This is a genomic window from Noviherbaspirillum sp. (assembly GCF_036563305.1).
GTDB lineage: Bacteria > Pseudomonadota > Gammaproteobacteria > Burkholderiales > Burkholderiaceae_D > Noviherbaspirillum.
In genome coordinates this window covers 57,672-113,979 of the sequence record NZ_DATCMQ010000003.1, presented here as the reverse complement: position 1 = coordinate 113,979, position 56,308 = coordinate 57,672, and the positions used below count along the sequence as shown (strand labels likewise).

The 56,308-nt window shown below is 66.5% G+C and carries 51 protein-coding genes and 1 tRNA gene (2 of these 52 only partly in view); 29 read left to right on the top strand and 23 right to left on the bottom strand.

What is annotated here, in order from left to right; all coding sequences use genetic code 11:
• From VIM12_RS00890 to VIM12_RS00860, 7 genes are all read left to right on the top strand, one after another.
• A protein-coding gene (locus tag VIM12_RS00890; protein ID WP_331939718.1) for a response regulator crosses the window boundary here: on the top strand, positions 1–1,873 show its 3' portion. Its footprint begins 1,238 nt before the window's first position; 1,873 of the gene's 3,111 nt are visible here — the last part of the coding sequence; its start codon lies beyond the left edge, outside the window; it ends in the stop codon at positions 1,871–1,873.
• Positions 1,874–1,906: 33 nt separating this feature from the next.
• Entirely contained in the window at positions 1,907–2,722 is an 816-nt protein-coding gene (locus VIM12_RS00885; protein ID WP_331939717.1) for a protein-glutamate O-methyltransferase CheR, read from the top strand.
• A 2-nt stretch (positions 2,723–2,724) separates the two neighbouring features.
• Positions 2,725–3,327 (top strand): chemotaxis protein CheB, encoded by a 603-nt coding sequence (locus VIM12_RS00880; RefSeq protein WP_331939716.1) that lies wholly within the window; start codon positions 2,725–2,727, stop codon positions 3,325–3,327.
• 6 nt (positions 3,328–3,333) lie between these two features.
• Positions 3,334–4,437, top strand: coding sequence for a hybrid sensor histidine kinase/response regulator (locus tag VIM12_RS00875; protein ID WP_331939715.1), 1,104 nt, complete (start codon positions 3,334–3,336; stop codon positions 4,435–4,437).
• A gap of 156 nt (positions 4,438–4,593) precedes the next feature.
• Positions 4,594–6,672 carry a TonB-dependent receptor gene (locus tag VIM12_RS00870; protein ID WP_331939714.1) on the top strand — a complete coding sequence of 693 codons (2,079 nt, stop codon included), beginning with the start codon at positions 4,594–4,596 and terminating at the stop codon, positions 6,670–6,672.
• 153 nt (positions 6,673–6,825) lie between these two features.
• A complete protein-coding gene (locus tag VIM12_RS00865) occupies positions 6,826–7,005 on the top strand; it encodes a hypothetical protein (RefSeq protein WP_331939713.1) in 180 nt (59 codons plus the stop codon).
• A gap of 109 nt (positions 7,006–7,114) precedes the next feature.
• A complete protein-coding gene (locus VIM12_RS00860) occupies positions 7,115–7,843 on the top strand; it encodes a phosphatase PAP2 family protein (protein ID WP_331939712.1) in 729 nt (242 codons plus the stop codon).
• Positions 7,844–7,878: 35 nt separating this feature from the next.
• Here VIM12_RS00860 and VIM12_RS00855 read toward each other — a convergent pair whose 3' ends face one another.
• Positions 7,879–8,961 carry an AI-2E family transporter gene (locus VIM12_RS00855; protein WP_331939711.1) on the bottom strand — a complete coding sequence of 361 codons (1,083 nt, stop codon included), beginning with the start codon at positions 8,959–8,961 and terminating at the stop codon, positions 7,879–7,881.
• A 175-nt stretch (positions 8,962–9,136) separates the two neighbouring features.
• Here VIM12_RS00855 and VIM12_RS00850 point away from each other — a divergent pair, with 175 nt between their 5' ends.
• Positions 9,137–9,313, top strand: a complete 177-nt coding sequence (locus VIM12_RS00850; protein ID WP_331939710.1) for a hypothetical protein — start codon at positions 9,137–9,139, stop codon at positions 9,311–9,313.
• A 61-nt stretch (positions 9,314–9,374) separates the two neighbouring features.
• Here VIM12_RS00850 and VIM12_RS00845 read toward each other — a convergent pair whose 3' ends face one another.
• Positions 9,375–10,592, bottom strand: coding sequence for an ABC transporter substrate-binding protein (locus tag VIM12_RS00845; protein WP_331939709.1), 1,218 nt, complete (start codon positions 10,590–10,592; stop codon positions 9,375–9,377).
• A 48-nt stretch (positions 10,593–10,640) separates the two neighbouring features.
• Complete coding sequence (locus VIM12_RS00840; protein ID WP_331939708.1) at positions 10,641–11,690, bottom strand: cyclase family protein; 1,050 nt, start codon at positions 11,688–11,690, stop codon at positions 10,641–10,643.
• Between the two features lie 298 nt (positions 11,691–11,988).
• Between VIM12_RS00840 and VIM12_RS00835 the strand changes: the two genes are divergently transcribed.
• Positions 11,989–13,236, top strand: coding sequence for a DUF3089 domain-containing protein (locus tag VIM12_RS00835; RefSeq protein ID WP_331939707.1), 1,248 nt, complete (start codon positions 11,989–11,991; stop codon positions 13,234–13,236).
• Positions 13,237–13,239: 3 nt separating this feature from the next.
• Here VIM12_RS00835 and VIM12_RS00830 read toward each other — a convergent pair whose 3' ends face one another.
• A complete protein-coding gene (locus VIM12_RS00830) occupies positions 13,240–13,470 on the bottom strand; it encodes a hypothetical protein (protein WP_331939706.1) in 231 nt (76 codons plus the stop codon).
• Positions 13,471–13,565: 95 nt separating this feature from the next.
• Positions 13,566–16,262 carry a bifunctional diguanylate cyclase/phosphodiesterase gene (locus tag VIM12_RS00825; RefSeq protein ID WP_331939705.1) on the bottom strand — a complete coding sequence of 899 codons (2,697 nt, stop codon included), beginning with the start codon at positions 16,260–16,262 and terminating at the stop codon, positions 13,566–13,568.
• A gap of 150 nt (positions 16,263–16,412) precedes the next feature.
• Here VIM12_RS00825 and VIM12_RS00820 point away from each other — a divergent pair, with 150 nt between their 5' ends.
• From VIM12_RS00820 to VIM12_RS00810, 3 genes are all read left to right on the top strand, one after another.
• Complete coding sequence (locus tag VIM12_RS00820; RefSeq protein WP_331939704.1) at positions 16,413–17,483, top strand: flavodoxin family protein; 1,071 nt, start codon at positions 16,413–16,415, stop codon at positions 17,481–17,483.
• 10 nt (positions 17,484–17,493) lie between these two features.
• Positions 17,494–18,621 (top strand): AI-2E family transporter, encoded by a 1,128-nt coding sequence (locus tag VIM12_RS00815; protein WP_331939703.1) that lies wholly within the window; start codon positions 17,494–17,496, stop codon positions 18,619–18,621.
• Between the two features lie 94 nt (positions 18,622–18,715).
• On the top strand, positions 18,716–18,904 hold the full coding sequence (locus VIM12_RS00810; RefSeq protein WP_331939702.1) for a DUF2795 domain-containing protein: 189 nt from the start codon (positions 18,716–18,718) through the stop codon (positions 18,902–18,904).
• A 42-nt stretch (positions 18,905–18,946) separates the two neighbouring features.
• Here VIM12_RS00810 and VIM12_RS00805 read toward each other — a convergent pair whose 3' ends face one another.
• Complete coding sequence (locus VIM12_RS00805) at positions 18,947–19,588, bottom strand: YbhB/YbcL family Raf kinase inhibitor-like protein (RefSeq protein WP_331939701.1); 642 nt, start codon at positions 19,586–19,588, stop codon at positions 18,947–18,949.
• A gap of 278 nt (positions 19,589–19,866) precedes the next feature.
• On the opposite strand from VIM12_RS00805, the gene VIM12_RS00800 reads away from it, so the two are divergent.
• From VIM12_RS00800 to VIM12_RS00790, 3 genes are all read left to right on the top strand, one after another.
• A complete protein-coding gene (locus VIM12_RS00800) occupies positions 19,867–20,844 on the top strand; it encodes a ribokinase (protein ID WP_331939700.1) in 978 nt (325 codons plus the stop codon).
• Positions 20,834–23,266 (top strand): glycoside hydrolase family 65 protein, encoded by a 2,433-nt coding sequence (locus tag VIM12_RS00795; protein ID WP_331939699.1) that lies wholly within the window; start codon positions 20,834–20,836, stop codon positions 23,264–23,266. Before VIM12_RS00800 ends, VIM12_RS00795 begins: the two co-directional genes overlap by 11 nt.
• Before the next feature lie 169 nt (positions 23,267–23,435).
• Positions 23,436–24,083, top strand: coding sequence for an ABC transporter substrate-binding protein (locus tag VIM12_RS00790; RefSeq protein ID WP_331939698.1), 648 nt, complete (start codon positions 23,436–23,438; stop codon positions 24,081–24,083).
• A 355-nt stretch (positions 24,084–24,438) separates the two neighbouring features.
• Here VIM12_RS00790 and VIM12_RS00785 read toward each other — a convergent pair.
• A tRNA-Arg gene (locus tag VIM12_RS00785) sits at positions 24,439–24,515 on the bottom strand.
• 141 nt (positions 24,516–24,656) lie between these two features.
• On the opposite strand from VIM12_RS00785, the gene VIM12_RS00780 reads away from it, so the two are divergent.
• Together VIM12_RS00780 and VIM12_RS00775 are read left to right on the top strand one after the other, a co-directional pair.
• The gene (locus VIM12_RS00780; RefSeq protein WP_331939697.1) at positions 24,657–25,301 is read left to right on the top strand and encodes a zinc ribbon domain-containing protein; all 645 of its coding nucleotides are present in this window, start codon (positions 24,657–24,659) and stop codon (positions 25,299–25,301) included.
• A gap of 45 nt (positions 25,302–25,346) precedes the next feature.
• The gene (locus VIM12_RS00775) at positions 25,347–26,564 is read left to right on the top strand and encodes a GAF domain-containing protein (protein WP_331939696.1); all 1,218 of its coding nucleotides are present in this window, start codon (positions 25,347–25,349) and stop codon (positions 26,562–26,564) included.
• A 37-nt stretch (positions 26,565–26,601) separates the two neighbouring features.
• Here VIM12_RS00775 and VIM12_RS00770 read toward each other — a convergent pair whose 3' ends face one another.
• From VIM12_RS00770 to hppD, 5 genes are all read right to left on the bottom strand, one after another.
• Positions 26,602–27,462, bottom strand: a complete 861-nt coding sequence (locus VIM12_RS00770) for an alpha/beta fold hydrolase (RefSeq protein ID WP_331939695.1) — start codon at positions 27,460–27,462, stop codon at positions 26,602–26,604.
• Entirely contained in the window at positions 27,459–28,625 is a 1,167-nt protein-coding gene (locus VIM12_RS00765) for a glycosyltransferase family 2 protein (RefSeq protein ID WP_331939694.1), read from the bottom strand. Before VIM12_RS00765 ends, VIM12_RS00770 begins: the two co-directional genes overlap by 4 nt.
• 78 nt (positions 28,626–28,703) lie before the next feature.
• Positions 28,704–30,194: an alpha/beta hydrolase gene (locus VIM12_RS00760; protein ID WP_331939728.1), complete on the bottom strand. Its 1,491-nt coding sequence runs from the start codon at positions 30,192–30,194 to the stop codon at positions 28,704–28,706.
• 343 nt (positions 30,195–30,537) lie between these two features.
• Positions 30,538–31,080: a VOC family protein gene (locus tag VIM12_RS00755; RefSeq protein ID WP_331939693.1), complete on the bottom strand. Its 543-nt coding sequence runs from the start codon at positions 31,078–31,080 to the stop codon at positions 30,538–30,540.
• A 12-nt stretch (positions 31,081–31,092) separates the two neighbouring features.
• A complete protein-coding gene (gene hppD, locus VIM12_RS00750; RefSeq protein WP_331939692.1) occupies positions 31,093–32,166 on the bottom strand; it encodes a 4-hydroxyphenylpyruvate dioxygenase in 1,074 nt (357 codons plus the stop codon).
• Between the two features lie 166 nt (positions 32,167–32,332).
• Between hppD and VIM12_RS00745 the strand changes: the two genes are divergently transcribed.
• Both VIM12_RS00745 and VIM12_RS00740 read left to right on the top strand, forming a co-directional pair.
• Entirely contained in the window at positions 32,333–32,854 is a 522-nt protein-coding gene (locus tag VIM12_RS00745) for an Lrp/AsnC family transcriptional regulator (RefSeq protein WP_331939691.1), read from the top strand.
• 141 nt (positions 32,855–32,995) lie between these two features.
• A complete protein-coding gene (locus VIM12_RS00740) occupies positions 32,996–33,898 on the top strand; it encodes a hypothetical protein (RefSeq protein ID WP_331939690.1) in 903 nt (300 codons plus the stop codon).
• Positions 33,899–34,053: 155 nt separating this feature from the next.
• Here VIM12_RS00740 and VIM12_RS00735 read toward each other — a convergent pair whose 3' ends face one another.
• Positions 34,054–36,276: a malate synthase G gene (locus VIM12_RS00735; RefSeq protein WP_331939689.1), complete on the bottom strand. Its 2,223-nt coding sequence runs from the start codon at positions 36,274–36,276 to the stop codon at positions 34,054–34,056.
• 283 nt (positions 36,277–36,559) lie between these two features.
• Between VIM12_RS00735 and VIM12_RS00730 the strand changes: the two genes are divergently transcribed.
• Complete coding sequence (locus VIM12_RS00730) at positions 36,560–36,991, top strand: ProQ/FinO family protein (RefSeq protein WP_331939688.1); 432 nt, start codon at positions 36,560–36,562, stop codon at positions 36,989–36,991.
• 302 nt (positions 36,992–37,293) lie between these two features.
• Here the strand turns inward: VIM12_RS00730 and VIM12_RS00725 are convergent, their stop codons facing one another.
• The 6 genes from VIM12_RS00725 to VIM12_RS00700 all read right to left on the bottom strand — a co-directional run bounded on the left by VIM12_RS00725 (position 37,294) and on the right by VIM12_RS00700 (position 42,422).
• A complete protein-coding gene (locus VIM12_RS00725) occupies positions 37,294–37,881 on the bottom strand; it encodes a hypothetical protein (protein WP_331939687.1) in 588 nt (195 codons plus the stop codon).
• Between the two features lie 50 nt (positions 37,882–37,931).
• A complete protein-coding gene (locus VIM12_RS00720) occupies positions 37,932–38,174 on the bottom strand; it encodes a hypothetical protein (protein ID WP_331939686.1) in 243 nt (80 codons plus the stop codon).
• A 461-nt stretch (positions 38,175–38,635) separates the two neighbouring features.
• On the bottom strand, positions 38,636–39,226 hold the full coding sequence (locus VIM12_RS00715) for a hypothetical protein (RefSeq protein ID WP_331939685.1): 591 nt from the start codon (positions 39,224–39,226) through the stop codon (positions 38,636–38,638).
• 142 nt (positions 39,227–39,368) lie between these two features.
• Complete coding sequence (locus tag VIM12_RS00710; protein ID WP_331939684.1) at positions 39,369–39,776, bottom strand: PaaI family thioesterase; 408 nt, start codon at positions 39,774–39,776, stop codon at positions 39,369–39,371.
• A gap of 728 nt (positions 39,777–40,504) precedes the next feature.
• Entirely contained in the window at positions 40,505–42,034 is a 1,530-nt protein-coding gene (locus VIM12_RS00705) for an AMP nucleosidase (protein WP_331939683.1), read from the bottom strand.
• 40 nt (positions 42,035–42,074) lie between these two features.
• Positions 42,075–42,422, bottom strand: a complete 348-nt coding sequence (locus VIM12_RS00700; RefSeq protein ID WP_331939682.1) for a GFA family protein — start codon at positions 42,420–42,422, stop codon at positions 42,075–42,077.
• Between the two features lie 223 nt (positions 42,423–42,645).
• Here VIM12_RS00700 and VIM12_RS00695 point away from each other — a divergent pair, with 223 nt between their 5' ends.
• The 3 genes from VIM12_RS00695 (at position 42,646) to VIM12_RS00685 (ending at position 43,710) form a co-directional block, all read left to right on the top strand.
• Complete coding sequence (locus tag VIM12_RS00695; RefSeq protein ID WP_331939681.1) at positions 42,646–42,930, top strand: hypothetical protein; 285 nt, start codon at positions 42,646–42,648, stop codon at positions 42,928–42,930.
• A gap of 84 nt (positions 42,931–43,014) precedes the next feature.
• Positions 43,015–43,362: a VOC family protein gene (locus VIM12_RS00690; RefSeq protein WP_331939680.1), complete on the top strand. Its 348-nt coding sequence runs from the start codon at positions 43,015–43,017 to the stop codon at positions 43,360–43,362.
• A gap of 48 nt (positions 43,363–43,410) precedes the next feature.
• Entirely contained in the window at positions 43,411–43,710 is a 300-nt protein-coding gene (locus VIM12_RS00685) for a DUF1330 domain-containing protein (RefSeq protein ID WP_331939679.1), read from the top strand.
• A 146-nt stretch (positions 43,711–43,856) separates the two neighbouring features.
• Here the strand turns inward: VIM12_RS00685 and VIM12_RS00680 are convergent, their stop codons facing one another.
• Positions 43,857–44,288, bottom strand: a complete 432-nt coding sequence (locus VIM12_RS00680) for a DUF3237 family protein (RefSeq protein ID WP_331939678.1) — start codon at positions 44,286–44,288, stop codon at positions 43,857–43,859.
• On the bottom strand, positions 44,285–45,529 hold the full coding sequence (locus VIM12_RS00675; RefSeq protein WP_331939677.1) for a flavin-dependent oxidoreductase: 1,245 nt from the start codon (positions 45,527–45,529) through the stop codon (positions 44,285–44,287). Before VIM12_RS00675 ends, VIM12_RS00680 begins: the two co-directional genes overlap by 4 nt.
• Before the next feature lie 398 nt (positions 45,530–45,927).
• On the opposite strand from VIM12_RS00675, the gene VIM12_RS00670 reads away from it, so the two are divergent.
• From VIM12_RS00670 to VIM12_RS00650, 5 genes are all read left to right on the top strand, one after another.
• The gene (locus tag VIM12_RS00670) at positions 45,928–46,410 is read left to right on the top strand and encodes a MarR family transcriptional regulator (protein WP_331939676.1); all 483 of its coding nucleotides are present in this window, start codon (positions 45,928–45,930) and stop codon (positions 46,408–46,410) included.
• A 155-nt stretch (positions 46,411–46,565) separates the two neighbouring features.
• Positions 46,566–47,615, top strand: coding sequence for a branched-chain amino acid ABC transporter permease (locus VIM12_RS00665; protein ID WP_331939675.1), 1,050 nt, complete (start codon positions 46,566–46,568; stop codon positions 47,613–47,615).
• A gap of 3 nt (positions 47,616–47,618) precedes the next feature.
• Positions 47,619–49,397, top strand: coding sequence for a branched-chain amino acid ABC transporter ATP-binding protein/permease (locus VIM12_RS00660; protein ID WP_331939674.1), 1,779 nt, complete (start codon positions 47,619–47,621; stop codon positions 49,395–49,397).
• 9 nt (positions 49,398–49,406) lie between these two features.
• Positions 49,407–50,153 carry an ABC transporter ATP-binding protein gene (locus tag VIM12_RS00655; RefSeq protein WP_331939673.1) on the top strand — a complete coding sequence of 249 codons (747 nt, stop codon included), beginning with the start codon at positions 49,407–49,409 and terminating at the stop codon, positions 50,151–50,153.
• A gap of 103 nt (positions 50,154–50,256) precedes the next feature.
• Positions 50,257–51,402, top strand: a complete 1,146-nt coding sequence (locus VIM12_RS00650) for an ABC transporter substrate-binding protein (RefSeq protein WP_331939672.1) — start codon at positions 50,257–50,259, stop codon at positions 51,400–51,402.
• 68 nt (positions 51,403–51,470) lie between these two features.
• Here VIM12_RS00650 and VIM12_RS00645 read toward each other — a convergent pair whose 3' ends face one another.
• Both VIM12_RS00645 and VIM12_RS00640 read right to left on the bottom strand, forming a co-directional pair.
• A complete protein-coding gene (locus VIM12_RS00645; protein WP_331939671.1) occupies positions 51,471–53,945 on the bottom strand; it encodes a sensor domain-containing protein in 2,475 nt (824 codons plus the stop codon).
• A gap of 161 nt (positions 53,946–54,106) precedes the next feature.
• A complete protein-coding gene (locus tag VIM12_RS00640; protein WP_331939670.1) occupies positions 54,107–55,573 on the bottom strand; it encodes a hydroxysqualene dehydroxylase in 1,467 nt (488 codons plus the stop codon).
• A gap of 323 nt (positions 55,574–55,896) precedes the next feature.
• Here VIM12_RS00640 and VIM12_RS00635 point away from each other — a divergent pair, with 323 nt between their 5' ends.
• A protein-coding gene (locus tag VIM12_RS00635; protein ID WP_331939669.1) for a DUF4153 domain-containing protein crosses the window boundary here: on the top strand, positions 55,897–56,308 show its start. The gene runs 1,415 nt beyond the window's last position; the window shows 412 of its 1,827 coding nt (coding positions 1–412); its start codon is at positions 55,897–55,899; the stop codon falls past the right edge of the window.

The window sequence follows — 56,308 nt, the reverse complement described above, 5'->3', positions numbered from 1 at the left end:
TGCGTCCAACAGCGACCTGCTGGCGCTCATCAACGATATCCTCGACTTGTCCAAGATCGAGGCGGGGCAGATGGAAGTGCACAGCGAGCCGGTCGCCATCGAGGCGCTGTTCGACACGCTGCGGCGCACCTTTGACCCGGTAGCACAGCAAAAGGGGCTGGCGCTGTCGTTCCAGCGCCGGCCAGGAACACCCGATGCACTGGTCACCGACAGCCAGCGCCTGCAGCAGGTGCTGCGCAATCTCCTGTCGAACGCCTGCAAGTTCACGCACGAGGGCAGGATCGACGTCGAGTGCGGCCCCGGCAGCGACGGCCGGTTGCGCTTCTCGGTGCATGACACCGGCATCGGCATTCCGGAGGAGCAGCAACAGGTGATCTTCGAAGCGTTCCGGCAGGCCGACGGCAGCACCAGCAGGGCCTATGGCGGCACGGGACTGGGCTTGTCCATCTCGCGCGAGCTGGCGCGGCTGCTGGGGGGAGAGCTGCACGTGCAGAGCCGCGCCGGCGCCGGCAGCCACTTCTACATCGAGCTGCCGCCGGCCCCGGCCGAGCCCGGAACAAAGGCGCCGGAAACCGCGGCGCCGACGCCGCCGGCCGCGCCGCCAGCTCCCGAGGCGGTCCCTGCCCCCGTCGGCCGCGCCACCATGCCCCAGCCCGTCCACGTCGCCGCGATTCCCGACGATCGCGCCCAGCGGCAACGCGACCGCATGATCCTGGTGATCGAGGACGACCCGCATTTTGCCCGCATCCTGTACCAGCTCGCGCACGAGATGAACTTCGACTGTCTCCACGCGCCTACCGGCGAGGAGGCGGTCAGGCTGGCCGAGGAGCACAAGCCGCACGGCATCCTGCTCGACATCAGCCTGCCCGACCAGTCCGGACTGAGCGTGCTGGAACGCATCAAGCGCAATCCGGCCACGCGCCACCTGCCGGTGCACGTGATCTCGGTCGACGACTACATGCAGAGCGCGTTCGAGCTGGGCGCCGTCGGTTACGCCCTGAAGCCGGTGGCGCGCGAGCAGCTCGTGCTGGCGATCAAGCGCCTGGAGACCGTCTCGCAGAGCCGGGCGCGACGCGTGCTGATCATCGAGGACAATGCGGCTCTGCGCGAAAGCATTGCCAAGATGCTTGCCGCGGAGGACATCGAGATCAGCAATGCCGGCAGCATGGCGGAAGCGCTGGAGAAGCTCTCGGCCAGCACCTTCGACTGCATGGTGATGGACCTGATGCTGCCCGACGGCTCGGGCTACGACCTGCTGGAGCAGATTTCGCAGAACGGCAAGTACGCGTTCCCGCCGGTGATCGTCTATACCGGGCGCGAATTGAGCCGGGACGAGGAACAGCGGCTGCGGCGCTTCTCGCGGTCCATCATCATCAAGGGCGCGCGTTCGCCGGAGCGGCTGCTGGACGAGGTGTCGCTGTTCTTGCACCGGGTGGAGTCGGAGCTGCCGCCCGACCAGCGCCGGATGCTGATGCAGGCGCGCCAGCGCGACGCGGTGTTCGAGGGACGCAAGATCCTGCTGGCGGAGGACGACGTGCGCAACGTGTTCGCGCTGGCCAGCGTGTTCGAGCCGCTCGGCGCCGAACTGGTGGTCGCCCGCAACGGCCGCGAAGCGCTGGCCCGCCTTGAGGAACGCGAGGATATCGACCTGGTGCTGATGGACCTGATGATGCCGGAGATGGATGGCCTGACCGCCATACGCACGCTGCGCGCCGAGCCGCGCTTCAAGCGCCTGCCGGTGATCGCGCTGACGGCCAAGGCCATGGCCGACGACCGACGCAACTGCCTGGAGGCCGGCGCCAGCGACTACATTGCCAAGCCGATCGCCGTCGACCAGCTGGTCTCGCTGTGTCGCGTGTGGATGCCGAAGTAAGGCGAAAAGCAGGGCGAAGAAAAGGGCGAGGACATGGATCCCGATTTCGACATCGAGCTGAAGCTGCTGCTGGAGGGCATCTACCTCAAGTACCAGCACGACTTCCGCCACTATGCGGTCGCGTCGCTGCGCCGCCGGCTGGCGCAGGCGATGGAGCATTTCCATTGCCGCACGCTGTCCCAGCTGCAGGACAGGGTGCTGCACGAGCCGCAGGTGTTCGCCGAGATGCTGCGATACCTCACGGTCCAGGTCAGCGAGATGTTCCGCGATCCGAGCTATTTCAAGGCGCTGCGCGAGCATGTGCTGCCGCTCCTGCGCACCTATCCGTCGCCGAAGATATGGGTGGCCGGCTGCAGCAACGGCGAGGAGGTCTGGTCGCTGGCGATCCTGCTGGAGGAGGAAGGGCTGCTGGAGCGCACGATCATCTACGCCACCGACATCAATCCCGCGGCGCTGCGCGCGGCCGAGGCGGGCATCTACGAACTGGACCGCATCGCCGGCTACAGCGCCAACTACCTGCAGGCAGGCGGGACGAAATCCCTGTCGGACTACTACAGCGCGGCGTATGGCAGTGCGATCTTCCGGCAATCACTGAAATCGCAGGTCGTCTTCGCCGACCACAGCCTTGCCACCGACAGCGTGTTTTCCGAGGTCCACCTGATCTCGTGCCGGAACGTCCTGATCTATTTCGACCGCGCCCTGCAGGACCGCGCGGTCAAACTGTTCTACGAGTCGCTGGTGCATCGTGGCTACCTGGGCATCGGCCCCAAGGAAACCCTGCGCTTCTCGCCCTACGCGCGCGCCTTCCTCGAGGTCGTTCCGGGCGAGCGCATCTACCAGCGGACATGAACATGCAACACCGGAGCCTGAAGCCGGGGCAGGAAGATCGGGCGTTCCAGGCCATCGTGCTCGGCGCGTCGGCCGGCGGGGTCGAGGCACTCGGCACGCTGCTCGGTGCGCTGCCGGCGGCATTTGCGCCGGCAGTACTGACGGTGCTGCACCTGCCGGGGGACCGGGAGACCATTCTTCCCGCGATGCTGGACCGCCGCTGCGCGCGGCCGGTGAAGGAGGCGGAGGACAAGGAGCCGGTACAGGCGGGGACGGTGTATTTCGCCCCGCCCGACTACCACCTGCTGGTCGAACCGGACGGCGTGCTGTCGCTGTCGCGGGAAGCGCCGGTGCATTTTTCGCGGCCGTCGATCGACCTGCTGTTCGAGTCGGCCGCGCTGGCCTACCGCGAGCGTCTGCTCGGCATCATCCTTACCGGTGCCAACAGCGACGGTGCACAGGGACTGCGGCAGGTGAGAGAATGCGGCGGCAGCGCCTGGGTGCAGGATCCGGGCGAGGCGACGTCGCCGACGATGCCGGCGGCGGCGCTGGCGGTCGCCGGCGCGGACGCCGTGCTCACGCTGGCCCAGATGGCGGTGCTCCTGGCAAAATTCGAACAAACATAAATTGACATGACCAGCATCAACGTACTCGTTGTCGACGACTTTCCGCAGAACCTGGTGGCGGCCGAGGCCATGCTGGCCAGGCCAGGCCTCACCGTGCTGAAGGCCGGCTCCGGTGTCGAGGCCCTGGAGCTGCTGCTGGCCCATGAAGTCGCACTGGCGCTGATCGACGTGCAGATGCCCGGCATGGACGGTTTCGCGCTGGCCGAGCTCATTCGCGGCAACAAGCGTACCGCCGGCATTCCGCTGATCTTCATGACGGCCGCCGTGGCCGAGGGGGCGCGCACCTTCCGCGGCTACCAGGCGGGAGCGGTCGATTTCCTCAACAAGCCGGTCGATCCGGTCGTGCTGCGCGGGAAGGTCGAGGTATTCGTGCAGCTGCAGGCGCAGAAGGAGCAGATCCGCCAGCAGGTCGAGGAACTGCGGCACGCCCTCAAGATGAACGAAATGTTCATTGCGGTACTCGGCCATGATTTGCGGACCCCGCTGTCGGCCGTGCTGCACGGGGCCGAGCTGCTGATGCATACCGGCGGCGACGAGCGCGCCGTGGACGCCGCCAGGCGCATCCATGCCAGTGGCGAGCGCATGGAGAAGATGGTGCGCCAGCTGCTGGATGTGGCCCAGATGCGCGCGGGTGGCATCAGCCTGAACAGGACCCGGGCGAGCTATCGGGGCGTCGTCGAGCGCATCGTCCGGGAGATCGAGCACGTCGGGTCCGCTTCCCGGGTGCGGATCGACTGCCACGGCGATCTCGAGGGCGAATTCGATGTGGACAGGATGTCCCAGGTGATTTCCAACCTGCTTGCCAATGCGCTGCATCACGGCGACGGCGACAGCCCTGTGATCCTGCTGCTCGACGGCCGGCAGGCAACGGCAGTCCGCATCCGGATCAGCAATCGGGGCTGCATCCCGGCGGCCTTGCTGCCCAACCTGTTCCGCCCGTTCTACTCGGAAAGTCCGAGACGCAATCCCGGGGCCGGCCTGGGACTCGGACTCTACATCGTCAAGCAGTTCGTCGAGGCGCATGGCGGTACGGTCGTCGTGCAGTCGGCCGAGACCGACGGCAACACCTGCTTCGACATCGCGATCCCGAGACGCGGCCTCGCGGCCTGACCGTCCTGGCCGCCCGGCGCGGCGGATGCGTTGCAGCCACGCGCCCACGCGCGCAGACATGCCGGTCTTCCCTCCACAAGTCTTGCGCCAGCGCGACCGGCTGCCACTGCGCCCATGCCACAATCACTGCCTCGGAAAATGGGCAGATCGAAGAACATGGCAATCGTGAAATGCAAGCCGGGCATCGCCACCGCGGCGGCCGTCTGCGCAATCGCGGCCGGCGGAGCGGGCGCGCAGGATGCACAACTGGAAAGCGTCGTCGTCTCGGCCAGCCGTACCGAGCAACGCAGCTTCGATGCGCCCGCGTCCGTCACCTCGGTGAGCATCGACCCGCTGCGCAGTCCCAACCCGCTGGTCAACCTGTCGGAACTGCTGGGCGCCGCGCCGGGCGTGCAGGTGCGCGAGCGGCAGAACTATGCGCAGGACCTGCAACTGTCCGTGCGCGGTTTCGGCACCCGGTCCACCTTCGGCATCCGCGGCGTGCGTATCCTGGTCGACGGCATACCGGCGACCATGCCGGACGGCCAGGGGCAGGCCGCCACCGCGAGCCTGCACGCGGCGCGCCGCATCGAGGTGCTGCGCGGCCCCGTCGCCCAGCTCTACGGCAATGCCGCGGGCGGCGTGGTGCAGGTCTTCACCGCCGCGCCGCCGCTGGCCCCGGATGCGCCGGTGGCAAACGCCTCCATCGGCGCCGGCAGCTTCGGCCAGCGCGAGTTCGGGTTTTCCGTCGGCGCCGGCACCGCCACCCTCGGCGGCTTGCTCGATGTCTCGCACTACGAGACGGACGGCTGGCGCGACCACAGCGCGGCCGAGCGCAGGCAGCTCAACGGCAAGCTCCTGTGGCGGCCGTCGGCGGCGACCAGCGTGACCGGCATCCTCAACGTGTTCGACCAGCCGTTGGCGCAGGACCCGCTCGGTCTCACGCGTGACCAGTTCGAGGAGGATCCGCGCGCGGTCGCCCCCGTCGCACTGTCCTTCGACACCCGCAAGTCTGTTGGACAGCAGCAGGCCGGCATGCTTGTCGAACACAAGGTCGACAGCGACAACACCATCAACGGGCGGGTATATGCCGGCAGGCGCCAGGTCCGGCAGTACTTGTCGTTCAGCGGCGCCGCCCCATCCTCGTCCGGCGGCGTGGTCGATCTCGACAATGACTACCGCGGGATCGGTTTGAGCTGGTCGCATGCGGCGAAGGTACGCGGACTTCCGCTCAGGCTCACTGCCGGCGTGGAAGCCGACGAACTTGACCAGCGGCGGCGCGGCTTCGTCAACAACCAGGGCAGCGCCGGCGCAACGCGCCGCGATGAAGTGGACGGCGCCAGCAATGTGGACGTGTTCGCGCAGGCGGACTGGATGTTCGCGCAACAATGGAAGCTGAGCGCCGGCCTGCGCTCGAGCCGGGTGCGCTTGTCGGTGGACGACCGCCGTGTCACGCCCGACAGCCCGGACGACAGCGGCAGCGTCACCTACCGGAACACCAGCCCGGTGCTCGGCCTGGTCTGGCATGCCAGTGAGCAGCTCAATGTCTACGGCAACCTCGGCCGCGGCTTCGAGACACCCACCCTGGTCGAGTCTGCCTACCGGCAGGGCGCGAGCGGACCCAACCTGGCGCTGTCGCCGTCACGCAGCAACCAGGGCGAGCTCGGCATCAAGTGGCGCGGCGGGCGCCACGCGCTGGACCTGGCGCTGTTTTCGGCGCGCAGCCGGGACGAAATCGTGCCCTTCGCCACCGAGAACGGGCGCTCGATCTACCAGAACGTCGACAGGGTCGAACGCCGCGGCATGGAGGTTTCCTGGTCGCACGACTCGCCCCGGTTTTCCACCCGCCTGGCCTACACCCTCCTGGATGCGCGCTTCAAGGAGGGCTACACCAGCGGCGCCGGCGCGACGGTCTCCGCGGGGAACCGCCTGCCTGGTGCGCCGGAACACAGCCTGTTCGCGCTGCTGGCCTACCGTCCGGCGCCGGGACTGGAAACCGCTACGGAAATGCGCATCGAGAGCAAGGCCTGGGTAGATGATGCCAACAGTGAGGCCGCGCCCGGATACGCGGTCTTCAACCTGCGGGCCGGAAAGGAATTCCGCGACGGACCGGTGACCTGGTACCTGTTCGCGCGCCTCGACAACCTGTCCGACCAGAACTACGCCGGCTCGGTCATCGTCAACGACGGCAATCGCCGGTTCTACGAGGCGGCCGCCGGCAGGCGCCTGTTCGTCGGACTGCGCGCGGCGCTGTAACGTGCGCGCGGGCGGTCGCAGGAGACGCGGCTGTTGCGCCGACGCAGCGCAATGGACCGCAGGCGGACATGTCCGCGAGGAGAGTTAAGAAGCGTCAAACCGGATGCCGGGCACGGCGCATAGATTAGTCCCACATTCTCCGGGGAGCCGAACATGAAACCTGTCCAACAACTGATACGCCTGCTGCCGGCGCTGGCACTGATGGCGGTATGCAGCGCAGCGATTCTTTTCCTGCCGCAGCTGAGCCGGGACAATGCCACGCCCGCCACGGCAACCACCATCGAACAGAAGCCGGCGCCGATCCAGCCGCAGCACACCGACAAGCAAGCCTGACCTTGCCGCCGCCGCGGCGGCCGGTATCATTGCAACTTCCATCCAGGGAAGCCGTACTGCCTGCTCCATGTCACCACCATCGCCCCTTCGCCAGTCCCTTTTCCAGAGAATGCCCGCCCTGCTCGCCCGCGTAGGCCGCGCCGAGAAAAGCACCTTGCTGGCGATCTGCGTCGCCGCGTTCTCGTTGTACGGTTTCGTCGAACTGGCGGACGACATGGCGGAGGGCGACACCCGTGATTTCGACCGGATGCTTTTGCTGGCCTTCCGCGAAGCAGGCGATCCTTCGGATCCGCTCGGCCCGCGCTGGTTCGAGGAAGTGATGCGGGACTTCACCGCGCTCGGCGGCACATCGGTCCTGGTGGCGATTGCGCTCGCCGTGGTCGGCTTCCTGGTGCTGACCCGCAAGCTTCACTTTGCCTGGATGGTGGCGCTGTCGGTGTCGCTCGGCATCGCCTTGAGTTCGGCGCTCAAATGGGTGTTCGCGCGCCCGAGACCCGACCTGGTGCCGCATGCGACCGAGGTCTACACCCACAGTTTCCCGAGCGGGCATGCGATGCTCTCCGCGGTGGTCTACCTGACGCTCGGCGCGTTGCTGGCACGGAGCCGGGCCGAGACGGGCGTGAAGATCTACCTGTTGTCGGTGGCGGTGCTGCTGACGCTGGTGGTCGGCGTCAGTCGTGTCTATCTCGGCGTGCACTGGCCGAGCGACGTGCTGGCGGGCTGGGCGGTCGGCGCCGCCTGGGCGCTCGCTTGCTGGCTGGTGATGCTGTGGCTGCAGGCCCGCGGCAGGGTCGCTCCGCCGTCGTCCTCCGCCGGCGATCCGCCTGCCCCGGACTGAACGGCGGCGACTGCACCTCCGCCGGGCCAGGCCGCTCAGGCGGCGAGCTTGTCGCTGTTCCCGTTCGCGGCTTCCACCTGCGCCACTTCCTGGACCGCGTCCGGCTTGCCACCGCGCAGCCACCAGAACAGCACCGCCATCATGAAGGGGCCGATGAAAAGGCCGAGCACGCCCATCGTAGAGACGCCGCCCAGCAGGCCGAACAGCACCGCGAGGAAGGGCAGGTTGACGCGATGGCCGATCAGCTTCGGCCGGACGAACTTGTCCACCAGGAAGAGCTCGAAGGCGCCCCAGCAGAACAGGCCGAGCGCCGCGCCCGGATGCCCTTGCGCCAGCAGCAGCAGCGACACCATGCTGAAGGACAGCGGGGCGCCGCCGGGGATCAGGGCGAGGTAGCCGGTGATCACGCCCAGCAGCGCCGGCGCCGGCGCCCCCGCAACCCAGTAGGCGATGCCGAGCACGATGCCTTCCAGCAGCGCGACCGAGCACAAGCCGAGGGCGGTGCCCCGCACCGACAGCGGCAGCAGCCGGCGCAGCATCGGGTAGTAGGTCGGCGTTATCCGTTCACCTGCCTGGTCCACCGTGCGAACCACCGCCGGACCTTCCACGTACACGACGAACAGGGTCAGCAGCGCCAGGAACAGGTACAGGCCATTGGCGAGCAGGGTCGGACCGAGGGTGCGCACGGTGCTGGTGACATAGGGAAGCAGATCGCCGGCGGTGGTCTGGATCAGGGTCTGCAGTCCGCCCGGAACCGCCAGGTGGCGCTCCCACCAGGCCATGATCTGGGCGGCGACCAGCGGCAGCCGGTTGAGCCATTCCGGCGCGGGTATGCCGGTCTGGTTGAGCTGCCCGAGCAGGCGCTCGACGGCGGCGACCTCGGCGCCGAGGGTATGGAACAGGAAGATGGAGGGTCCGACGAAACTGACGATCAAGCCGCCCAGCAACGCTGTCGCACTGGCAAGCCGCGACCAGCCGCGCCGCAGCAGCGCCTCGTGCAGGGGCCAGGTGACGATCGCCAGCAGGGCCGCCCAGGCAAGTGAACCGAGGAAATGGCGGAGCAGGGCCGCCATGGAAATCGCGAACAGCAGCGGAAGGAGCAGGGAGACATAAGGCATGGTGCCCAATCTTCCAGTAAAACGAACGTCAGCGTCAACTTGGAAATAGCGGAAGATTGCTCAATCGAAAAGCACGAGCGCGTCCGTGGTATGGCGCTTGCTTGAAAGTCCGCCAGGTACAACCGCAACCAGGGGTTTGATGAATATGGTTACCACGGAAGAAATTATCAGAACCATGGTGGATTCCCTGTCCGAGGAAGCGAGCGACGAGGATCGCCGTCGTTACCGGGAGATCCTGCGCCGACTGGTACAAGCCGCGCAGGAGGAGCAGCTGCGCTCGATACAGGACGACTTCGAGACCGTGTTTCGCGTGATGGCGCCGCAGCAGAGCGGACCGCCCAGCCTGCACTAGGCGGTCATGGTCCGTGTAAAAACTGCCGGGCCGCCACTGCCGCCCGGCATGCGTCGCGCTGCTATTTCTTCACCAGCGGGCAGGTGGACTGCGCCAGGGGCTGGAAGGCCTTGTCGGCGGGGATCACCGCGACCTGCTTGTAGTAGTCCCATGGATAGCGCGATTCCGAAGGCTTCTTCACCTCGTACAGGTACATGTCGTGCACCATTCGGCCATCCTCCCGGATACGGCCGTTCTGCGCGAATACGTCGTTGACAGGCGTCTGCTTCATGCGCGACATGACGGCAGCCGTCTCGTCGCTGCCGGCCGCCTTCACTGCATTCAGGTAGTGCAGCACGGAGGAATAGAGCCCGGCCTGACTCATGTTCGGCATCTTCCTTGTCTTCTCGAAGAAGCGGCGCGCCCACTTGCGGGTTTCGTCATTGCGGTCCCAGTAGAAGCCGGTGGTGAGCAGCATCCCCTTCGCGGCGTCCAGGCCGAGGGTATGGATGTCGTTGATGTACACCAGCAGACCCGCCAGTCGCTGCTTGCCGTTCGCCGTCAGCTGGAATTCATGCGCGCCCTTGATCGCATTGATCGTGTCGCCTCCGGCGTTGGCCAGCCCGACCACCTTCGCGCCGGAGCTCTGGGCGCGCAGCAGGAAGGACGAGAAATCCGAGGCGTTCAGCGGGTGCCGCACCGCGCCCAGCACCTTGCCGCCGTTGGCGCTGATCACGTCGGTCGCATCCTTTTCCAGCGTGCTGCCGAAGGTATAGTCCGCCGTCAGGAAAAACCAGCTGTCGCCGCCGTTGGCGACCACCGCCCGCGCAGTCGAGTTGGCCAGGGCAAAGGTGTCGTAGGCATAGTGGACGGTGACCGCGGTGCAGGCATCGTTGGTCAGCCGCACCGAGCCGGGTCCGCTGAAGACGGCAATGCGGTTCTTCTCCTTGGCGATCGGGGCCACGGCCAGCGCCGGCCCGGAGGCGGCGACGTCGAGGATCGCGTCCACCTTGTCGCGGTCGTACCACTCACGCGCCTTGTTGGCCGCGATGTCGGCCTTGTTCTGATGGTCGGCATAAACCAGCTGGATGTTCTTGCCCAGCACCTTGCCGCCGAAATCATCGATCGCGAGCTGGGCCGCAGCCACGCTGCCGGGGCCGGTGATGTCCGCGTACAGGCTGGACATGTCGAGCAGCAGGCCGATCCGGACCGTGTCGTCCGATAGCTGGGCGTGGGCGCCTTGGGCGAACGCGAGGGAAAGGGCGAGGGTCAGTGCGGTCCTGGCAGCCGTTTTCTTCATGCTTGTCTCCTGGTCTTTGTTGTTGGAAGGACGTCGTGCGGCGTGGCGTTACACGGTGGCGATCGGCGTCACCGGGGAACCCACGGCTCCCGGCAGGCGCAGCGGCGGCGCGGTCAGCATGAAGCGGCTGCGACCCTGCGCATGCAGCCAGTCCGCCAGCGCGTGCAGGTACCAGAGTTCGCCAAGCGGAATGCCAAGCTTGAACAGGCAGTGATGGTGCAGCGGCAAAATCGATTTGCGGCCGTTCACCGCCACTGCCGGGTAGGCCTCCACCGCATAGTTGTCTGCGCAGATCGCGGCAATGCCGGAATCGGTGATCCATTGCAGGAGCCTGTCGTCGCGGCCGTTGAGCACGCTGCAGCTATGGTGAAGCACCTCCGGGTCGGGATTGCCGCCCATCTCCACCAGTCGCTCGGCGAATCCGGTCCGCAGCACCAGGAAATCGCCGCGCTCGACCTTGATGCCGCCGGCCTCCATGACCTCCTGCAGTTCGGCGAGGCCGACCAGCTTGCGTTCGTTGCCGTAGCGGCGGGCCAGGTCGACCAGCACCCCGCGTCCCTGCATGCCATGCTGCGCCATGTTCTCGATGCCGAGGGAATGGGCATAGGACAGGTGCGGACCGTCGCATCCGCATTCATGCTCGTGGCCATCGTCGCCATAGCGGACCGGGCCGCGCACGTCCGTGTCGGCGCGGAAGCCGTTGTAGTAGACCATCTCCTCGCGGCCGTCGCCGTCCGCGTCGAAGCGGGCGCCGACGTGCGCAAGCGAGTCCCACTGGGTCGAATACTGGAGCGAGATCAGCACCTGGTCGTCCGATACCACGTCGACGCTGTCGGCGTCGACCCTGGTCATCGGGAAATTCAGCATCGGCTTGCCATCACGCCAGGTCGGCTGCAGCTTGGGCGGATTGCGGCGCGGGTTGAGGAGGTTCCCGCCCGGCAGGTTGAGCGGCAGCGACAGGCAGAAGCTGCGGCCGGCGCGGACTTCCGCCGCCCCCTTGAGCACTTGCTCCGTACCGATCAGATTGACCCGGCCGAGCTGGTCGTCGGCGCCAAAGTCACCCCAGTTTGCGCCATCGGGGCGGTTCTTCCATCGCATGTCTGTCTCCTCCAGTGCTTGTTGTGTTTGCCTGCCGAACAGGCCGTCGCGGCGCGCTGCGAAAGCTCAAACACGCTAACCGCTGGCAACTGCGCGGTCAACGAAGCAAAACCGGGTTTCACAGTGAAAAACGATTCGATTTGCGTTTTCGCAGTTCCGCGCAGGGAAGCAGGGCGTTGACGCGGGACCTGTGCAGGCAAGGTATCATACTTCTCAAAAATAAAACCGGGTTTCGCGCTGCAAAACAAGCAGCGGGCATACGAGCCGGTCCGCCCGCTTCATCACAACAAGGAAAACAATGAGACATGCTCCCATCCGCACCGCAAGCCTGCTTGCCGCCATCACGGCCGCAGCAATCCTCGCCGCCTGCGGCACCGCGCCCGTTGGCAAGGCCGGCAGCCCGGCTGACGCCGCATCCGCCGCTGGCGCCAATGCCACCCGTGCCGCCAGTGCTGCGGCTCCCGGCGGCAACGATTATGCAAACGGCGACAACTGGCTCTGCCTGCCGGGCCGGACGGACGCCTGCGCCGTCGATCTGACCGCCGCGCTGTTCAAGCCGGGCGGCGTTCCCGCCGGCCGCGAGCCAGGACGCGCCAATCCCGCCGCGCCGGTCGACTGCTTCTATGTGTACCCGACCATCTCCAACGACCCGGGGGCCAACAGCGACATGCTCGCCGGTCCCGAGGAGCGGCGCACGGTCGAGCACCAGCTCGCGCGCTTCGGATCCGAATGCCGGCTGTTCGCGCCGGTCTACCGCCAGGTCACGATACAGGGCTTGCGCAGCCGGCTGACCGGCACGCCGATGGCGATCGATCCCCAGCTTGCGTACCGCGATGTGCTGGACGCCTGGAACCACTACCTGAAGCACCATAACCAGGGACGCGGCGTGGTGCTGATCGGCCATTCGCAGGGCGCGCGCATCCTGAGCGAACTGGTGCGGCAGCAGGTGGAAGGCAGGCCGGTGCAGAAGCAACTGGTCTCGGCGCTGCTGATTGGCACCAACATCACTGTGCCGCAGGGCCGGGACAGCGGCGGTACCTTCCGCGAACTGCCCTTGTGCCGGTCCGCCTCGCAGACCGGCTGCGTGATCGCGTACGTATCGTTCCGCGACAACCTCCCGCCGCCGGCCAGGAGCCTGTTCGGCCGCAGCAGCGACGCCAACGTCGTCGCCTGCACCAACCCCGCGGCCCTTGCCGGCGGGCGCGGCGTCCTCCGCTCCTACCTGCCGGTACGCACCAACCTCACCGGCCAGCCGCACGACAAGACGCGCTGGGCGGCACTGGCGCGCAATGCGGATGCGCCGTTCGCCAGCCCGGAAGCCATCGCCAGCGCCGAATGTCTGCAGCGCGACAATGCCTCCTGGCTCAACGTGAGCGTCAATCCGGCATATACCGGCGCCGGCATCGATATCGCCGGCGACCTGATGTTCGGCGACCGGATGCTGCAGGAGTGGGGGCTGCACCTGGTCGACGTCGAACTGGCGCAGGGCAGCCTCGTGGAAATCGTCCGGCAGCAGGCGCAGGCCTACGCCCGGGCCGCCCGCTGAGCCTTACTCCGCCATGATCTCGGCGGCGGCCCGCGCCGCGCCCTGGGCGCGGCGCAGGCTGTCGAAGGGTTCGTCGTAACCTTCTACCTCGCCGTCCTCGCCGACGAAGTAGGTCCACCAGCCGTCCTCGTCCTGGACGATGGCAATGTCGTTGTTGCCGCAGTGGTCGAGGATGCGCTCGCCCTCCTCGAGGGTGAATATCCTGATGCCGTGATGCGTGGTCTGGGTTGCCATTGTTTCTCCGGTTGATGCCGCTCCTGCGCATCCCTGCTGTGACATGCCGGCGCCCGTCGGGTTCGCGCATGCCGCGCCCTGTCTCGGTGCCGGCCTCAGTGCTTGCGCCAGGCGTGGGATGGCGCCGGGAACAGGAACTGGCGCCGCACAAGCGGCGGCACGTCCTGGGGTGGCAGTGCCTCGGACACCAGGTAGCCCTGGACCTCGTCGCAGTCCAGCGACTGCAGCGTCTGCAACTGCTCCGCCGTCTCCACCCCTTCCGCAACCACCGAGATGTCCAGCGCGTCCGCCATCGACACGATGGCCTTGAACAGGACCGCGCCCTCGTCGCTCTTGCCGAGCGCATTGGTGAATGCCTTGTCGACCTTCAGCACGTCCACGTCGAGCTGCTGCAGCTGTGCAAGCGAAGAATAACCGGTCCCGAAGTCGTCCACCGAGAGCTTGACGCCGAGGGTCCGCAGCGCAGCCAGTTCACGGCCGACCGAACCCCTGTCGATCACCGAGGATTCGGTGAGTTCGACCTCGAGCAGTTCCGGCGCCACCTGGTGCCGCGCGAGCGCGGCCGCAATGCACGCGCTGACTCCGCCTTCCTTGAGCTGCAGGCCGGAAACGTTCACGGACACCGGCACCCGGCCGACGCCGCGCCGGCGCCACTCGGCCAGTTGGGCGCACACCTTGTCGATCACCAGCTCGCCGAGGCGCACGATCATCCCGGTATCCTCCGCCAGCCCGATGAAGCAGTCCGGATAGACCAGTCCACGCTCCGGATGCTGCCAGCGCACCAGTGCCTCCAGGCTGGCAAGCCGGCCGGCGCGCGCGCTGACGCGGGGCTGGTAGTGGATCACGAACTGGTCCTTGGCGATGGCGTCGCGCAGCGCGTGCTCCTTGGCCAGCTTGAGGAACAGGGAGTCCGACAGTTGCGGCTGGTAGAGCTGGAAGCGGCCCTTGCCGGCGGCTTTCGCTGCGTACATCGCGATGTCCGCATGCCGCAGCAGTGTCTCGTCGTCGTCGCCATCCTCCGGGAACATGGCGATGCCGATCGATGCGCTGACATGCTGCTTGCCCGGGGCGTCGATGAGCAGGAACGGGTCGCCGATCGTGCGCACGATCTGCCTGGCGATGCGGGCCACATCCTCGCCGCTGCTGGGGTTTTCCAGGATGACGGTGAATTCGTCGCCGCCCAGCCGCACCACATGGTCCGCCGCGCGCACCACCGATTTCAGCCGTGCCGCGGCCTCCCGCAGCAACTCGTCGCCGGCTTCGTGCCCGAGGCTGTCGTTGACGTTCTTGAAGTTGTCGAGGTCGATGAACATCACCGCAAGGCGACGGTGCTGGCGCTGCGCGCGCTCGACCGCCTCCGGCATGAAACCGCCCAGCCAGTGGCGGTTCGGCAGGCGGGTGAGGGCATCGGTATTGGCCATCTGCGACAGCGCGAGTTCATGCTCCTTGGTGCGGGAGATGTCGCGCAAGGTGACCGCGACGCCATCCCCCGAGCGGACATAGCGGCGGTTGACCCAGGTCGCGCGCAAGGGGCTGATGTGGGGCACGCGGAACTCGTCCTCGTAGAAGCCGGTTTCCATCGTCTGCACGTAGAGATCCAGGATCTCATGCCGGTAGTCCGGGTGCAGCAGGTCGGACAGGCGCTTGCCCCGGACGTTGGCGACGTCCATGCCGAACAGCGCGGCGCCGTGCTCGTTGCAATCCTCGAACAGGAAATCGACGATTCTGCCGTCGCGTCCGTATATCGGCCGCGTCGTGTAGAAGCCTTCCTGCGCGGCATCGGTCGCGATGCGGAATGCGCGACGGGCGCCTTCCTCCCGCTGGCGGCGCCAGGACAGGCGCGCCGAGACCGCCATGCCCGTCAGCGTGAAAGCCACGATGCCGAGGCCGGCGAGCCGCATGATGTTGCGGTAGCTGTCGGCGACCCGTCGGTATGGCGCCAGCGCGTTGTGCTCGGCGATCGCGGCCATCGATACCAGCGGGTATTCCCGCAGCTTCATCCAGGCCACGATGCGGGCCTCGCCGTCATGGAACTTGGTGGCCGGCTCCAGCGTGGCGCCCTCCGCAGGCGCGAATGACGGCCCCTCCCGGTAGGAACGGACGCGGCCCGTGCCCACCTCGGTGTTGGCGATCAACGTGCCGTCCGGGAGCTGGACCGAGATGAAGTCGCCGGGACTGAGATTGCGCTCGTCATGGAAGGTCGTCAGGTAGGCGGGTTCCACCGATACCAGGGCGACACCGTCGAAATCCGGTCCGGCGTCGAGCCGGCGGGAAAAGCGCACCACCGGGCGGCCAAGGCGAAGGCCCTCGGTCGGCCTGTTGATCACCATGCCCCCGCTGTTATGCCGGCGGTGATACTGGAAGAAATCCGTATTGCTGAAATTGGCCTCGCGGCTTGTCGGCACGGTGGAGCTGAGGCTTTCGCCATCGCGGCTGACGATGGTTGCGTAGAGCAGCGCGGTGCGCGGATACAGGCCTTGCTCCTGCTGCTGCTGCAGGTCCAGCCGCGCGCCGGACTGTTCCCAGTCGAGCTTCAGGTTCAGCGTCAGCTGGTCGATCTGCTGCACCGTGCGCAACAATTGCGCCGCATAGGAGCGCGAGCGGGCAGAGGCCTGCTGGGTTGCGGCCTCCAGTGCCTCTGCTTTTTCATCGCGCAACCTTGCCGCCATGAAGGCCTCGAGCGCGATCCAGAGCAATATGCCGGCAACGGGCCAGAGCAGCGCCGGCGAGAAATGGCGATAGCGGGACAGGAATTGCTTCAGTCGGGCCGGCCATCGGCGTTGGGTTTCCATCTCCCACAGACACCAAATCGCCGCCGACAATCCATGCATGGCAGTTTTCACTTTTGTGCTGGCGCAAAGCAATGCAATGGGGCAGGGCCGCGAGGGTGAACATCGGCATGACCTCCTGGTCTACCCCGAAAGTGAAGCCGAGGTAGCGAAATGACGGAAGCCAGAAAAGGGCAGTTCGTCCGGATGATGACGCGCGAAGAGTTCCGGGACCGTTTTCACGGGAGCTTCGGCCATCCCCACTTCGGGCGTGTTGCCGATGCAATGAACCAGGTGGAGGAAGTGGCCTGGGACGTCTACATCAACAGCGGGAAGACCAAGGCCACCCACCCGGCCGGCCCCGGCTACGCCGATCCCGGGTACGAACTGTCCGACGAATGGCGTGAAACCCGGAAGCGCCTGCTGGCCGCGGAGGCCCGCCAGAAGGATCCCGCGACACCGCCACGCGTGCTCCTGATCTGCGGTGCCGACCGCAACGACGGCACCTGTCCCGGCGAGATGTCCAAGACCTTCCGGCTGACCAGGATCGCCGCCGAGGTGCTGGAGGCGCAGGGCGTCGAGGCCGACGTGCTGGACCTGAGCCGGCTCGTGTCCGACTACGACTGGCACATCCATCCCTGCAAGGGCTGCGTGTCGACCGCCATGCCCCTGTGCCACTGGCCCTGCAGCTGCTATCCGAACCATGCGCTGCGGCAGACCAACGACTGGATGGGCGAGATCTACGAGAAGTGGGTGGCGGCGCACGGCATCATCATTCTCACGCCGGTCTACTGGTACCAGTCGCCCAGCGCGCTCAAACTGATGATCGACCGGCTGGTCTGTGCCGACGGCGGCAATCCCGACCCGACCACCACCTCCGGCAAGGACACTGCCAAGGCAAAGGCGCTGGAGGAGGCCGGCTGGTCGTATCCGAAGCATCTCGCCGGAAGAACCTACGGTCTGGTCGTGCACGGCGACGTCGCCGGCATCGAGGGAAACCGCCGCGCACTGTCCGACTGGCTCGACTGGATGGGCCTGGTCGACGCCGGCACACAGGCGCGGCTCGATCGCTACATCGGTTACTACGATTCATATGCGCGCAGCCACGAGACGCTGGATCGCGATCTCGCGGTACAGGAGGAGGTACGCAACGTGGCGCGCGCCGTCTCCAATGCGGTGACGGCGCTGCGCGCCGACCGCCTCGCGGTGCCGGACCGCGACCTGCAACAGCCACGCCCGAAATAGCCCGCGCCCCATGTTGAAGGAAGAACAGGGGCAGGCTCCCCGCCGAGAAGAGCGCAAGCAAGGCGACCGCGACATGCATGCCGGAGCGGACGGCGAGGGCCGCCAGGTGATGCGCCGGGCCGCCCTGTTCGATACCGTCAGCCTGCTGTTCGTGCTCGCCGCCAGCATCATCTGGCTGGCCCCCAACGTACTGCTGCTGATCTTCGCCTGCATCCTGGTGGCGATCCTGCTGTACGACATGGGACGCAAGCTGCGCGAGTGGACCGGCGTTCCGCACTGGGCGGCCATGGTCATGGTGGTGGCGCTGCTGCTGCTCGTGATCGTCGGCGGGGGCTGGCTGATGGCACCGCAGATCGCGTCGCAGGCGACCGAACTGATGCAGGCCATACCGCTGTCGCTGCAGCAATTGCAGGAATCGATGGCGCGCCATCCGATGCTGGAGCAGGCGGTGCAGGGGATGCCGCCGCCCGAGGAGCTGGCGAAGAACATGGCATCGGTGCTCCCCAAGGCGGGCCTGCTGTTTTCCGGCGTGCTCGGCGTGCTGGGCAACGTCGCCATCATCGCCTTCGTCGGCATCTACCTGGCGGCGCAGCCCCGGCCCTATATCGACGGCATCGTCACGCTGGTGCCCCGCCGCAAGCGCGCCCGCGCGCGCGAGGTGTTGGACGAGCTTGGCCGCACCCTGGGCCAGTGGCTCGCAGGCAAGGCGGTCTCGATGCTGGTGGTCGGGGTGGTGACGACGGCCGGGCTCGCGCTGCTCGGCGTGCCGCTGGCGCTGGTGCTCGGGATCATTGCCGGCCTGCTGGACTTCGTGCCCTATGTCGGCCCCATTGTCGCCGGTGTTCCCGCCGTCCTGATTGCCTTTACCGAGAGCCCGGCGCTCGCCGGCTGGGTGGCCGTGCTGTTCCTCGCGATCCAGATCGCGGAGGGCTACCTGCTGATGCCGCTGATCGAGCGGCGCACCGTATCGCTGCCGCCGGCGCTCACCATCGTCGTCCAGGTGCTGCTGGGCGCCCTCTTCGGCATGGCGGGCGTGGCCCTCGCGACACCGCTCGCTGCAGTAGGCGCCGTCCTTGTCACCATGCTGTACGTGCAGGACATGCTCGGCGACCCGGTGAAAACACCGAGCGAGAAATAGGCCGTGGCGGTCGGCCAGGCCGCCGGAACCTTCGGGATCCATGCAGATCAGTTGTGGGCACCGCCTTGTTCAACCGATTTGCATGGAGCGCCTCATGGTCAATCCAATCCAGGTACAGAAATTCCTCAAGGGTATCGACTACCCCGCCAACAAATCCGCACTGATTGAAAACGCCAAGAAGATGGGTGCGGACGAAAACGTCTGCGCGGAGCTCGACCAGCTTCCGGACGAGGATTTCCAGACGCCGGCGGACGTCAGCCAGGCGCTGGGCAAGCTGCACTAGGGGCCCGGGCGGCGGTTCATGCGGCCGGCGCCCCCGCCTTCTTCAGATGCTGTTTGCCTCGCTTGAGCCCGTCGCCGCGGCCGCGGCTGTTGCACCGGTGCCGACCTTGATCGAACCGTCGGGCCGCTCATAGGTACCGATCAGGCAGCCGCTTGCAATCGCGCGTTCCTGTATGGCCTTCATCAGCGCGTCGCGCCCCGGCGTGCCGCTGAACGGCGGTCCTTCCTCCAGCGCGAACAGCTGGAACGCATAGCGATGCACGCCATGGCCGGGCGGCGGATCGGGAGGCAGCCACCCGGTGAGCAGATAGGAATTGCGGCCGACCTGGCCTTCCAGCTCCTTCGAGTCCAGCGCGCCCTCGGTCAGCGTGCTGTCGTGCGGCGGCAGGTCGACTGCGATGGCGTGCACCAGCGGCTGCGGCGTCGGTGCGTCGGCGTCTTCCACGATCAGCGCCAGCGAGACCGCCTCCACCGGCACCCCGGTCCACTCGAGCGGCGGCGAGGTGCCTTCGCCGTCCGCGGTGAAACGCGCCGGCATTGCCTCATGGTCGCCGAAGGCAAGGCTGGTGAGTTGCAGCGACGCGGTGCCGGCCCGCAGGTCGATCTGGTTGAAGGAGATTTTTTCGAGGCCGGCACGCCGGTGATGCAAGGCGTGGCCGATTGCGCTCGGGAGTTTTTCGAGCATGGGCGGTTCTCCTGCTGGTTGGGGTGCCCGGAATGGACAGATGACCGGCCGGCCCGGCGGACTGCATGACCCAGGGCATGGAAGACGGTATTGCCGACACGGTATCTGAGGCTGATTTGCCGCGGTGCCAAAGGTTCCTTCAAACATCCCGTTCACTGCGCCATGCCGCGCTCAGGAACGGCGGTGGAATTGACGACTCTCAACGAAGTCATGCAGGTCCGCGTCTCGTGGCGATGTGGCGACGAGGCGGTGCTGCGACCGCAGGAAAAGGAAATCGCATGCAGGAAACAACCGGGACCCGCAGGCAGGAGCGGGCGATATTCGCACTCGGCAGCATCAATGCCGACTTCCAGGTAAGGGTGGCGCGCCGGCCGGAGATCAGCGAGACGCTGATGGCAACCGACTTCATGCGATTGTCCGGCGGGAAGTCCGCCAACGTCGCCTTCCTCGCCGCCCGTCTCGGGGTGCCGGCCCGGCTGTTCGGACGGGTCGGCGACGACGACCTCGCCCGCCAGGCGCTCGATCCGCTGCGCGAGGCGGGGGTCGACCTGGCGGGAGTGGGCACGGCGGCCGGTGCGTCGACCGCCGTGTCCATGATCATGGTGCCGCCGGACGGCAAGAAGGGCATCGTGCTGGCCGCGAATGCCAACCTTGTCTGGGACCAGCGGGCGACCGAAGCCGTCGAACAGGCCGTGCGCGCCGCGCCGGCGGGCTCCGTGCTGGCGACGAACTGCGAGATCCCCGAGCAGGTGGTGCACGTTGCGATGCAGGCGGCAAAGCAGGCGGGCATCACCGCCATACTCGACCCATCGCCCGCGGACGCGGCGGGCGATACGCTGATTGCGCTCGCCGGCATCGTCGTGCCCAACGCCGGCGAGGCCTCACACCTGACAGGCATCGACTGCAAGGACCCGCGGGCCGCCGCCGAAGCCGGCCGCCGCCTGCTTGCGCGCGGCGCGAAGGCGGCCTGCGTCAAGCTGGCCGACGGCGGCTGCGTGCTCGTCAGCGCCACGCTCGCCGTCCATGTGCCGGCGGTCACCATCGCGGTGACGGACACCACGGGCGCGGGTGATGCCTTCGCCGGCGCGCTGGCGGTCGCGATCCTGGAACAGAAGGCGTTGCCGGACGCGGTGCGTTTCGCGGTGGCGGCGTCGCACCTCGCCGTCACCCGCTACGGCTCGCAGCCGGCCTACCCGCGGCGCGCGGACATCGACGCACTGATGCAACGGCTGGAGGCGCGCAACGATGTCCGATAGGGAATCGATGCTGCCTGACCCCGCGCCAGGGTGGCAGATCGTGTTCGACGCCTACCAGCCGGACGACGAACCGCGGCGCGAAGCCATCCTCGCGCTGGGCAACGGCGTGTTCGTCACCCGCGCAGCGCTTATCGACAGCCGCCAGGACGCGCTGCATTATCCCGGCACCTACCGGGCGGGCTGCTACGACCGCGTCGTCAATACCATTGCCGGCGAACAGGACGAGACCGAATCGCTGGTCAACCTGCCGAACTGGCTGCCGCTGGATTTTCGCATCGACAGCGGACCCTGGTGGCGCCTCGACGAGGTCCGGATCCTGCAGTACACGCAGCTGCTGGACCTGCGCACGGGCATCATGCGCCGTGAAGTGCTGGCGCAGGACGACGCGGGACGCCGCACCCGCCTGTGCGAGGAGCGCCTGGTGAGCATGGCGGATGCCCGCCTGTGCGGCCTGCGCCTGACGCTCACGCCGGTCGACTGGTCCGGCGAAGTCGCGTTCCGGGCCTGGCTGGATGCCGGCGTGGTCAACGCCGGCGTGAAGCGATTCGAGGACTACCAGCAGCGGCACCTGCACATTCTCGGCCGCCGGTCCGATGGGGCGGCATCGATGCTGGAGGTGCGTACCAGCGACGGCGGCGCGCAGATCGCGCTGGCGCAGCGCCTGCGCCTGGTGCTACCGGCCGAAGCCGCGCCCGCCGTGGAAGACAAGCGTGACCCGACGGCCCGCCTGCTGCAGGTGCACGCCCGGGAGGGCATGCCGGTCGCCGTCGAGAAGCTGGTCGCCCTGTGCAGTTCGCTCGATCCCGGCGAAAGGCCGCCATCGCAGGCGGCGCAACGTGCATTGCAGGACGCGACTGGCTTCGCCGATCTCCTTGCGTCGCACCGCCAGGCCTGGAACAAGCTCTGGGAGGCAGTCGCCCTGGAACCCGCTAACCCGCCGCTTGCCCGGGCGCTCCGCTTCCATGCCTTCCACATCCTGCAGGCCGTCTCGCCGCACAGCGCCGCGCGGGATGCCGGGATTCCGGCGCGCGGCTGGCACGAGGGTTACCACGGCCATGTGTTCTGGGACGAGCTGTTCGTGCTGCCCTTCCTGAACTTCCGCTTTCCCGACCTGGCGAGAGACATGCTGATGTACCGCTGGCGCCGGCTGCCCGCCGCCAGGAATGCCGCCCGGGCGGCCGGCCTGCGCGGCGCGATGTACCCGTGGCGCAGCGCCGGGGACGGTCGGGAAGTCACGCCCCGGCACCAGAAGAACCTGCTGAACGGCCAGTGGATGCGGGACCACACCTATCTGCAGCGGCACATCGGTTCCGCCATCGCCTTCAATATCTGGCATTACCATCTCGCGACCGGCGATGAGGATTTCCTTGTGCGGTACGGCGCGGAGATGATGCTGGAAATCGCCCGCTTCTGGGCCAGCATCGCGCAGCCGTCCGCGGACGGCGACCGGTACGAGATATGCGGCGTGATCGGTCCGGACGAGTACCACAATGCCTATCCGTGGCGATCCACGCCGGGACTCGACAACAACGCCTACACCAACCTGATGGCGGTATGGACGCTGTGCCGCGCGAGGGAGATGCTGGACGACCTTCCCGCCGCGCACCGCCACCGGCTCACGGCCCGGCTCGGCATCGGTACCGACGAACTGTCACTGTGGGAGCGAATAAGCCGGAGGATGACAGTCCGCTTTCATGGCGACGGCATCATCAGCCAGTTCGAAGGTTTCGAACGGCTGGCCGAATTCCACCCCGAGATGCTGCCCGCATCGCTGTCCGCGCAGCGCACCGACTGGGCACTGAACGCCATCGGCAAGCGCGTCGACGCCTACCAGGTCACCAAGCAGGCCGACGTGCTCGCGCTGTTCTACCTGCTGGACGAGGAGACGGTCATCGGCCTGTTGCAGCGGCTTGGCTACGCCTTCGACCATGACGCCATCCTGCGCACGGCCCGCTACTACCTGCCGCGCACCGTGCACCGTTCCAGCCTGTCGCGGATCGTCTACGGCGGAGCGCTGGCCAGGCTCGATCCAGGGCTGTCGTGGGACCTCTACCAGCATGCACTGGAAACCGACCTCAACCCGCTGAAGGGCGAGAGCGTGGCCGAAGGCATTCACCTCGGCGCCATGGGCGGCACCATCGACATCCTGCAGCGCCGCTACCTGGGTATCGCGGCGACCCCGGCCGGCCTGGCAGTCGACCCGGCGCCGCCGCCCGGTCTTGGGGACGTGCGCATGCGCCTCCGTTTCCGCGGCAGGCTGCTGGAGGTGGCAGCGGAGGCGAGGACGGTCACGATCCGCTCCTGTGCCGGCAACGGGAAAGACACCGTGGTGCTGCACCGGGGCCAATCCTTCGTGCTCTCGCCGGGCGCGTCGATCAGCTTGCCGGCCGCCGTTTCCCCCGGCCCCGAGGGCAGGCCATGAACGCCATGCGCCGCATTGGCGGGGGGCGCTTGCGCGGCGCGCAAGCCACAAGCTCACGCGGCCTGCCTTTGCTCAAGTCGCTGCCGCCCCTGCCGGTGCAACATAGCCGATATCGACTTCACGTCATCGGGTGCACGTCCGCGCCTCCTTCATCCTTCAGGTACTGACCATGTTTACGCTTTCCAATGCCATTGCCTGCTGCGTTGTCGCCGCCTCGCTGCTGCCCGGGCCATTGCAGGCACAACAGGAGCCGCAGGACCTGGTCCGGCAGATGAGCCAGGACGTGATCCGCGCGGCCAAGGAGGATCCTGCGATCCAGCGCGGCGACCGCGCGCGCATCCGGCAACTGGTGGAACGGGTGATCCTGCCGCACGTCGACACCGCGCGCATGACCGCGCTCGCCGCCGGCCGCCACTGGCAGCGCGCCACGCCCGGCCAGCAGGACAAGCTGGCCGAGGAGTTCCGCGAGCTGCTGATGCATGTCTATTCCGGCGCCATCGCCCAGGTCAGGGACAAGGAACTGGTATTTGCGCCGATGCGCGGCGACCCGGCCAGCGGCGAGGTCGAGGTGCGCTCGCAGGTCGTCCAGAAAGGCGGCGTTGACCCGATCGAGCTGAACTACCGCCTCGCGCGCGCCAAGGGGGAGTGGAAGGTCTACGACGTCAGCGTGCATGGCGTGTGGCTGGTCCAGTCCTACCGCGACAGCTTCTCCTATGAAATCGGCAGGAACGGCATCGACGGCCTGATCAGTGCCCTGTCCGCGAAGAACGACAGGCTGGCCGGCAACGCCGCCGGCACCACCGCATCCGGAAACTAGCAGGGAGGGCAGCCGACCCACGACAGGCGGCTGCGGACGACATCATCTTGAGGACAAAACAATGAAAATCCTGTTCTGGCTCGTGGCGATCATCTTCATCATCGGCCTGCTGACGGTGTTCGGGGTGTTGAAGCTGATTTTCTGAAGGGAGTCGGCGGCACACACGGGCACGCGGCGGTTAGACGCCTGCATTGGCTTCCGGGGTGTTCCCGCCTCGGCCTGCCGGCTTCCCCCGGACGTCCCGGCCATCGGGCGGACCAGAAGTCGCGTCACGCACGAGCCCCGGTGGCGCACCCAAGTCAACCACGCAAACAAAAACGGGCTAGTGCTTGCGGCACTAACCCGTCGGTATTACTGGCGCGGCTGGCAGGAATCGAACCCACGACCCCTTGGTTCGTAGCCAAGTACTCTATCCAGCTGAGCTACAGCCGCGAAGGGGCTGAATAATACCCGAATGTTGCCGGTTCCGCCAGCCCTGCCGGCGGCTGTGGCAACTGCGCCTGCAGTCACTCCCGGGCTTGCATGAAAAGTAACGGAAGGTAAAATCGTGCTTTTCGGAAAGGCGGGTCGTCGATGGCGGAGATTAAGTTTGCGGACAATTACCAGGACCTGAGCCAGCAGCACGGGGTCGACGCCGGTTTCCAGTTCGAGTTCTACTGCGAACGCTGCAACGACCGCTGGCGCACCCGGTTCAAGCCCTATCGCAGCGGCCAGGCGTCCGGCTGGGTGTCGAAGGCGGCCAATATGTTCGGCGGCGTGCTCGGCAACGCGAGCAATGCCCTGGAAGGCATGGCGCAGGCCGGCTTCAATTCCGCCCGGGACGAGGCCTTCACCGGCGCAATCGAGGAGGCCAAGAGCCATTTCCATCGCTGCGGGGGCTGCTTCCAGTATGTCTGCGGCACCTGCTTCGACGGCGGCAAGGGAATGTGCTTCAACTGCGCGCCGAGCGTGAACGTCGCCATCGCGACGGCGCGCGCCCAGGGCGAGGTGCAGGGGGCGAGCGAAGCCGCGCTGGAGGAAGGCGTCGTCCGCGGCAGGAAGCATGACGTCAAGCGCGAACAGCAGCTGGTCTGCCCGCAGTGCGCCACCGAGACCCACGGCGCGAAGTTCTGCCCGGAATGCGGCACCAGGACCGCAGTCAAGCCCGCGTGCACCGCCTGTTCGGCGGAGATACAGGCAGGCGCCAAATTCTGCCCGGAGTGCGGACAACGCCAGTAAGCCGGTCATGCCGGTTCGCCCGGCGCCATCGTTGGAGAGTGTCGGATGAACAAGCAGGTATCCTGGGAAGAGCACCAGCAGCTGAAGCGGGAGGAACGCCGCGCCGCGTTCTTTCAGCGGCTCGAGGACGTGGTCAGGCGGATCGACGCCACCGAGGGCATCGACGAGATCATGCTGGAGGTGTCGCGCGACATCTGCATCCTGTTCGGCTGCGACCGGCTGACGCTGTACGCGATGAGCGCCTCGCGCATGTCGATCGAATCGAAGATCAAGACCGGCATGGACTCCTTCCGCGACTTCGCGCTGCCGATCGGGAATTCCAGCATCGCCGGGCACGTCGCGCTTACCCGCCGCGGCTTCAATATCCGCAATGTCTACGACGAGCAGGAGCTGCGCAGCTATTCGCGCGAACTGCGCTTCCTCGACACCGTGGACAAGCGCACCGGCTACCGCACGCGCGAGATGGTGGCGGTGCCCATCGTCCACGCCGCCACCGGCGATCTGCTCGGTGTCCTCCAGCTCATCAACAACCGCCTCGGCGGTCCGTTTCCGGACCTGGTCGAGGAGGGCGCGCGCGCGCTGTGCAAGACGCTGGCGATCGCGTTCGAGCAGCGCAGCAAGCCGGCGATCACGGTGCGCACCCGGTTCGACCCGCTGGTGGTGCAGGGCGCATTGTCGCGGCCCGAGCTGGAGCTGGCGCGGCGCACCGCGCGGCGCAAGCAGCTCGACCTGGAGGATGTGCTGATCGACGAGTTCCAGGTGAAGCCGGAGCAGCTCGGCGCCGCCTACTCGGATTTCTTCGGCGTGCCGTACGAACCCTTCCGCGCGGCACGGGCCGGCACCCGACTGCACGATAACGCCAAGCGCGACTACTCGGTCAAGAACGGCTGGCTGCTGCTCGATGCGTTTGGCGATTCGATCACCGTGCTCGCGCTCGATCCGCATCGCCTGCAGGATTCGCGCGCAATGGAAGAACTGTTCCCCGGATACGGCCTGCGCCTGCGCGTGAGTACCCGCCGCGAATTCCTGCAGACCGTGGCACAACTGTATGGCGACAGCAGGCAGGGCGACGAAAGCGACGCGGAAGATGCGCTCACTCGCCGCATCCAGAAGATCGTGATGGACGCGCTCGGCTCGGCGGCTCCCGAGCTGCGGGCGGTTGTCCGCCCCGAGCATGTGCGCCTGCTGCGCAGCGAGGCGGGCGAGGGCGGCGAACCGGGCAAGGCGCAGGTCGCACTGAGGATCGACCTCCGGCTGCCCTGAGCATTGCCGGGATGCACGGCGCCAAGTCCTGCTACCCTCAAGGTCTTTTCAGGAAGTCCACCAGCAGCCGGTTCACTTCGTCCGGCGCTTCATTCTGGACCCAGTGGCCGGCGCCGGGAAGGCGATGCACCTGCAGCCGCGGCACATGGCGCTGCAGCCCGTCCAGGAGGAAGGTGCCGAGCGCCGGGTCGCGCTCGCCCCAGATCACCAGCGTCTCGTTGCGCACCCGGGCGCGCGCCAGGTCCATCGCGCCCGGCCGCATGTTGGCGCGGTAGTAGTCGAGTGCCGCGCGCAGTGCGCCGGGGGCCGACAGTGCCTTCACATACTCGTCGATATCCGCCTTGCCGTAGGCGTGGCCATGCTGGGTCAGGGTGAACATCTGCCGCAGAAGCCGGTAGCCGCCCGCCGACAGCATCGATTCCGGCAGGACCGGCAGCTGGAACAAGCCGACATACCCGCTGCGCAGGAACTGGCTGCTGCGCCACAGCTTCTCGAAGTAGACCTCCATGTGCGGCGCATTCAGCACCACCAGCCGGTCGAGCAGTTCGGGATGCGCGCCGGCGAATGCCCAGGCGATGATGCCGCCCCAGTCGTGGCCGACCAGGTGGATCCGGGGATGGCCGGTGGCCCGCGCGAGCGCGGCAATGTCGCGTACCAGGTGCGGCAGCGCGCAGTCGGCGCGCGCGCGCGGAATGGCCGATGGCGGATAGCCGCGCAGGTTGGGCGCCCATGCCGCGAAGCCGGCCGCCGCAAGCGCCGGCAGCTGATGGCGCCATGTATGACCGGTCTCGGGAAAGCCGTGCAGCAGGATCACCGGCGGCCCCTCGCCCAGCATCATGACGTGCAGGTCGAGTCCGTCGCCGCGGATGCGTTGCGAGCGGGGCGCGGTCGCGCTCACCGGATCTCTCCGTCTGCCGCATGGGCGGCGCGCAGCGCGCGCAGCGGATAGCGCGTGCCCCGCCATTCGACGCCGCCGCGCAGCAGGGTCAGCATGCTGCCGCGCCACCAGATGAACAGCTCGACCAGCGGCACCAGCGGCGCGAACACGAGGCAGCCAAGACGCCAGCCGCGCGCTCGCAGCAGGTCGACATACAGCAGCAGGCCGGCCAGCACCGTCGCCGCGTTCAGTGCCAGGGCAATGCCGTCCGCCAGGAACAGCGCCAGCCAGGGCCAGACCCGGGTGGCCAGTACCAGCACGGTGACCGCTGCCAGCTGGCTGAGACGATAGTCGAAGCCGGCGAAGATGTTCTTCTCCAGACCGCGCACCAGGCCGGGCGTATCCGGGTACCACTCGATGCGAACCATGTCGCTGCCGAACAGCAGGTCCTGGCGGAAGCCGTGCCGCTTCATCAGCTTCCCGAGCATCATGTCGTCCAGGACTGCCAGCGGCATCGCCGCATGCCCGCCCGCGGTGAAGTAGGCGCTGCGCCGGACCAGGTTGAAGCCGCCGACGCCGACGTGATGACGGCGCGATTCCCGCACCTTCCATGGCCGGAAGCGCGCCATGAAGCCGGCGGCGAAGCTGACGACCAGCATCCGGAGCAGGGGCGGCCGCGCCACCAGGTCGAACAGCAGCGTCAGGTGATCGACCCGATGCTCCTGGCAGTAGCCCACCGCACGGGCGACCGCGCTGGGCGCGAATACCGCGTCGGCGTCGGTGAACAGCAGGTACTCGCCTTGCGCCGCCTGGGCGCCGCGCTGCAGCGCATGGTTCTTTCCGAGCCACCCGGCGGGCAGGGAGGCCACCCGGATGACGCGCAGCCCGGGCGCCTCGCGCGCAATGGCATCGATGATGTCCCCGGTGCCATCGGTGGAACGGTCGTTGACGACGATCACTTCAAGGTGGGGATAATCGATGGCCAGGAGCGATCGCAGCGCGGGACCGATGGTATCGGCTTCGTTGAGGGCCGCGACGACGATCGACACCGCCGGCGCCGCGCCGGGAACGCCGGCCGGTGTGTCCCGCAGCTCGCCTATCCTGCGCCATCCGCGGGCGACGTCGAGGCTGACCGCCACGACGACAATGCACACTGCAAGCGAGAACCAGGCAACTGAGGTCATGGGTGAAAGGAAAAAGGCGCGCCGCCCGTCTCCATCGACCGGGCGGCGCGCCTGGGTGTTACGAAGCCGGGCTCCGCGTCAGGAGGGACAGGATGCCAGCAGCGGGGCGATCGCCTGGCGGGTTGCCACCGTCACCGGGTTGTCGTCCACGGTTGCGCTGTTGCGCGTGAACGCGCAGCCGTAGGTCGGCGCGGCGACGGTCGCGCGGTTCAGCACATCGTCACCGGCCGGCTTCACGCCGTTCTCCGCCCAGTTGATCATCGCGTCGAACGCCTCGGTCTGCTCGCGCACCGTGAAGTCGCAGTGCGAAGGCGCGCGCACCGCCCGCTGCACCAGCAGGTCGCCGTTACCCTGCGCCTCTGCGCGCTGGCGGTAGATCTGCTGCATGCTGAACGGCACGTACATGTCGCCCAGGGTATGCAGCGACACCACCGGCACCTTGAACTCGCCGTTCACCTTCGGAATCCAGCGCAGGCCGTCGCGCCGCAGGCGGTTGGCGTCCGGCGCGGCGGTCAGGCGCTGCACGCTGGCGTTGAAGTTGGCTTCCGTGGCCGATTGCGCCGGGTCGTTGTCGAACTGGTAGACGAAGCGGTTGGTGTCCAGCGTGTTCTTGTTGAGGATGCCGTTCACGGTGCCGTCGCTGCCAAAGGTACCCCAGACGACGTTTTGCAGCGCGGTATTGGCAAAGCCGATGTTGAACACCGGGCGTTCTCCGCCGGTCAGGTTCTTCACCGCCTGCGCCAGCAGCACGCCCTGCGCGGTCGGCACCGTGCTGAAGTTGACGAACAGCTTGGAACGCACGTCGGACGCGATCTCGCCGAAGCGGCTGGTCGGATGATTGGGATAGCCGGCCAGCGTTTGCGCGGCGATCTGATAGGCGGCGAAGTAGTCGAACAGCTCGGTGTCGCCCATCACCCCGCACATCGGCACCGCGCCGTCGTACTTCGTCTTGTTGATCGCAGTCTTGCGGGTCTCTTCCTCGATCGCGGCACCGGTGATGTGGCCGCCCATCGAGTGGCCGATGATGTAGGTGCGGTTGGGCTGGCCGAGGTTGCGGCCGCGCTCCTTGGCGATCTTCCTGAACGCATTCGCCAGTGCATTGGTGTCCTCGACGCCGACGCGCACGTCGTAGTAGTTCTTGCTGTAGCTGGATGCGGCCCAGGCGTAGCCGTTCTCGATCAGGTGGCGGCGGATGGACGGCGTCGTCACCCGCAGTTCCGGGCCGGTGCCGGCATAGCCGTGCGCATACATCACCAGCTTGCCGTTCCAGTTCTTCGGTACCTCGATGCGGTAGGAGGACTCGCCCAGCATGCCGGCCCAGCGGTCGGTCTGCGCCGAGGTGTCGCTCAGCGCCCTGAAGCCGGCGCCGCCGTCGGCAGCGGCTTCATAGTCGCTGGCGGCCGCGGGGTCGACCGCCGCATAGGTGCGCGTATCCTGCACGCGGCTTTCTTCCGGCGCATTGACCTTGGTCCGGTTGGCGAATGCATCCGTGGCGGCGTCGCTGCCGCCACCGCCGCATCCGGCCAGCATGAGCGCACCGCCAAAGACCAGGGCGCCGCCTTTCCACATGTTTTTTCCGTTCACTGCTCGTCTCCTTGATTGTCCTTGTTTATTCTGCTGCGTCTTTTTTTCGCGTCGGCCCACGCGTTCTGCAATGCAGAAGCGCGTTTTAGTAGCAGCTGCGAAGAGACAAACATAAGGGAAAGGAGGCGATGAAAAGGCAGCCTCGGGAGGGAAGCTTGAGGTGGCGCAATCGAAGAAATGACGGAGTGAAATTGGTGTGCTGCAGCAGCGCGCGCGGGGGAGAAGCAAGGCGCTTCACATGCGGCGGCGGACCGCGCATCGGGCAGCAAGGGCTGCCGCGAGGGCTGTCGGCCGACCTGACCGGCCGGGCGCCGGTCGCCGGCCATGTTCAGTGCTTCGCGCGGGCCTTTTCGTGCAGAAAGGCAGCGTGGCGAGGCGCGCGCCGGGTGCGCGACCATTCCTCCAGCATGTCCCACTTGACGGCATCCAGCTTCTTCAGCTGTTCGTCCTCCGCCGGGTCCGGGCAGGCCAGCTCGACGCGATGGCCGTTGGGGTCGAAGAAGTAGATCGAGTGGAAGATGCCGTGGTCGGTCACGCCCAGCACGTCGACGCCGTTCGCCTCCAGGTGTGCGCGGAAGGCGAGCAGTTCATTCCTGTCCTTGACGCGGAAGGCAATGTGCTGCACCCAAGCCGGCGTATTGGGGTCGCGCCCCATTTCCGGCTGGGTCGGCAGTTCGAAGAAAGCGAGGACATTGCCGTTGCCCGCATCCAGGAACACATGCATGTACGGATCGGGCGCGCCCGTCGACGGCACGTTGTCCTCGGCGATCGCCAGCACAAAGTCCATGTTCAGCATCTTCTGGTACCAGAGCACGGTCTCCTTTGCGTCCTTGCACCGGTAGGCGACGTGGTGGATGCGGTCGATCTTCACGGCTTCGCCCTCCTAGGCAGTCTGCAGCACGCCGCGGCGGATCTGGTCGCGCTCCATCGATTCGAACAGGGCCTTGAAGTTGCCTTCGCCAAAGCCGTCGTCGCCCTTGCGCTGGATGAATTCGAAGAACACCGGGCCGAACACCGCCTGTGAGAAGATCTGCAGCAGCAGGCGCTTCTCACCCTTGGTGGTGCCGTCCATCAGGATGCCGCGGGTGCGCAGCGAATCCACTTCCTCCCCATGACCGGGCAGGCGCTCTTCCAGCATCTCGTAGTAGGTCTCCGGGGGCGCCGGAACGAACGGCACGCCGGCCATCTTCAGTTCGTCGAGCGTGGTGCGCAGGTCGTCGGTCAGCAGCGCGATATGCTGGATGCCTTCGCCGTTGAACTGCATCAGGAATTCCTCGATCTGGCCGCCGCCCTTCTTCGACTCCTCGTTGAGCGGGATGCGGATCATGCCGTCCGGGGCGGTCATCGCCTTCGAGGTGAGGCCGGTGTACTCGCCGGAGATGTCGAAGTAGCGGATCTCCCGGAAATTGAACAGCTTCTCGTAGAAACCGGCCCAGAAGGCCATGCGTCCGCGGTAGACGTTATGGGTCAGGTGGTCGATGATCTTCAGGCCCGCGCCCTTCGGACGGCGGTCCACCCCTTCCAGGAATTCGAAGTCGATATCGTAGATCGACTTGCCGTCCTCGAAGCGGTCGATCAGGTACAGCGGCGCGCCGCCGATACCTTTGATCGCGGGCAGGCGCAGTTCCATCGGCCCGGTCGGAATCTCGATTGGCTGCGCGCCGAGCTCCAGCGCGCGCGCATAGGCCTTGTGCGCATCGCGGACGCGGAAGGCCATGCCGCAGGCCGCGGGGCCGTGTTCCGCGGCAAAGTAGGACGCGATGCTGTTGGGCTCGTTGTTGACGATGAAATTGATGTCGCCCTGGCGGTACAGGTCGACGTTCTTGGAGCGGTGGCGGGCAACCTTGGTGAAGCCGAGCGCCAGGAAGATGGGTTCCAGTACGCCGGGCGTCGGCGAAGCGAATTCCACGAATTCGAAGCCCATCAGGCCCATCGGGTTTTCGAACATGTCGGCCATAGTCTTTCCTTGAATGAGATGTTTTATGGACGGGCAGGCGCGCGCCGCACCGTCGCCAATCCAGTCATTCTAAGCCGGCGATCGTGCAATTTTTGCCCGTTGTTTGCAGGAAAAGCGGCGTCGGGTGCACAATGTGTGCAGGTTTCCCCAAAAATCGGAGCAAGACATGTCGGCTATTTCAGTAGATAAATTTGACCTTGCGCTGCTCGCCGAGCTGCAGCGCGACGGCCGCACGACGAACGCGGCACTCGGCCAGAAAGTCCACCTGTCGACATCGCAGGTCAGCCGCAGGGTGCAGCGGCTGGAGGAAATGCGGGTCATCGACCATTACTCGGCGATGCTCAACCCGGAGGTGGTCGGCCTGGGCGTCATCGCGTTCACCTCGGTGACTCTCGGCAGGCATGGCGAAACGGAAGGCGACAACTTCGAGAAGGCGGTCGCGCGCATGCCCGAGGTGCTGGAGTGCCTGTCGGTCACCGGCGAGGCGGACTACATGCTGCGGGTGGTGGCGCCCGACCTCGCCGCGTTCTCCGAATTCATGATGAAAAGTCTGCTGCGCCTGCCGGGCGTGATCAACGTGAAGTCGAACATCGCGCTCAAGAAGATCAAGCAGACCCATGTACTGCCGCTCGACCATGTGACCGAGCCGGCGGAAGCGACGCGCAAGCTGGTGTTGTCGCGGTCCTGACGCACGACATGCGTCCCAGGCGGAATGGAATATTCCGGAACGGACTGGAACCCCATGCATGCCTGCGTAACACAAGACGTAGCCCGCTGCTCAGCGGGATCAGGCAATTCCTGACGTTCCCCTCATTCGAATAGGATCAGCATGTTTTCCCGTCCATCCTCCGCTGCCTCTTCACGCGGCAGCTTTGATCGCTATGATCCGCATCCACCCTCCCACACAGGCGAAGGGTCCGGTCACGGTTCCACCGGAGATCCTGCTGGCAGCCGCGCCGGCAGCCCCGTTCGCGGCTACAACGGTAATCCGGCGGATCGTGGTGCGCGGAACAGGCTGCAGCGACGGTTCGCAGCGGGGCAGGAGGGACAGGCGCAGATTTTCGACGAAATGGAACATGCGATCGACCGGTTGGACGCGGTGGTGCAACTCCGCGCGGCCATCGATTTATTGCGGGTGCGCGCCGAGCGGGACACCTTCCAGCTTCCGGTGTGGCTGCACGGGCTTGCCGGCATTGGCGGTCACAGCAATCCGGTCAACACTGCACAGAACGTCGGCCAGCTCGCGTCGCGTCTGATGACAATAGAAGAATTGCAGCGACTGCTGGACATTGTGAAAGGGCAGGCCGACGATCCCGGTCCCTCGACCTTTTCGCTGCAAGGCTCGTACTCAGCTGCCTATCGCGCCGGGATACTCGGCCTTTGCCTGCACGGTCTTTACAACGCGGGATTGAGCCTGCAGGAGTACTGCGCCATGCCGGGCGCAGGCAAGCTGTTTCGCCTGGCGAAGGATGCCGTCATCGTTGGCATCGAGCTGGGTATCCTCGGCAAGACGGAGGCCGATGCACGGGCGATGGGGCCGGTACCAGGGACCGATGCAGCACTGGTGCGGAGCCGGGATATCGACGAGGTGCGCGAGCGGCTGGAGGCGGAACTGGCAGACTTGCGCGACACGGCCGAAACGACGCTGCTCAGAGAGGATGTGCCGAGGGTTTTCTACGGACTCCTGACTGCTTTTGTAGGCAACCTCATCGGTGCGGTAGCGGCCCGATGAGCGCCTGTTGTCGCGTGCCTCAGCGTCAGCCACCGGCCTGACCGTCCGGGTCAGACGTGCATCGGCACGGCTGCGGCGGCGCGGCGGCGACCGGCAGCCGCCGGTGGCCGCGGATGCGGCTACCTGGTGGTATCCGCATCCGGCCCTTCCAGGACTCAGCCCGCGGCCTTGACCTTCAACCGCCACGCATGGAGCAGCGGCTCGGTGTAGCCGCTCGGCTGTTCCACGCCCTTGAACACCAGGTCGCGCGCCGCGCGGAAGGCGAAGGACGCGTTGAAGTCCGGCGCCATCGGCTTGTACAGCGGGTCGCTGCCGTTCTGCGCGTCGACCACCGCCGCCATCCGCTCCAGCGTCTCCTGCACCTGCGCTTCGGTCACGATGCCGTGCAGCAGCCAGTTGGCAATGTGCTGGCTCGAGATGCGCAGCGTGGCGCGGTCTTCCATCAGGCCGACGTTGTGGATGTCCGGCACCTTGGAGCAGCCGACGCCCTGGTCGATCCAGCGCACCACGTAGCCGAGGATGCCCTGTGCATTGTTGTCCAGCTCCTGCTGGATCTCTGCGGCGGACCATTTCGCTTCCGGCGCAACCGGGACCTGCAGCAGGCCATCCAGCAGGCGCTCGATCTCCACCTTGGCATCGATCTTTTCCAGCTCCTGCTGCACCTCGGCCACGTTCACCTGGTGGTAGTGCAGCGCATGCAGGGTGGCGGCCGTCGGCGACGGCACCCACGCGGTGTTGGCGCCGGCCTTCGGATGGGCGATCTTCTGCTCCATCATCGCGGCCATCATGTCAGGCATGGCCCACATGCCTTTGCCAATCTGCGCGCGGCCACGCAGGCCGGAAGACAGGCCGACCAGCACATTGCTGCGCTCGTACGAGGTGAGCCAGGTGCTGGTCTTCATGTCGCCCTTGCGCATCATCGGGCCGGCGCGCATCGCGGTGTGCATCTCGTCGCCGGTGCGGTCGAGGAAGCCGGTGTTGATGAAGGCGACACGTCCGGCGGCCTCCTTCAGGCAGGCCTTCAGGTTGACGCTGGTGCGACGCTCCTCGTCCATGATGCCGAGTTTGACCGTGTTCTCGGCCAGCCCGTACAGCGACTCGACGCGCGCAAACAGTTCGTTGGCGAATGCGACCTCTGCCGGACCATGCATCTTGGGCTTCACGATGTAGACGGAGCCGGTGCGGGAATTGCCCGTCGCGTGGTCCTTGCTGCGCTTCAGGTCATGCAGCGCGATCGCGACCGTGATCACCGCATCCATGATCCCTTCCGGGATCTCCCGGCCGTCCTTGAGCAGGATCGCCGGATTCGTCATCAGGTGGCCGACATTGCGCAGGAAAAGCAGCGAACGGCCATGCATCGTGACGACGCCATCCTTTGCATCGACGGCGCCGCAGCCGGCCTGGTACTTGCGGTCCGGATTCAGGCTGCGGGTGAAGGTCCTGCCGTTCTTGGTCACGCTCTCTGCCAGCGTGCCTTTCAGGATGCCGAGCCAGTTTCCGTAGGCGACCACCTTGTCTTCCGCGTCCACCACGGCGACCGAGTCTTCCAGGTCGAGGATGGTCGACAGTGCCGCCTCCAGCACCACGTCGGACACGCCGGCGGCGTCGTCCTTGCCGATGCGGGTAGTGCGGTCGATCTGGATCTCGGCATGGATGCCGTTGTTGCGCAGCAGGACGGCGGAGGGCGCCTCGGTGCTGCCCTGCCAGCCGACGAAACGGCCGGCGTCGGCCAGGCCGCTGCTGCTGCCATCCTTCAGCGCCACGGCCAGCTTGCCGTCGACCACGCGATAGGCGGTGGCGTCGCGGTGCGAGCCCTTGGCCAGCGGCGCCGCGCGGTCGAGGAAGTCGCGCGCGAAGGCGATGACCTTGGCGCCGCGCACCGGGTTGTAGCCTTCGCCGCTCGGGCTCATCTTCGTTGCGCCGTCGGTCTCCGGAATGGCGTCGGTGCCGTACAGCGCGTCATACAGGGAGCCCCAGCGCGCATTCGCGGCGTTCAGGGCGTAGCGGGCATTCAGGATCGGCACCACCAGCTGGGGGCCGGCCTGCAGCGCAAGCTCCGCGTCCACGTTGGCCGTCGTGACCTTGACGTCGTCGACGCGCGGCGCGAGGTAGCCGATCGACTGCAGGAAGGCGCGGTAGGCGGGGATGTCGCGGATCGGGCCGGGATTGGCCGCGTGCCACTTGTCGAGCTCCGCCTGCAGGCGGTCGCGCTCAGCCAGCAGCGCGGCGTTCTTCGGCGCCAGTTCATGCGCAATCGCGTCGAAACCTCTCCAGAACGTGGCAGCGTCGATGCCTGTGCCCGGCAGGACCTGTTCTTCGATGAAGCGATGGAGCACGGTGGCGACTTGCAGGCCGTGACAGGTGGTACGTGCGGTCATGGTATTTATCCCCGTAGGTATGAAAATGCGGTTGGACTGCGCCGCGCGGGCAGCGCCGCCAGAATGACAGACGTGAGTATAAAGAATTGAAAAGTCATAAAACAATTCATTTGGTCAAAGGATTCATGCGTTTTAGTTAAAGGTCCTGGGCCGGGCGCGTTGGCCGTCATGCAGCCGGGCCTGTCATGCAACCTGGCGCCGGCAAGCGGTTTTTTCCGCTTTGCCGTACCCCGCGCAAGGCGGAACATGCTAATCTGGGCGCCGCATTTTACGGTTCCCCGCAATGAGCAATACAACAACAGACGCCCAGCAAAAACCCAGCCCGCGCGGCCTCCTCAAGCAGCTCCAGGACAAGTACGCGGTCTTCCGCGACTTCCTGCCGCTTGCCATCGGCATCGACAAGCAGGTCATCGCCGCCATGCCGGAAGTCGACCGGAAAACCCTGCGCATTGCGCTCGGCATTCATACCGGCTCCAATCCCTACCTGAAGCACCTGAAGGACGCGCAGTCCCGCTTCGGACTGGAAGGCGGCGTCGAGGGCGAGGTTTCGGAAGAACACCGGACCCACGCAAAGAACCTGCTTGCCGAGCGCCGCAAGAAGGCGATGGAAACCCGCAAGGCGTTGCAGGCGGAGCAGGAGGCAGCCGAGGCCGAGCGCCGCCGCGCCGAAAAGCTCGCCCAGCTGGCAGCCAAGTTCTCCCCGTCCCGGCGCTGATTTCTCCCGCCGGCGGCAGCAGCCACCGGCGTTTTCATCTCATTCAAGCCATTCCGGCGCGATGTCGGCATGGGCGCACATCTCCCCCTATATCGCTGCCCCGCATGAAGGTGGCCGAAGTTGGGTCCAGGGGCGGCGGCCGGCAGCGCCGCCGCCCGGTAATCTGCTGGTGTTGGTTGCCCTGCAAAAGCGGAAAGCGTCCTGCTTCCGCCTCCACTGAAGGTCTGCGGCATCGCTGGAGGAATGCCCTTGCGGGAAGGGGAGGCCGCCGCCTTCAGCCAAGGACAGCGGCCGGTCCGGCTTCAACGGGTATAGTGGACCCGGCGATGGTTGCCGATCAGGCGGTCGATCTCGTCATTCAGCGCTGCCAGCTGGCCACGCAGCCGCGAGCGCTCGCCCTGGGTGACCACGCCGTCGCGCTGCATGCTCGCGTGCAGCCTCTGCACCTCGCGTTCACGCTCGGCGAGGCGACGGGCCTCGGCATAGGTCAGTCCGCCTGAAGCAACCCCGTCCTCGATACGCTGATGCACCTGTTGCTGCTCCCGAAGTATGCCGGGCGCGGCGGAATAGGCATCGCGCCGGTTGCTCAGCTTGCGATCCACATCCGCCCGCAGCGACGCGACCGCGTCCCGCACCTGCCGGTGTTCGTGCGGCGACACCCGGCCGTCCTGTTCGATCCGCGCCGCCAGACGGTCAAGTTCACGCTCGCGCTGGTAAAGCTGGCTTGCCTCGCCCTGGGTCAATGCGCCGCTGCGCAATCCCTGGTCAATGCGCGCGCGGATGTCCCGCTGCTCCCATTCCGCGACCGTCCCCGGATGCTGGGCATAGGCCGGCGACAGCGCGGCGGAGGCGGCGGATGCAAGGACGATGGCGATCAGCTTGGCTTTCATCTTGGTTCTCCTTTGTGACTTGCTCTGCGTGGGTGATTGTGTGACGCGGATCAGTAGCGGTACGGATTTGCCGGACGGCGGTCGTGGCGGTTCGGCACGCCGTCGCCGTCGCGGTCGCGCCAGTAGCGCGGCGGCGGGCCGGCCGGACGTCCGTAGGGACGGACATGCGGGTGTGCATGGCCGACGCTGCTGACCGTGCCGGAGACATGGACTGCCGGCTCACCGAGGGGAACGGCGACGCAGCCGCTCAACAGGGCCGACGCCGAGACAACGGATGCGATGAGGATTTTCATGCGTGCTCCTGAAATTGATGCTCCGGGCGGTTGTGCTGCCATCAGCAGTGCCCGTACCGTCATTAAAGGCGATCGGCATGTACGCTTCCAGTGGTGGCGCGTAAGACCGGTTACGACTTGTATGTATCGTCAAGTATCGGCAGTGGTCGTAGTGTGGCGACCTGGAGATGGCATGCGCCGATGCACCCCGCGGACATGCTGCGCGAGATGCAGTCGCGGTCGTCATGGCCTCTTGCGGAGCAGGTCCGTCGGTCGCCGTAGAGCACGACTCCGTCGCTCAGCACACCTGCACAGAGGGAGATGGCAGCGTCATCGAAACGCGCGCGTTCCGGTTGTGCCAGGACAGTGTTCCTTCTGTTTCACTCTCGCGCGGCCAAGCCGGAAGGTGCGTGCAATGGCGATGAATGACGACCTCGGCGGGAAACCTCGACGCCAGCGCGACGGTAAAGCGGGTGCTGGCGCTAACCGATGTTGTCTTCCTGCTGCAGAAGCTCGCAGAAGCGCTTGTATTCCTCGGCGTTCAGCTCCGTCCCGGCAATGAGCTTGTGGAAGCGCGCGTTCAGTTCAGGGGACATCCCGCCGTCCAATGATGCGCGCCGTCGCAACTCCTGGATTGCGAGGAAATCGTGCTGCTCCATGAAGCCCGCGCCAGCTTCTTCGATGTCTTCCATCTCGTGCAGAAGTTCGCTGTCCGACTTCTGCCGAACCGGCCCGGCTGGCTCGTATCTAGCGGAAAAGGCAGGCAGCAGATTGATCAGCTCATCCCGCTCTTCCACAGAGATAGTCCCGTCTACTGCCTTGCCGATCAGTTCACGTTCACGCGGGGAGATGACGCCGTCGTTCTGACGCGCGCGCTCCAACAGCGCAGAGCGGTGATGCTCTTTGTTCGTACTGAATAGTGCTGTACCGCCACCGTTGATGCGATCCAGATCCGCCAGAATTCGATAGACCTCGTTCGCCATCATGGAATTGTCCACCCGGGTGTCCTCGATAGGCGGGACGAAGTTCACGATTTGTTGCAGGAAAGCGCTTACGTTGATGTTCGATCGCATGGAACTCTCTCTCATCACGGCGACAGTGTCCGCTACGAGAAACAAGTGCGAGGAAAATCCCCCGTACGTAGGTCACCTTGACGCGCAGTTTTTTCCATTTTTGCCGTGCATAGTCAGCATGGGCACTGCGCAGCCACTGCTGCTACGCTTTTTCCCCGCGCGGTATCAGCTTGAACGCGGCGCGCGCCATGCAGACCTCGGTTCCGGTCTCGTCGATCACCGTGCCTTCGCAGAAGGCGATCCGTTTGCCCCGCCGTATCGTGCGAGCTTCGATCCGCACGTCGCCCTGGGCGGGACTGAGGAAGTGAGTGGTCATGTCGATGGTGATCACGCCGGTGCCGAGCGGATCGTGTGCGCGGGCGGCCGCGCTCAAGGTGAAGTCGAGTGCGCTCATCAGGGTGCCGCCATGGATGTCGCCGCGGCTGTTGAGGATCTCCGGCCTGCGCGGCAGGCGCGTGCGGGCGAGTGTTTCGTCGAGATGTTCGGCCTGGAGGCCGATGAGGCGCATCAGTGGGACATCAATGCCGAAGTAGGGTGCTGCCTGGTCCATGTTGCTTTCCAAATGTATATGAGACGACGCGGTGTATGCAGGCGCCGTGAGGATGATTGCGGGAGGCGGGGCTGCCCATGTCCGGCCGCGAGTGATCAGCGGCGCAGTGCCGTGGCTGCTTCAGGGCTTGAGACTGCTGGTTCACGCCCGGCAGATGATAGTGCATTTCATCGACGTAAGTGCATGCTGCCCGGCGGCAGAAAGGTTTCGGCAGGCGCGCAGGGTCCCATGGTGGACGGCCGTAGAGGCGCTTCACCATAAACGATGGCAACGAAGAGGCCCGATGCGATGCATCGCGAGCTGCACGGCGGATCGGAAGCAGAAGCTGTGCCCGGCGCTTTCATGTGCCGATGCAATAGCCGTTTCGGGCAAACATTGGAGTCATGACATTCGGGGTGGCGATTGGCGAAATCCCGAAGAACATCGGCGGAACGCGGAACAAAGCCTCGAGTGTCCGGTCTTGACTTGAACAAGAGATGCACCACGACCGCTGATGCATGTAGTGCGGCACAGGCGGTGGCGGTGAGATGCAAGTACTTGTCGGCACGTTGCGTTCCATGTTGAAAGCCGTGCCAAGACGCGAATGATCGTCGCATGCGCAGAGGTGGCGGAAAGAATGAGCGGCGCGAGTGAAAAGCGTCCACGCGTGCGCAACAACCGGTGTCTCCTCCAACTCCACGGATGTTGGATTCGGCCCGCGGCAGAAATGCCGCGGGCTTTTTTTTGCGCTACTGGAACGCCACCTCGGCAAAGCTGCGCAGCTTCCTGCTGTGCAGCTTGTCCGTCCCCTGCCCGCGCAGCAGCTCGACCGCACGAATGCCGATGCGCAGGTGCTGGTCGACCCGCTCGCGATAGAAATGGTTGGCCATGCCGGGAAGCTTGATCTCGCCGTGCAACGGCTTGTCGCTGACGCACAGCAGGGTGCCGTAGGGGACGCGGAAGCGGAAGCCGTTGGCTGCGATGGTCGCGCTTTCCATGTCGAGTGCGATCGCCCGGCTCTGGCTGAAGCGCCGCACAGCGCTTGACTGCGGCAGCAGCTCCCAGTTGCGGTTGTCCGTGCTGGCGACGGTACCGGTGCGCAGGATGCGCTTGAGCTCATGCCCGGACAACCGCGTGACATCGGCGACGGCGGCCTCGAGCGCGAGCTGAATTTCCGACAGTGCCGGCAGCGGCACCCACAGCGGCAGGTCCTCGTCGAGCACATGGTCTTCGCGCACATAGCCATGGGCGAGCACGTAGTCGCCGAGCTCCTGGGTATTGCGCAGACCGGCGCAGTGCCCGAGCATCAGCCAGGCGTGCGGCCGCAGCACGGCGACGTGGTCGGTGATGGTCTTCGCATTTGCCGGGCCGACGCCGATGTTGATCATCGTGATCCCTTTTCCGTCCTCCCGCACCAGGTGGTAGGCGGGCATCTGCGGCAGTCGTGGCGGCGGTGCACCGAGGTCGTCGCCGGACTGCACGCTCTGTCCCACGCGCCGCGTCACCTGGTTGCCCGGTTCGACGAATGCAACGTAGTGGTCTTCGTTGGGCGGCGCGTCCGGCGCCTGCGCCTGGCCCATGATCTCGTGGCCGAGCTTGATGAACTCGTCGATGTAGAACTGGTAGTTGGTGAACAGTACGAAGTTCTGGAAATGCCGGGGCGCGGTGCCGGTGTAGTGGCGCAGGCGCTGCAGCGAATAGTCGACGCGCGGGGCGGTGAACAGCGACAGGGGTTTGGCTTCGCCGGGCAGCGGCTCGTAGGTGCCGTTGGCAATGCCGTCGTCCATGGCCGCCAGGTCCGGCAGGTCGAACAGGTCGCGCATCCGAAGCCTGCGCGACGGGCTCATGTCGCCCTCGATGTGTTCGTTCTCGCCGAACGAGAAATGCACCGGTATCGGCTGCAGGCTGGTGCCGACCTCGAGCTGCACCGGATGGTTGCAGCCGTGGTTGCGCAACAGCAGGCGAAATTGCTCCCGGTAGTACTTCTCGAACAGGTCGGGCCGCGTGATCGTGGTTTCGTAGGTTCCCGGGCCGGCGACAAAGCCATAGGAGAGACGGGAATCGGCCCGGGCAACGGTGTCCGTATGCACCCGCACGAAAGGATAGCAGGCGCGTATCCGTTCATTGAAGTCTTCGCCGGCGACGAAGCGCTGCAGCGCGTCCCGCAGGTGCGAGATGCTGCGGTCGTACAGCGCGCGCGCATGCTCGAAGGCCGCCGATGGGTCGTCGAAATGGGCGGAAGGGGAGTATTGGGGCGTGAGCAATTGCGGGTCCTCCATCTGGTGTCTCGCTGCCCCTATTGTACGGCGCGGGCGTCGGCTATACGGCAGCCCCGTCGAAGCGCGTCACCGGCAGCTGCTCGGGGTCGAGGCCGTCCAGGCAACGCACGTTGACCGCCGCCATCCGGTTGCCTTTCGGATCCGTGCCTTCCCCGTAGGGATGGATGCCGCAGGCGGGGCAAAAGCGATGGCTGATCACATGCTTGTTGAAGGTATAGGTGGCGGCGTTTTCGTCCGGCGTCGTCAGCCGCAGCGCATCGCGCGGTACAAACCACAGCAGCGCGCCCTTGCGGCGGCAGATCGAGCAGTTGCAAGCCATGACGCCTTCCAGTGTTCCCTCGACCTCGAAGGCCACCCGGCCGCAGTGACAGCTTCCCTGATATTGCATGCGCATCTCCCCGTAGCAGTTGCGTGAATGAGAGGCCGGCATGACAGGTCGTGCCGGCCCGGCATCAGGTTAGCAGAAGCGCGCGCAGCCAGGCCCGGCCCGTGCAGGGCGCGGCGTTGACAGCCGGCGGAATTGGGATTATCTATTGGCCGTCACCACTGTTTGCAGTAGCCGCAGGGCGCGGGTCCGGTGGCTGCGATTCCAGGATGAGGAAAGACCGCCGATGAAGATTCGCATTACCCGATTCGCTCCCCACCAGAACGCCAAAGTCATTGCCGTACTGATGGCCCTCAGCTCCCTGCTCTTCGTGATGCCGATGTGGCTCGTCATGGTCCTGTTTCCGGTCGTGGAAGGGCAGGCGCGGCCGGCGGCCGGCATGTTCCTGCTGTTTCCGGTCATGTACCTTGTCCTGGGCTACCTGATGGTCGCGCTCGCCTGCTGGCTTTACAACCTCGTCTGCCGCTATGTCGGCGGCATCGAGTACGAGGCAAGGAGCGATGAATCGTGATGCATCCGCCTGCCGCTCCGGTTACGATGACCGGAGTCATCCCGGCGGCGCCCGCGTGGCCAGCCGCCTTGCGGAGGCCTTAACATGAGCGCAAGAATCGACAGCACCGTTCCCGTTCTGGCCTCCCTCGATATCCGGGAGTCGCGCGATTTCTATGTCGATCGCCTGGGTTTTGCGGAACGCGGCATGTACGACGACTACCTCATCGTCGTCCGCGATGGCGCCGAGATCCATTTCTGGTTGTGCGAGGAGCGTCGCATCGCGGAGCACACTTCCTGCTACGTGCGGACTGCCGGCACCGATGCCCTGTTCGCGGAGCTGACGAAAGCCGGCCTGGTCCTGCGTCCGCCGGTCGTGCAGCCGTGGGGGATGAAGGAACTGTACGTGATCGACCCCCACGGTAATCTGCTGAAGTTCGGGGAGCCGGCCTGACGGGTGCAGCGCCGGCTGCGGCTACACGTATTCATTGGGAGACGAAAGATGCCTGTCTATCTGCTTGCGCAGTTGAGATTCACCAACCGCGAGGTCTATAACCGCTACCAGTCGCGGTTCATGGGCGTGTTCAGCAAGTTCAACGGGCGGCTGCTCGCCGCCGACGAGCGTCCGGATGTGCTGGAGGGAAGCTGGGATCGCGAAAAGGTGGTGCTGATGTGGTTTCCGGACGCGGCGTCGGCGACGGCATTTTCGATGTCGCCCGAATACCAGGAGATCGCCCGGGACCGCAAGGCCGGCGCGGACGCGATGGTCCTGATGGTGCATGGCTTCCCCGGTGGCGCATGAGACCGCCGGCCATCGCCGGACCGGTTAGGGGCGCGCCCTGCCGGGCGCCCGCTTGTCGCTCCGGACGACAGGCCTGACCGCGGCGAGCGCTGCACGGACGAGATCTTCCCTGGGCATACCCGATGCACGGCGACGCCGGCATTGCGTCACAGGACCTCGGCAACCTCGAGATGGACCGTGCTGCCCTCGCGGTGCCCGGTGGTCAGGAACAGCGTACTGTTGAGCCAGTCAAGCGCGCCCCGCGGCGCCTGGAAACGCAGCACGCCGCGAAAGTAGGGACGCGCGTCCGGGGTCGCCGGCGGACGGCGGATGCCGGTGTTCTCGACCATCACCCGGCCGGCGTTGCCCAGGTCCAGCGCATAGCGCGCCACCAGTTCCACGCTGCCGTCGGGCCGTACGGTCTGAATGTCGTTGCCGCCGGCGACGACCGTGCCCTTGAAGAACGGGCCCTCGGCGCTGCCGCCGAGGATGCGGACGATACGCCGCTCGCATCCGTCGAGGATGCCGAGGCTCTCGGGCGCCGCGACCTCGACCCGTAACAGCGCGACATGGCGCAATGCGATGCCGGTGCCGCTCATGTCCTGGCTCCGTCGCGCAGGCTGTCCTTGTCGAAACCAGCCAGGCGCTTGTAGCGCAAGGAGATGGCTTCCAGCGTCTCGCGCGGAATCACCTCGTCGATGTTGCCGAAGCCCTGGGGGGCGCGCTCTTCCGCCAGCTGCATCACCTGTTCCGGCCCGTTCATCCGGTTGCGCAGCACGATGCCGGTGGTGCGCGGCAACCGCTCCGCCTCGTATTCCCGCAAGGCGTATGACGTGTTCGGGTCGGCGGCGAGGCAGTCGGCCAGGTAGCGCGCATCGAGGATGGCCTGCGCACTGCCGTTGGAGCCGATCGGGTACATCGGGTGCGCGGCGTCGCCGAGCAGGGTCACGCGCTCGAAGGTCCAGCGCGGCAGCGGATCGCGGTCGACCAGCGGGAATTCATAGATTTCGGTGGCGCCGTCGATGACGGCAGGGATGTCGATCCAGTCCCATTTCCAGCCCTGAAACGGCGCGGCGAAGACGGACTTGTCGACCTTGCGGTTCCAGTCGGTGCCGGGCAGCTCGCCGTTCGGCACGCGAAGCTCGGCGATCCAGTTGATCAGCGAACGTCCGTCCCGGCGCAGCGGCTCGGAGATCGGATAGCAGACGAACTTCTGATCCTGGTGGCCGGCCATGAACATGCTGCGGCCATCCATGTAGGGCGTGGCCTCCGTTACTGCGCGCCACAGCATGCGGCCGGAGAAGCGGGGCAGATCGCCGGCCGGGTAGAGAAACTTGCGTACCGCCGAATGGATGCCGTCGGCGCCGACCAGCACGTCCGACACAACTTCGATGTCGCTGCCGTCGGAACGCCGCGTAAATGTCGAGACGACCCGGTCGGCCTCCTGCCGGAACGCCTTGAAGGCATGTCCTGCGTGGATACGGTCGGCACCGAGACGGGACCGGGCGGACGCCAGCAGGGCCATCTGCAGTTCGCCGCGGTGGATGGAGAACTGCGGATAGTCGTAACCGGCCGCCCGTCCGCGCGGCTCGCGCCAGATCTCCTGGCCCAGCTTGTTGAAGTAGGCGAGGGTGGAAGTCTCGATGCCGCGTTCGGCGAGGACATCTTCGAGCCCGAGCTGGCACAGCTGCTGGCTGGCGTGCGGCAACAGGTTGATGCCGACGCCGAGCGGCCGGATCTCCGATACCGCCTCGTATATCTCCACTTCGATGCCGCGCTCATGCAGCATCAGGCCCAGCGTGAGGCCGCCGATGCCGGCGCCTGCAATGGTGATCTTCATTGTGGTCTCCTCGATGTGTTGCCCGGCCTGTTCCGCCGGCGCCTGTCGTCTCTCGTCACTGTTCTAATGTATAACAGTTATATGGCATAACACAAGTCTGCCTGCCACCGTTTCCGCCCGCATGGCGACCGAACCGCAGCGCGGAACGGGTGCGGTCGCATCCCCATTCTGCGGGCTTCCGGCCGCGGGCGCCAGGCTGAAGCATGTCCACCGCGCAAGAAGGGAATGGCGCCATGCACCGTTTCCTGGTCGCGAGCGCCCGTGCGCAGCCGCCGCGGAAGGTGATGGCAGTTATCGATGAGGCGAATGTCGCTATCTTGAACTGTTCCGGCGCGCTACAATCCGGCGACGGCGCCGGCCGGCGGCCGGTATGGATTCAAGCGAAAAGGGAGGCAGTTGTGGCGGGTGGCCGAAAGCCGGAAGGCAGCGGGGAACTGGTGCATTTCAATGCGCGCATCGAAGGCATCAACTACGACATCCTGGACGAGCTGGTCGGCTATGCCGTGCGGCGGGCGCAGCTTTCCATCTACGAGGATTTTGCCGTCTCCCTCGGGCCGGAGGAGATCACGCCGCAGCGGTTCTCCTCGCTCGTCATTATCGGCAGCAACCCCGGCATTTCGCAGACCCGCCTCGCAGAGGTGATGGGTATCGCCCGTTCCGGCGTGGTGTCGATCATCGATCGCTTCGAGAAGGACGGCTACGTGGAACGCCAGGCATCCGACGACCGGCGGTCGTACAACCTGCGGCTGACGCGCGAGGGGCAGAAACAGCTGAAGAAGTACAAGAAAGCGGTCAAGGAGCATGACGACCGGATCTCGCGCGGTCTCAGCGAGGAAGAGCGGCTGCAGCTGCGCTTGCTGCTCCGCAAGCTCGGCCAGTAGCGCCCCGGACACAGGGCCATTTTTGCAGCGCGGCTTGCGTCGGCGCCGCGATTTAATTATATTAAATAACTGTTACACGCCATAACAATAAGCATCTGGAACAGGATGCGGACCGCGGGACGGGCAATGCGGCCACAAGGACAATTGGAGAGACGATGGACTGGCAGATCGCAGGGATACTGGCACAGGACGGCGTGACCTCGGGCGCGGTATACGCGTTGCTGGCGCTTGCGCTGGTACTGGTGTTCTCGGTCACGCGCGTCATCTTCATCCCGCAGGGGGAATTCGTCGCCTTCGGCGCGCTCACGCTGGCGGCGATACAGACCGGCGGCGCGCCGCAGCTGACCTGGCTGGTCATGGTGCTGGGCCTGCTGGCGTTTGCGATGGATTCGGCGGCGACCTGGCGCATGGCCGGCCTGCGGCGGGGGTGGCGTCCCTATGCCACGAATGTTGCCGTGAACCTCGCCCTGCCGATCCTGCTGCACCTGGTATCGCGCAGCCTGCCGCTTGCCGACCTGCCGCAAGCCGCGCAGGCGGCGCTCGCAATGCTGATCGTGATCCCGATGGGGCCGATGATCTACCGCATCGCCTACCAGCGGCTGTCGGAAGCGACCACGCTGGTGCTGCTGATCGTGTCGGTCGCGGTGCACGTGCTGCTGACCGGGATCGGCCTGCTGGTGTTCGGGGCCGAAGGCTCGCGCACCGCCGCCTTCACCGACGCTGCATTCGAGGTCGCCGGCCTGCGCATCACCGGCCAGTCGCTGAGCGTGGTGACGATCTCGGTGCTGCTTATCCTGTGCCTCTACCTGTACTTCGGCCGCACGCTCTCCGGCAAGGCGTTGCGCGCGACCGCCGTCAACCGTCTCGGCGCGCGCATCGTCGGCATCGGCACCAACCAGGCCGGCAAGCTCGCGTTCACGCTCGCGGCGGCGATCGGCGCGCTCTCCGGCGTCCTGATCGGGCCGATCACGACGATCTTCTACGACTCCGGTTTCCTGATCGGCCTGAAGGGCTTCGTCGGGGCGATCGTCGGCGGCCTGGTCAGCTATCCGGCGGCCGCGGCGGGCGCGGTGCTGGTGGGACTGCTGGAAAGCTATTCCTCGTTCTGGGCCAGCGCCTTCAAGGAAGTGGTGGTCTTCACGCTGATCATCCCGGTGCTGCTGTGGCGCTCGCTCACCGGCAAGCATGTGGAAGAGGAGCATTGAGGCATGCAACGTCATCACTACCCTCCTGGGGCGCTGCTCCTGCTCGGCATCCTTGTGCCGCTGCTGCCGACGCCGGAATACTGGATCAGCCTGCTGAACTACATCGGCCTGTACAGCCTGGTCGCGCTGGGCCTGGTGCTGCTGACCGGGGTTGCGGGGCTGACCTCGTTCGGCCAGGCGGCTTTCGTCGGCCTCGGCGCCTACAGTACCGCCTACCTGTCGCTCAAGTTCGGCCTGTCGCCGTGGATCGGACTGACCGCCGGGCTGGCGATCACCGTCGTCTCGGCATGGGTGATCGGCATCATCACCCTGCGCATGTCGGGGCACTACCTGCCGCTGGCAACCATCGCCTGGGGCATCTCGCTTTACTTCCTGTTCGGTAACCTCGACTTCCTGAACAAGTACGACGGCCTCAGCGGCATTCCGCCGCTCAGCCTGGGCGGATTTGACTTGGCCTCCGGGCGTTCCATGTACTACCTGATCTGGGCGATCGTGCTGCTGGCGGCATTCGCGGTGCACAACCTGCTCGACTCCCGGCCCGGCCGGGCGATACGCGCCCTCAAGGGCGGCAGCACGATGGCCGAGGCCATGGGCGTCAACACGCGGCGCATGAAGGTGGTCGCCTTCGTCTTCTCGGCGGTGCTGGCTTGCGTGTCGGGCTGGCTGTACGCGCATTTCCAGCGCACGGTGAACCCGTCCCCGTTCGGGCTGAACTACGGCATCGAGTACCTGTTCATGGCGGTGGTCGGTGGCATCGGCCATATCTGGGGCGCGCTGCTCGGGTCGGCGTTGCTGACCCTGCTGAAGGACGGCCTCCAATCCGTGCTGCCGCGCCTGCTCGGATCGAACGGCAATTATGAAATGATCGTGTTCGGCGCGTTGATGGTGGTGCTGCTGCAATATGCGCCCAACGGCCTGTGGCCCTATCTGCGCAGGCTGTTTCCGCAACGCCCCGCCGCGCCGGTCCCGCCGCAGGCGTCGCCGCTGGACCGGGCCGCCAAGCCGGCCGCCGGCGAGACGGTGCTGGAGGTGCGCGCCGCGCGCAAGCAGTTCGGCGGCCTGGTTGCGGTCAATGACGTCAGCTTCGAGGTGCGCGCCGCCGAGATCGTCGGCCTGATCGGGCCGAACGGCGCCGGCAAGTCGACCACCTTCAACCTGGTGACCGGCTTGCTGCCGCTGACCGCCGGCGAGGTGCGCTTTCGCGGGCAGGCCATCGCGGGTTTGCCGTCGCGCGAAATCGCCCGCCGCGGCATCGGCAGGACCTTCCAGCATGTGCAGCTGCTGCCGGCGATGAGCGTGCTCGAGAACGTCGCCATCGGCGCCCACCTGCGCGGCGACTTCCGGCCGCAGGGCGGCGTGTTCGCCAGCATCCTGCGCATGAACCGCCGGGAAGAAGCCCGGCTCCTGCATGAGGCCGCCGTGCAGCTCAAGCGGGTCGGGCTGGGCGACCATCTCCATGCCGAGGCCGGCAGCCTGGCGCTCGGCCAGCAGCGCATCGTCGAGATCGCGCGCGCACTGTGCACCGACCCGGCGCTGCTGCTGCTCGACGAACCCGCGGCCGGACTGCGGCTGCAGGAGAAGCAGGCGCTGGCCGCGCTGCTGAAGCAGCTGAAGGCCGACGGCATGAGCATCCTGATCGTCGAGCACGACATGGACTTCGTGATGAACCTGACCGACCGCCTGGTGGTGATGGAATTCGGCACCCGGATCGCCGAGGGCAAGCCGGAGGCGATACAGAAGGACCCGGCGGTGCTGGAAGCCTACCTGGGCGGCGTGGACTGAGGAGCGGACATGGAAGCGATACTGGAGGTGCAGGACCTGCACGTCCGCTACGGCAAGGTGGAGGCGGTGCACGGCGTGAGCCTGTCGGTCGCGCCGGGGCAGATCGTCTCGGTGATCGGCCCCAACGGCGCCGGCAAGTCGACCACGCTGAATGCGATCATGGGCACGATGGACGGCACCGCTTCGTCGAGCGGCATCGTCCGTTTCCTTTGCGAGGACATCGGGCCGATGCCGGTGGAGGAGAGGGTGCGGCGCGGCATGTGCCTGGTGCCAGAGACGCGCGAGCTGTTTTCCTCGATGAGCGTCCTGGACAACCTCCGGCTCGGCGCATGGCCGCGCCGGCGCGCCGGCGACCGCAACTGCATGGACCAGCTGGAAACCGTCTACCGCCTGTTTCCGCGGCTGGAGGAGCGGGCGCAGCAGGACGCCGGCACCTTGTCCGGCGGCGAGCGGCAGATGCTGGCGCTCGGCCGCGCGCTGATGGCCAAGCCGAAGCTGCTGATGCTGGACGAACCGAGCCTGGGACTGGCGCCGCTGATCGTCAGGGAGATCTTTCACGTGGTCAGCCGGCTGCGGTCCACCGGCGTTGCCATCCTGCTGATCGAGCAGAATGCGCGCGCCGCGCTGCAGGTGTCCGACCACGGCTATGTGCTGGAGACCGGCAACGTCGCGCTGCACGGGCCGGCACAGGAACTCGCCGGCAACCGCCGCGTGATCGACACCTATCTCGGGCTCGGCCGGCAGGCCGCCGCCTGAAGACGGGCATGCAGGGAACGCCGGGAAGCGCCGCGGTTGCGGCCCGGCGTGCAGGCGTGAACAACCGCTCTTTACGTACAACGACCCAACTGAAGGAGACATCATGAAGACCGCTCTACGCCCCATCGTCGCCGCGCTCGCCGCCAGCCTGCTCAGCGGTATCGCCCATGCCGACATCACGATCGGCGTCAGCCTGCCGCTCACCGGTCCGGCCTCCGGCCTCGGCATTCCCACAAAGAACGGCATCTCGCTCTGGCCCGACACCATCGGCGGCGAGAAGGTGAAAGTCATCATGCTCGATGACGCATCCGACACCACGCAGTCGGCGAAGAACGGCCGCCGCCTGGTGACCGAGGACAAGGTCGACGTGATCGTCGGCTCGACGGCGACGCCGGCATCGGTTGCGCTGGCCGACGTGGCGGCCGAGGGGCAGACGGTGCAGATCTCGACCTCGCCGGTCGACCTGCCGGAAGGCAAGGGCGGCTGGACCTTCCGCGTCGCGCAGTCGACGCCGCTGATGGCCAGCGCAGTGATCGACCACATGAAGAAGCAGGGCGTCAAGACCTATGCCTACCTCGGCTACTCCGATGCCTACGGCGAGACCTGGCTGAAATCCTTCAACGACCTGGCCGGCAAGGCAGGCCTGCAGTCGGTCGCGACCGAACGCTTCGCGCGGGCCGACACCAGCGTGACCGCGCAGGCACTGAAGATCGTCTCGGCCCGCCCCGACGCGATCCTGATCGGCGCCTCCGGCAGCGGTTCGGCGATGCCGCACAAGGCGATTGTCGAGCGCGGGTACAAGGGCAGGATTTACCAGACCCACGGCGCGGCGTCGCGCGACCTGATCCGCATCGGCGGCAAGGATGTCGAGGGCGCGTTCGTCGTCGCCGGGCTGGCCGTCATGCCGGAGGCACTGCCGGAGAACCACCCCTCGAAGAAGCTGGCGGTGGATTTCGTCGAGCGCTATGAGAAGCAGTTCGGCGCCGGTACCCGCAACCAGTTCGCGGCCCACGGCTACGACGCCCAGCTGCTGCTGCAGGCGGTGGTGCCCGAAGCGCTGAAGAAGGGCAAGCCGGGCACGCCGGAATTCCGCGCGGCGCTCAAGCAGGCGCTGGAAGCCGGCAGGCCCATCGCCATCACGCAGGGCGTGGTGCGTTACACCGCGAAGGACCACTTCGGCCTGGAAGACAATGCGCGGGTGATGCTGACGGTCGACAAGGGCGACTGGAAGCTGGTGGACGCGAAGTAAGCGCAGGACGCAAGACCGGCGGGGCGCACGCGCTCCGCCCGGTTCCCGCCATCGCTGCGCTGCGCGGGCTACGCGCCGGCGCAGCGGGCGCTACCGGTGCCGGCCTGCAGGATGCGTCCCTCCACGAACAACGGAAAGAACTCCTCCGCCGGCTTCGGCTCGCTGATCACGAAGCCCTGGATCTCGTCGCAGGCGGTGCCGCGCAGGAACTGCAGATGCTCCGTTGACTCGACGCCTTCCGACACTACCGTCAGGTCGAGCGCATGCGCAAGGTCGATGACCGATTGCGCCAGCACCATCGTGTCGATCTTCTCGCCGCTGGCGGGCTGGAGGAAGGAACGGTCCAGCTTCAGGCAATCGAGCGGAAACTGGCGCAGGGATGACAGCGCCGAGTAGCCGGTGCCGAAATCGTCGATGGCCAGGCGCACGTCCATCGCCTTGAGCGAGCGCATCACGTCGCAGGCCAGCGCCGCGTCCTTCATCAGCACCGACTCCGTCACCTCGAGTTCCAGCAGCCGCCCCGGCAGCCCGCTTGATGCGAGCGCCTGCTGCACCGCCGTCAGTATTCGCCGGTCCTGCAGCTGGCGCGCCGACAGGTTGACCGAGACCACCAGGTCCCTGCCGCTGCGCACACGCCATTCCTGCGCCTGCCGGGTGGCCTGCAGCAGCACCCAGTTGCCGAGCTCGTTGATCTGCCCCGTTTCCTCCGCGAGCGGGATGAACTCGAGCGGCGAGATCGGCCCCAGCTTCTCGTGCCGCCAGCGCAGCAGCGCCTCCATCCCGGTCACTTCCATCGTCTGCAGGTGCACCCGCGGCTGGTAGTGCAGGGACAGCTGGCCGAGTTCGGCCGCGTGCCGCATATCCTGCTGCAGGGTCAGGCGCCGGCTTGCTTCCTCCCGCATCTCGGCCGTGAAGAAGCAGTACTGGCCGCGTCCCTGCGCCTTGGCGCGATACAGCGCGCTGTCTGCACTGGACATCAGCACCTGCGCGGTGTCGCCGTCCCGCGGATGCATGCTGATGCCGATCGAGGTGCCGACGCGGATTTCCTGCTGGCCGATCAGTACCGGCGCCGCCAGCGCGTCCAGCAGCTTCTCCGCGATGCGTGCCGCGGAGACCGCCTCCTTGCTGCATTCCGCCAGGAGCACGAATTCATCGCCGCCCATCCGCGCCAGGACGTCTTCCGGACGCAGGCAGGCGCGCAGCCGGCGCGCGATCTCCTGCAGCAACGCATCGCCGAACTTGTGGCCGAGCGAATCGTTGACTTCCTTGAAGCGGTCGAGGTCGATGAAGAAGACCGCCTGCGCGGCACCGCCGCGACGGTCGCTCAGCCTTGCCGCCAGCCGCTCGTCGAACGCCGCACGATTGGCGAGGCCGGTCAGCACGTCGGACGTGGCCAGCCGCTGCAGCTCGCCGGCTGTCTTCAGTTCGCGCGTGACGTCGCGCGTCGCGCCCCGGTATCCCTGGAACACGCCATCCTCGTAAAACGGCTCGCCCGACATCCGGGTATGGCGCACCACGCCCGGGAAGGTCGGTACGCAGACGGAAACGACCAGATCCCTGAATGGCTCCCTGGCGGCGAAGCGGGCGAGAAATTCGACCACGCCGGGCTGCGTGCTGTCGTACGCGGTCTCCTTCATGTCGCGGCCGACGATATGCTCCTGCGGCAGGCCGAGGCGAAGAAAGATGCCTTCGGAGATGAAGGTGTAGCGGCCTTCGGCGCTGAGCTCCCAGTACCAGTCGGACGAGAGCTTGGTCAGGCTGCGGAAGCGCTCTTCCCTGCGCTGCTGTTCCCGCTGCGCCGCCATCTGCTGCGTGATGTCGCGCCCGACCGCGACGCTGCCTTGTTTTTTTCCCGATGCCGGATCGATGACGGCGCGGGTATTGGCGCTGATCCAGACCCAGCCGCCGTCCTTGCGGCGCGCCCGCATGTTGAGCAGGCCCCCGGTCCGTAATGGGGCCGACTGTTCGGCCTTCGCCAGGTCCTCCGGATGAAGAAAGCGACGCACCGGCTGGCCGATCATCTCCTGCGCCTGGTAGCCGAGGATCTCGGTGTGCGACGGCGAAACATAGACGTAGTTGCCGTGCGCATCCATGTACGACACCATGTCGCCGGCGTTCTCGGTGAGCAGGCGGTGCTCGGCCTCGCTGCGCAGCAGGCGTTCCCGGGTCGCATGCTGGCGGCTGACATCGACCAGGGTGCCGAGGAAGCCGGTGACGCGGCCGGCGGCATCGAGCTTCGGCGCGGTCGTGCTGTGTATCCACCGGACGGTGCCGTCGGAACGCAGCACGCGGTACTCCGCCGTGAATTGCTCCTTGCGCTGCCACAGGCACCTGGCGAGCTCGCGCACGGCGGGAAGATCGTCCGGATGGATGACCCGGCTCCAGTCCGACATGCGGACGGAGCGGGGTGCGGCATATTTCGCGCTATGGGGATCGAGATAAACGCATAGTCCGGTCCGATCGGCTTCCCAGACGATGCAGTACGCGGCGTCCGCCAGCATGCGCAGGCCGACTTTCGGCCTGCCGGCGGGTTGTACGTGCATTGGCATGTTGTTCACAAAGACTGCGTGCCGCGCCTGACATTCGGCGCCGGCTTCAAGCTGCTATCAGACCATACGGATTGCCGCGGCGCAACAGGAGCGTCCGCAGGTGTTGCGCATGGTGGCATGCCGGCAACGCGGCGCCGGACGTGGTCGAGCGGCGCTCAGCCTGGATCCCGCCGGTTGTTCGAGGAACGCCGCGCCCGGGCCATCCGCCGCACGAGGCCCGACAATCCGTCCGGCGTACGCGGAAACTGCGCCATCCGGTGCGGCTTGCCGACATCGGCCAGCACCTGCTCGGCCGCGAGCATGCCGGACATCACCGCGCTCTCCATCGTGCACGGCAGGTGGGTCTGCACCCAGTCGCCGGCAAGGATCAGGCCGGATACCGGCGTGCGCGGGGGCGGACGCCGGCTTTCGGTGCCCGGCGTCGGACAGGGAATCGCCATCGGGATGCGGTGCACCCGGGCATGCGTCAACCGCGCTCCTGCCGCGTCGGGCGCGAATTCCGCCATCTCCCGGACCGTCGCGCGGATGATGTCGTCGTCCGTCATGTCGTGCGCCCGATGGCTGTAGATGATATTGGTGGCGACCACGGAGGGCCGGTCCTGCCAGCCTCGCCGGATCTTGCTGAGGTCGTAGAAATCGTAGTTGAGGCGCGACGGCGACCACAGGTGGGAGACGAAGCGCTTGTTCGTCACCACCCGGTCGAACCAGAGATAGCAGGAGACATACGGGCTGGGCTCGAAGGCCGACAGGTCGCTGAACGGCTGCGCGGCTTTCCACGCCTCGGGCAGCACCGCATCGAGATCGCGCGGCGGCAGGGCGCTCACGATGTGCCGCGCGCGCAGGCGGCTGCCGTCGGCGAGGATCACGGTATCGGCCGCGCCGCGTCCGCTTGCGTCCGGCGTGCCGGTGATGGCGCAAATGGCGCTGTTCATCAGGACCGCGCCGCCGGCCGCTTCGATCACCCGTGTCGCCTGCGCGGCGTAGAGCTCGGCCAGTCCGACTGCCGCAAAGCCAAAATGCAGCCGCCGGTATCCGCTGAGCTGGGAATGGATGCGCAGCAGCGCGGCGGCCGAGCACCGTTCGAGCGGCACGTTGGTCACCACCATCGCCGCAAATTTCCACCACCAGGCGATCATGGGCTCGCTCACGCCCGCGCTGCGAAGGAAATCCAGCGCCGTCGTCCGGTCGAGCGCCGGGATGTCCTCTTCCAGGAGCTTCATCGCACGCCAGGTGGTGCGAGCCATCGACAAGTGGTCCCTGATCGACAGGCCCGGCGCCTTCAGCAGGCTGGGGATGAGACTCAGCGGCGGCGGCAGCGCGGCATGCCGGAGCGCGGTGAGATGGGGCTTGCTGGCGATTGCCAGCACCTCCTCGGGCTGCCACTGTATCTGCTCGCGCGTGCCCAGCCGCTTCAGCAGCGACAGCATGTTCCGATACTCGGAGTGCATCACGTGGGGGCCGATGTCGACCATGTCGCCGGTCGCGCGGTCCGGCCAGCTGCCTGCGCGTCCGCCGAGCCGGTCCGACCGTTCGAGGACCGTGACCCGCAGGCCGCGGTCCGACAGCGCGACACCGCAGGCGAGGCCGGCAAGTCCGCCGCCGGCAATGATGACATCTGGCATTCACACCTCCTGGATCAGAATCGAAGTCGGGCAGCGATGGCGCGTCCGGCATGCGTGTGACATTCGACGCGTGCCGGCAGGACAAGCATGCGCCGCGGCCCGTCCGAGTTGTTGGATAGACATGAGCGCTGCGAAAAGTGTTCACCACGCGATTTGCCGAAGCGCAGGCCCGCGCCTTGCGGCAAGAAGCAATTGCTTTCCTGTTGCCGAAATGCCAGCATTGGCGGCGCGCCGGTCGGGCGCCGGCCATCCACCACGACCCGGCCGCCCGGCTGGCCAAAGGAAAGCCGAACCACGCTTCGTGCAGAAGGACAGGAAAAGCAATGGCTACAGTGATACGCGAAGAGGAATCGGCGCCGATGGTGCCGCGCACGGTCGGCGCGGGACGGCTCGCCGTCGGCGCGATTCAGGGCGGCGTGCTGTACTGGCTGTACCAGGCGCGCGGCGCGGAACTGTGGCCTGCCACCGCGCCGTTCCTGTTCGTGCCGCTCCTGCTGCTTGCCCTGGTGGCGCCGGTGCTGCTGATTTCCAGCCTCGGACACATGACAGGACGGCGCGCGGCCGGGTGGCTGGCGACGGCGTCGGCGGTCATGCTCGGGCTCGGCCTGCATGACGTATGGCGGCGCGCTGCCGCCGTCGGTGCAGCAGCCGGTGACGCGGCTTCGCCGGCAATGCCTTCGCCCCTGCTGTTCCTGTTTCTTGTGGCGGGCTTCTTCATTGCGCATGCGCTGGTCC

Excerpts from the sequence above, each read along its gene's own strand:
- VIM12_RS00885 (WP_331939717.1), top strand. The coding sequence starts at position 1,907 with ATGGATCCCGATTTCGACATCGAGCTGAAGCTGCTGCTGGAGGGCATC.
- VIM12_RS00880 (WP_331939716.1), top strand. The coding sequence starts at position 2,725 with ATGCAACACCGGAGCCTGAAGCCGGGGCAGGAAGATCGGGCGTTCCAG.
- VIM12_RS00875 (WP_331939715.1), top strand. The coding sequence starts at position 3,334 with ATGACCAGCATCAACGTACTCGTTGTCGACGACTTTCCGCAGAACCTG.
- VIM12_RS00870 (WP_331939714.1), top strand. The coding sequence starts at position 4,594 with ATGGCAATCGTGAAATGCAAGCCGGGCATCGCCACCGCGGCGGCCGTC.
- VIM12_RS00865 (WP_331939713.1), top strand. The coding sequence starts at position 6,826 with ATGAAACCTGTCCAACAACTGATACGCCTGCTGCCGGCGCTGGCACTG.
- VIM12_RS00860 (WP_331939712.1), top strand. The coding sequence starts at position 7,115 with ATGCCCGCCCTGCTCGCCCGCGTAGGCCGCGCCGAGAAAAGCACCTTG.
- VIM12_RS00855 (WP_331939711.1), bottom strand. The coding sequence starts at position 8,961 with ATGCCTTATGTCTCCCTGCTCCTTCCGCTGCTGTTCGCGATTTCCATG.
- VIM12_RS00850 (WP_331939710.1), top strand. The coding sequence starts at position 9,137 with ATGGTGGATTCCCTGTCCGAGGAAGCGAGCGACGAGGATCGCCGTCGT.
- VIM12_RS00845 (WP_331939709.1), bottom strand. The coding sequence starts at position 10,592 with ATGAAGAAAACGGCTGCCAGGACCGCACTGACCCTCGCCCTTTCCCTC.
- VIM12_RS00840 (WP_331939708.1), bottom strand. The coding sequence starts at position 11,690 with ATGCGATGGAAGAACCGCCCCGATGGCGCAAACTGGGGTGACTTTGGC.
- VIM12_RS00835 (WP_331939707.1), top strand. The coding sequence starts at position 11,989 with ATGAGACATGCTCCCATCCGCACCGCAAGCCTGCTTGCCGCCATCACG.
- VIM12_RS00830 (WP_331939706.1), bottom strand. The coding sequence starts at position 13,470 with ATGGCAACCCAGACCACGCATCACGGCATCAGGATATTCACCCTCGAG.
- VIM12_RS00825 (WP_331939705.1), bottom strand. The coding sequence starts at position 16,262 with ATGGAAACCCAACGCCGATGGCCGGCCCGACTGAAGCAATTCCTGTCC.
- VIM12_RS00820 (WP_331939704.1), top strand. The coding sequence starts at position 16,413 with ATGACGGAAGCCAGAAAAGGGCAGTTCGTCCGGATGATGACGCGCGAA.
- VIM12_RS00815 (WP_331939703.1), top strand. The coding sequence starts at position 17,494 with ATGTTGAAGGAAGAACAGGGGCAGGCTCCCCGCCGAGAAGAGCGCAAG.
- VIM12_RS00810 (WP_331939702.1), top strand. The coding sequence starts at position 18,716 with ATGGTCAATCCAATCCAGGTACAGAAATTCCTCAAGGGTATCGACTAC.
- VIM12_RS00805 (WP_331939701.1), bottom strand. The coding sequence starts at position 19,588 with ATGCTCGAAAAACTCCCGAGCGCAATCGGCCACGCCTTGCATCACCGG.
- VIM12_RS00800 (WP_331939700.1), top strand. The coding sequence starts at position 19,867 with ATGCAGGAAACAACCGGGACCCGCAGGCAGGAGCGGGCGATATTCGCA.
- VIM12_RS00795 (WP_331939699.1), top strand. The coding sequence starts at position 20,834 with ATGTCCGATAGGGAATCGATGCTGCCTGACCCCGCGCCAGGGTGGCAG.
- VIM12_RS00790 (WP_331939698.1), top strand. The coding sequence starts at position 23,436 with ATGTTTACGCTTTCCAATGCCATTGCCTGCTGCGTTGTCGCCGCCTCG.
- VIM12_RS00780 (WP_331939697.1), top strand. The coding sequence starts at position 24,657 with ATGGCGGAGATTAAGTTTGCGGACAATTACCAGGACCTGAGCCAGCAG.
- VIM12_RS00775 (WP_331939696.1), top strand. The coding sequence starts at position 25,347 with ATGAACAAGCAGGTATCCTGGGAAGAGCACCAGCAGCTGAAGCGGGAG.
- VIM12_RS00765 (WP_331939694.1), bottom strand. The coding sequence starts at position 28,625 with ATGACCTCAGTTGCCTGGTTCTCGCTTGCAGTGTGCATTGTCGTCGTG.
- VIM12_RS00760 (WP_331939728.1), bottom strand. The coding sequence starts at position 30,194 with ATGTGGAAAGGCGGCGCCCTGGTCTTTGGCGGTGCGCTCATGCTGGCC.
- hppD (WP_331939692.1), bottom strand. The coding sequence starts at position 32,166 with ATGGCCGACATGTTCGAAAACCCGATGGGCCTGATGGGCTTCGAATTC.
- VIM12_RS00745 (WP_331939691.1), top strand. The coding sequence starts at position 32,333 with ATGTCGGCTATTTCAGTAGATAAATTTGACCTTGCGCTGCTCGCCGAG.
- VIM12_RS00740 (WP_331939690.1), top strand. The coding sequence starts at position 32,996 with ATGTTTTCCCGTCCATCCTCCGCTGCCTCTTCACGCGGCAGCTTTGAT.
- VIM12_RS00735 (WP_331939689.1), bottom strand. The coding sequence starts at position 36,276 with ATGACCGCACGTACCACCTGTCACGGCCTGCAAGTCGCCACCGTGCTC.
- VIM12_RS00730 (WP_331939688.1), top strand. The coding sequence starts at position 36,560 with ATGAGCAATACAACAACAGACGCCCAGCAAAAACCCAGCCCGCGCGGC.
- VIM12_RS00725 (WP_331939687.1), bottom strand. The coding sequence starts at position 37,881 with ATGAAAGCCAAGCTGATCGCCATCGTCCTTGCATCCGCCGCCTCCGCC.
- VIM12_RS00720 (WP_331939686.1), bottom strand. The coding sequence starts at position 38,174 with ATGAAAATCCTCATCGCATCCGTTGTCTCGGCGTCGGCCCTGTTGAGC.
- VIM12_RS00715 (WP_331939685.1), bottom strand. The coding sequence starts at position 39,226 with ATGCGATCGAACATCAACGTAAGCGCTTTCCTGCAACAAATCGTGAAC.
- VIM12_RS00710 (WP_331939684.1), bottom strand. The coding sequence starts at position 39,776 with ATGGACCAGGCAGCACCCTACTTCGGCATTGATGTCCCACTGATGCGC.
- VIM12_RS00705 (WP_331939683.1), bottom strand. The coding sequence starts at position 42,034 with ATGGAGGACCCGCAATTGCTCACGCCCCAATACTCCCCTTCCGCCCAT.
- VIM12_RS00700 (WP_331939682.1), bottom strand. The coding sequence starts at position 42,422 with ATGCAATATCAGGGAAGCTGTCACTGCGGCCGGGTGGCCTTCGAGGTC.
- VIM12_RS00695 (WP_331939681.1), top strand. The coding sequence starts at position 42,646 with ATGAAGATTCGCATTACCCGATTCGCTCCCCACCAGAACGCCAAAGTC.
- VIM12_RS00690 (WP_331939680.1), top strand. The coding sequence starts at position 43,015 with ATGAGCGCAAGAATCGACAGCACCGTTCCCGTTCTGGCCTCCCTCGAT.
- VIM12_RS00685 (WP_331939679.1), top strand. The coding sequence starts at position 43,411 with ATGCCTGTCTATCTGCTTGCGCAGTTGAGATTCACCAACCGCGAGGTC.
- VIM12_RS00680 (WP_331939678.1), bottom strand. The coding sequence starts at position 44,288 with ATGAGCGGCACCGGCATCGCATTGCGCCATGTCGCGCTGTTACGGGTC.
- VIM12_RS00675 (WP_331939677.1), bottom strand. The coding sequence starts at position 45,529 with ATGAAGATCACCATTGCAGGCGCCGGCATCGGCGGCCTCACGCTGGGC.
- VIM12_RS00665 (WP_331939675.1), top strand. The coding sequence starts at position 46,566 with ATGGACTGGCAGATCGCAGGGATACTGGCACAGGACGGCGTGACCTCG.
- VIM12_RS00660 (WP_331939674.1), top strand. The coding sequence starts at position 47,619 with ATGCAACGTCATCACTACCCTCCTGGGGCGCTGCTCCTGCTCGGCATC.
- VIM12_RS00655 (WP_331939673.1), top strand. The coding sequence starts at position 49,407 with ATGGAAGCGATACTGGAGGTGCAGGACCTGCACGTCCGCTACGGCAAG.
- VIM12_RS00650 (WP_331939672.1), top strand. The coding sequence starts at position 50,257 with ATGAAGACCGCTCTACGCCCCATCGTCGCCGCGCTCGCCGCCAGCCTG.
- VIM12_RS00645 (WP_331939671.1), bottom strand. The coding sequence starts at position 53,945 with ATGCACGTACAACCCGCCGGCAGGCCGAAAGTCGGCCTGCGCATGCTG.
- VIM12_RS00640 (WP_331939670.1), bottom strand. The coding sequence starts at position 55,573 with ATGCCAGATGTCATCATTGCCGGCGGCGGACTTGCCGGCCTCGCCTGC.